Below are 57,671 nucleotides of genomic sequence, written 5' to 3' on the forward strand. Positions count from 1 at the left end.
AACGGCTTCATCCGCGCCAAATACGCCGACATCGACGTGACGATCGACGGACTGCCCGCCGATTCCGACACCGGCACCTACCTCGCCACGCCGATCGGGCAGGTCTTCACCGTCGGCGGCGCCCACACCGTGCAATCCTGGAACCTGACCCTGGGCGCCGACGTGGAGTTCGTGCTCGACTACGACAAGGTCCAGGCCGGGCAGCAACCGCTGAAGGGCTATCAGACGGCCAACCTGTTCGTGGAGCACCGGCTGCCGGAGCACGCCAACCTGGCGCTGCGCCTCGACGTCCGCAACCTTTTCGACGAGACCTACGCCGACCGCGCCACCTACGGGCAGGAGTTCGGCACCGTCACCCCGCTCTATCAGCCGGGCCGGGCCTTCCTGTTGAGCGCCTCGGCGCAGTTCTGATCCCGCGCCGCGGCTGCGGCAAGGTCATGGCCCACGCGTGCCATGACCGGCCCCCAGTCGCCGGGCGACTCCTGCCGGTAAAGGCGCATGGTCGGGTACCAGGGGCTGTCGTCGCGCCCGCGGAACCAGCGCCAGCAGGCGTCGGAGCGCGACAGCATCCACACCGGGCGCCCGATCGCCGCCGCAAGGTGGGCGACCGACGTGTCCACGGTGATGACGAGGTCGAGATGCGCCGCGATGGCCGCGGTGTCGGCGAAGTCGGTCACGCCCGCCATTGGGTCGGTCAGCAGCCCCGCCGCGACGACCGTCCGCGCCTGCTCCGCCGCGTCCCCGACCTGGAGGCTGACCGCGGTGATCCCGGGCACCGACAGCAGCGGTTCCATCAGCGCGAAGGGCACGCTGCGGCGGCGGTCCATCGCGTGGGAGGTGGGGTCGTGGCGCCGCGGGTTGCCCGACCAGACGAACCCCACGCGCAACGGGCGCTTTCCGGCGCATTCTCCGGTCCGGTTCCAGCCGAGCCGCTCCGCCCAGCCCGTCACCTGATCGGGGGGCGGCGTGATGTAGGGTTTGCCGGCGGGAATCCCGTCGATGCGCGTCGCGAAGGCGAAGGGCAGGCTCATCAGCGGGCAGCACAGGTCGAAATCCGGCAGTCCCGCCGCGTCGTCGTAGGTGGCCAAATGGTCGATGCCCCGCACCGAGGCCAGAAGGCGGCGCAACTCCGGCTGGACGATCAGCAGCACCCGCGCGCCGCGGTCGGCCAGCAGCGGCGCGTAGCGGACGAATTGCAGGGTGTCGCCCAGGCCCTGCTCGTAATAGAGGAGGATGATTTTGCCGGCGATGTCCTCGCCCCGCCACACCGGCTTGCCGGACACCGCCGCGGATTGGCCGGTGTAGTCCCAGCGCCGTTCGTAAAGCGCCAGCCCCCTTTCGAAATCGCCGAGCGCCAGCTTCAGCACCGCCAGCTCGCAGACCGGGTGCGGATGGTCCGGGCGCAGGGATTTGGCGGTTTCCAGCGCCGTTTCCGCCTCGTCGAACCGGCCCGCGTCGCGCAACGCGATGCCCAGGTTCAGGAGCGTCTCGAACTGCGCCGGGTCGAGGGCGGCGGCGCGCCCCAGCCAGGGCACGGCCGCGCCGATCCGGCCATCGGCGGCCAGGGCGGAGCCGAGATTGCCCGGAACGCCGCGCGCCGCCGGTTCCAGCGCCAGGGCGCGGGCGAAATGACGGATGGCCTCATCATACCGACCGGCGGCCTTCAACGCCGCGCCCAGATTCCCGAGGAAGTCGGTGTTCAGCCCGTCCCGTGCCACTGCGGCGCCGATCAGCGCGACGGCTTCGGCATGCCGGCCCCGCTGCCCGGCGACGATGCCCAGCAGGTGCGAGGCGTGGGCCTGCTCCGGATCGGCGTCCAGGATGCGCTGGTAGATGATCGTCGCCTCGTCCAGCCGCCCGGCCTGATGGTGGTCGATGGCGACCGCGTAGGCTTCCTCGATCGTCGCCATGCCCCCACACCCCGCGCCGAAATCATCAAACGGGAAATCGTCGAACGGACCCGTCTTGCAGTAAACCGGAACCGGCGCGGCGCGCAAGCGTCCGCCTGCGTCACGCGCCCTCCTTCTCCGGCGTGGCGGGAGGCAGGCGGATGACGAAGCGCGCCCCGTCCGCCCCCGCCTCTCCCTCCTCCAAGCTGATGGTGCCGCCGAGCTGGCTGACCGCGTTGTGGACGATGTGCAGGCCAAGCCCGGCGTGTCCACGGTCGCGGCGCGTGGTGAAGAAGGGGTCGAAGATCCGCGCCCGAAGCTCCACCGGGATGCCCCGCCCGTCGTCGGCGACGACCAGTTCCACGACATCCGCCGCAGCCTTGCAAGCACGGACCGTCACGGTGCCGCACCGCCCATTCCCATCCGCCGCCTCCCCGCCCGAGAAGCCGTGGTTGACCGCGTTCAGCAACAGGTGCGAGACGATTTGGGCGATTGCCTGCGGGTAGCCGTCCATCATCAGTCCCGGCGGGCAGTCCACGACGACCCGGTGTTCCGCCGGTTCCCAGAAGGCTCCCAGCGCCTCCACCGCCTGCATCAGGCAAAGGCGAAGGTCGAAGCGCCGGCGCTTCTCGTCCGCCGGGTCCACCGCCAGTTCCTTGAAGCGCTGCACCAGTTCCGCCGCGCGGACTGTGTTGTTGACCAGCAGCTCGGACACGTCGCCCATGTCGGTCAGAAAACGCTCCAGCTCGCGGCGGCGCAACTGGCCGGAATCGAGAAGGTGCTTCATCTTCGGCACCTTCTCGCGAATCAGCGTGGAGGTGGTGAGCGTGATGCCGAGCGGCGTGTTGATCTCGTGCGCCACGCCGGCCACCACCTGCCCCAGCGCGGCCAGCTTCTCCGCCTGCACCAGATGGGCCTGGGTCCGCCGCAACTCCGCCAGGGTGGAGTCCGCCTGCTCCTTGGCACGGCGCAACTCGTCCTCGCGGCGGTTGATCTCGGCGGCGAAGTGATGGACGGCGCGGGCCATGTCACCCAGCTCGTCCCTCCGCTCCAGGTCGGTCACCCGCCCGTCGCGCGGGTTGCGGGCCAGCCGCTGGGTGGCGCACTGAAGACGGCGCAGGGGCCGGGTGATCCCGCCGGCCACCAGGAGCGCCGCCCCGACGGCGAACAACAGGCCGACGGTCGCCCCGATGAGCAGGGTGGAGCGCAGCAGGTCGGCGCTGCGCACCGCGCTGTCCTGGAACAGGTCGTTCAGACGGCGGGCGGTGTTCATCACCGCGGCGGCATCCATGTCCATCGCGGCGATGGCGCCGTTCTGGCGGGCCAGCCCGTCGGTCGCCCGCTCCAGCCCGTCGCGCCAGGCGGTGATGGCGGCCAGCATCTCGTCCTGGATCAGCGGGGAGATGGGCAGCCCGGCTACCCGGTCGCGCAGCCGCCCGCTCTCGGCGGCAACATCGCGCAGGCCGCGCGTGTCGCGCCGCTCCAGCGCCCTCAGGGTCCGTCCGCTGAGCGTCAGGGCGGTCATGGCGAGCGTCTGGGTCTCCTGCTCCATGGCGTGGGCCGACACGGTGTGGCGCAGAAGCTCCGCCACCTCGGCCTGAGCGGCGCTGTATCCGGTGTCCGCGGCTTTCAGCACCCGCTCGACGAGCGCGTCATAGCGCGGCGCCAACTCCGAAAGCGTCCCCCGGTCCAGCCGTTCGGCCCGCAAACGCGTCAGCTCGGCCACCGCCGTCCCATCAGCGCCGGCGGCGGCGAGCGACGCGGCAAGGCTGTCGGCGGTTCGCTCCACCTGGTCCAGCCACCGGGCCAAGTCTCTGGACCCCGGCGGTGAATCGGCTGGCGAGTCGGACAATTCGGCGACGGCCGCCTCGTCCTTGGCGGCCAGACGGGTGTTCAGCATCGCTTCCCGCAACGCGTGCAGACCGTACACCAGGTCGCGGCTGTCGCGCATCTGCCGGTCGACCTCGGCCAGGGAGGCGACGAGTGTGGTGTTGGCGGCGTGCTGCCGCTGGCGTGCCTGTTCGGCCAGGGCGAGCAGTCGCGCCTCCTGCTCCGCCATGCCGCGGGCGCGGGCGTCGCTGAAGGCGATCGCATCGACCAGTTCCTCCAGCCGAGCGGCGTGACGGTCGGACGCGCGGCGGGCGGTCTCCACGGCGTCGGCCTGGATGCCCTGGTCCGCCAGCCCGCCCAGCGCGTCCAGCGCCGCCCGCGCGCCGTGGGTGGCGCGGCGGAAGGTGACTTCATGGGGAAGGCGGCCTTCGGGGGCGGAGTGGATGAAGTCGTTGCGGGCCGCGGTGGCGGCGATCATCTCGCGGTAGACGGTGCCGGCCAGGACCGCGGCCTCGCGCGACCGACCGGCGCGTTCGAGCAATATCCAGGCTGACACCGCGATCAGCGCCGCGATGACCACCGGGATTCCCCCCACCGTCGCTATGCGATACGAGATCCTCATCACGCTCCGCCGGCTGCCGTTCCTCCGGGGGGCTGCGGAACAGGCCGGCGGCGGAACATCGCAAAGCTAGCGATAGCACTCTGGAGTTGTCGAGTTCTTTCAATTTTGGCGAAAATTAAAACTAATTTGCGGTAGAACCGACAATCAGCGGGTGTGGCGGTCTCAGGTCATCAGCGCGCCGCCCCGCTGGGCGCGGGCCTGGTCGAGGTTGACGCCGCCGTGTCGAGCGTTGGCCCTGCGGCCGGGTCCGCCTCCACGCGGCGCTTCAGGATCATCAGGGCCAGCGTGGTGACGATGGTCCCGGCGACGATGGCCAGGATGTAGGGGACGAGCGGAGCCACCGCGTTGGGGATCGCCAACACGAAGACGCCGCCGTGCGGCGCCCGCAACCCGCAGCCGAACCACATCGACAGGGCGCCGGCCACCGCCGATCCGGCCATGGCCGCGGGGATGACGCGCAAGGGGTCCTTGGCGGCGAAGGGAATCGCCCCTTCGGTGATGAAGGCGAGGCCGAGCACGCCCGCGGCCTTGCCCGCCTCGCGCTCCTGCAGGGTGAAGCGGCTGGGCACGACCATGGTGGCGAGCGCCAGCCCAAGCGGCGGCGTCATGCCCGCCGCCATCACCGCGGCCATCGGCGTGTAGGTGCTGGAGGCCAGAAGCCCCACCGCGAATGTGTAGGACGCCTTGTTGACCGGCCCTCCCATGTCCAGCGCCATCATGGCGCCGAGCAGCGCGCCGAGCGCCACCGCGTTGGCGCCGGTCATGCCCTGGAGGAAGGCGGTCAGCCCGTTCATGATCGCGGCGACCGGTGTGCCGACGACGTAGATCATCAGCAAGCCGACCGCCAGCGTGCCCAGAAGCGGGATGATCAGCACCGGCTTCAGCCCCTCCAGAGTCTGAGGCAACCGGATGGTGTCGCGCAGCCAGCGGGCGATGTAGCCGGCCAGGAACCCCGCCACGATGCCGCCGAGGAAGCCGGCGCCGATCTTCGCGGCCAGCATTCCGCCGATGAAACCAGGGGCGAGGCCGGGCCGGTCGGCGATGGAGTAGGCGATGTAGCCCGCCAGCACCGGCACCATCAGCCCGAAGGCGGCCTCCCCGCCGATCTGCATCAGCGCCGCCGGCAGGGTTCCCGGCTCCTTGAAGGCCTCGATGCCGAAGACGAAGGACAAGGCGATGATCAGGCCGCCGGCCACCACGAGGGGCAGCATGAAGGACACGCCGGTCAGCAGATGCTTGTAGGGTCCGGACTGCGCCTCCTTCTGCCGCGCCTTGGCGCCCGACACCGCGTCGGCGTAGGCGGGAGCGGCGGCGTTCCCCGTGGTGGTCGGGACCGGTAGGGCGAGCGCCTCGTCGATCACGCGGGCGGGCTGTTTCAGCGCCTCCCCCACCGAGGTCTTCAGCAGGCGCTTGCCGGCGAAGCGGTCGGTGGCGACGTGGGTGTCGGCGCCGATGATCACGGCTTCGGCCTCGGCGATCTCCTCCTCCGTCAGCGCGTTCTTCGCACCGACCGAGCCCTGGGTCTCGACCTTGATGCGGTAGCCCTTGGCTTGGGCGGCCTGCTTCAACGCCTCCGCCGCCATGAAGGTGTGGGCGATCCCCGTCGGGCAGGCGGTGATGGCGACCAGAAGGCCGGGGCTGCGCACCACCGTAGGGGTCGGTTTGGGAGGAACCGGGATCGGAGCGGGCGATGTGTCGGGGACATGCCCCAGGGCGTTGCCGATCACCGATTTGGTGTCGCGGATGGCGGCGGCGGTGGAGGTGCGCAGGATCGGCTTGCCGGCGAAGCGGGAATCGTCCACCGCGATGTCGGTGGCCAGGATCACCGCGTCGGCCGCCGCGATATCGGCGGCGGACAGCGGCGTCTGCACGCCGTTCGACCCCTGGGTCTCCACCGCGATGCCATGCCCCATCAGCGCGGCGGTGCGGCGCAGCGCCTCGGCCGCCATGACGGTGTGGGCGATCCCCGTCGGGCAGGCGGTCACAGCCACGAGCTTTGCCATCGCGATCCCCTCCGGCGCTGAAACCCTTAGAGTTCTTCCACCCGAACGGCCCGCATCAGCTCGGCGAGCCGCTCCGGCGGCGGCAGTTCGGGGCCGAGGCGGGACAGCGTGCCGGCGGCGAAGGCGGTGCCGCGCCGCGCGCAGTCCTCCAACCCCATGCCCTCCAGCCGGGCGGCGACGACTCCGGCGACCATGGCGTCCCCGGCGCCGACCGTGCTGGCGACCTCCACGGGCGGCGGCACGGCGAGCAAGGCGCGGCCGCCTTCCACGAAGACCGCCCCTTCGGCGCCCAGCGACACGACGACGAGCGCAATGCCGGACTCCGCCAAGTCGCGCGCGGCGCGCACCACCTCGGCCCGACCGTTCAGGGGACGACCCAGCAGTTCCGCCAGCTCCGTCGCGTTCGGCTTCACCATGTCGGGACGGGCGGCCACGGCGCGGCGCAGCGGTGGGCCGCTGGCGTCCACCACCACGAAGGCGCCGCGAGCGTGCAGAGCGGTGACCATGTCGGCGTAGGCGGTGTCCGGCACGCCCATGGGGACGCTGCCCGACAGGACGAAGGTCCGGTTGGCGGCGGCGAGATCGTTCACCACGGTCAGCAGCCCCCGCCAGCTTTCCGCCGGAACATGCAGGCCCGGCAGATTGATGTCGGTGACGGAGCGCCCTTCCCGGTCCACCAGCTTGATGTTCACCCGGCTGCGGCCGGGCAGACGCAGGCAGCGGTCGCGGATGCCGCGGCGGCGGAACAGCGCGTCGAAGACCGCGGTGTTCTCCTCACCGAGGAAGCCGGTGGCGGTGACGGGAGTGTCACCGCCCGCCAGGAAGGCGGCCACGTTGATGCCCTTGCCGCCGGCGGTCCGCGTCTCGGCGACCGCCCGGTTGACCGCCCCGGCGGCAAAGCCCGGCACGTCCAGCGTCTGGTCGATGGCGGCGTTCAGCGTCACGGTGACGACGCCGGGGCGTGGGGTGGATGCTGCGGTCATGACACGCCTCCGGCGTCGGCGAAACGGTGACGGACCAGAGCCCTTACCTCCGCCGCGTCGGCGCAGTCCAGCGCGTCGCGGGCGGTGCGTTCGGCATCGGCCATGGCGATGGCGCGCAACCGCGCCTTGACCGAGGGAACGGCGGGAATGGCCACGCTCAGCTCCGTGACGCCCAGCCCGGACAGCAGCACCGCCCCCGCAGGGTCGCCGGCCACGCCACCACAGGCGCCGACCCAGATGCCGGCGCGGCGGGCGGCGTCCACCGTGCGCTCCACCATGCGCAGGACGGCGGGATGCAGCCCGTCCGCCTGCGGGGCCAGGACCGGGTGCAGACGGTCCATCGCCAGCACATACTGCGTCAGGTCGTTGGTGCCGATGGAGAAGAAGGACACCTCCCGCGCCAGCCGGTCGGCCATCATCACGGCGGACGGCACCTCGATCATGATGCCAAGTTCGACCGGCGGCACATTCAGCTCGCGCCGCACCGCCTCGGTGATCGCCTTGGCGCGCTCCAGCTCGGCGGGGGCGGCGATCATCGGGTACATGATGCGCACCGGCCCCACCACCGAGGCGCGCAGCATGGCGCGCAGCTGGGTGCGGAACAGGTCCTCCCGCTCGAAGCACAGGCGGATGCCGCGCACGCCCAGGAAGGGGTTGCCCTCCGCCGGCATGCGCAGATAGGGGACGTTCTTGTCGCCGCCGATGTCCAGCGTGCGCAGGATGATCGGCAGCCCGTTCATCGCCCGCACCATGGTCCGGTAGGCGGCGAACTGCTCCTCCTCGTCCGGCGGCAGATCGCGCTGAAGGAACAGGAACTCGGTGCGCATCAGCCCGACGCCCTCGCCGCCCGCCTCCACGGCCTGCACCGCCTCCGCCGGGTCGGAGATGTTGGCGGCGACCTCGACGCGCCGGCCGTCCGTGGTGATGGCCGGCTTGTAACGGTCGAGCCGCTCGGCCTCGCGCCGCTCGCCCACCTTGATGCGGGCCTCGGCGGCGCGGCCGCGGTCGCGCTCGCTGGGGTCGGCGACCAGAACGCCGCCGTCGCCGTCGAGGATCGCCGCCCGCCCGTTCTCCAGGTCGAGCACCGACGGCCCGGCGGCGACCACCGCGGGGATGTCCAGCGAACGCGCGATGATCGCCGTGTGGGAGGTGGCGCCGCCCCCCGCCGTGCACAGCCCCAACACCTTGGCCGGGTCGAGCTTCGCCGTGTCGGACGGCTCCAGATCCTCGGCCAGCAGGATGACGGGGTGATCCGGCAGGGCCGCCATGGTTTCCGTCACCGTGGCGAGCAGGCGCAGCACCCGGCGCCCGACGTCGCTGAGGTCGGCGGCCCGCCCGGCCAGCAGCGGGTCGGCGAGTTGGGCCAGCGTGCCGGCGCGCTCCTCGTAGACCGCGCGCCACGCCCAGCCGGCGCTCTTGCCCCGGTCGATCAGGGCGTGGGCCTCGACGACCATTTCCGGATCGTCGAGAAGCTCCTGATGCGCCTTGAAGATGGCGGCCTTGGCGGCGCCGGCCTTCTTCCAGAACGCCTCGTGCAGGTTGCGCAGGTCGGCGGCGGCGGCGGCGAGCGCCTGGTCCAGCCGTCGGTGCTGGGCCTCGGGATCGGGGGCGGTCTCGGCGACCGTCAGCTCCTCCCGCTGGAATTTCCAGACCGGGCCGGTGGAGACGCCGGGAGAGGCGGAGATTCCGGCGATCACCCGCCCGTCATAATCGAGCCCCTCATAGTCGAGATCGGCCGGCGCGGCCCGCGGGGCCGGCTCCTCAACGGGAGCCGCCGTCGGGGCAGGCTCGTCCAGTCCCGCGTCAAAGGCGGCGCGGATGGCCTGGAGCGCCGCCGCGGCGTCCTCGCCCGACGCGGTGACGGTCAGCGGCCGGCCGCCCGACGCGCCGAGCCGCAGCAGGGAAATCAGGCTCTTGGCGTTGGCCGTGGTGCCGTCGTGCCGGACGGCGATCTCCGCGTGGAAGCGCTTGGCGACCTCGACCAGCGCCGTCGCCGGACGGGCGTGCAGCCCGTGGGGCGACGGGGCGGTGACCGCTATGGAGTCCCCGTCGATGGGAACCGCGACGGGCTCCGTTGCGGGTGCTGGGGGCGCTTCGCCGTTGAGCACGGCCATGATGGCGCGCGGGTCACGGGTTGTGCCCAACCGCGCGGCCTCCGCGGGGTCGCCCAGCACGCCGGTCAGCCGTTGCAGCACGGCGATGTGTTCGTCCGACTTGGCGGCGATGCCGACGACCAGCCGCGCCGGCTCCCCACCGCCCCAATCGACGCCCTGGGGGAACTGGACGACCACCACGCCGGTCCGCCGCACCAGATCGCGCGCGTCGGGAAGCCCGTGGGGAATGGCGATGCCGCTGCCGAGATAGGTGCCGGACACCGCCTCGCGGCCCAGCATGCTGTCGATGTAGCCGGGGTCGATCAGGCCGCTGTCGACCATCGCCCGCCCGGCGATGCGGATGGCCTCCGTCTTGTCCGGCGCCGCAAACCCAAGGCGCACCTGCGATTCGGAGACCTGAAGCATCGCCCGTCCTCCCCCCGCGCGGAGTCCGTGCGCGGGGCCGGACTCCTCCTTAGAGGAGGATAACGCGTCACTCGCAGCGGCGTTCCGGGACGGAGTCGCGCATGGCGACGCCGCCACCCCGCGTGTGAGCCAGCATGCCGGTGACGCGGGCGACCAGCGCGGTCGTCTCGAAAGGCTTCTGAAGCACCTCGCAGCCCGGCTCCAGGATGCCGGTGCCGAGTGTGGCGTCGTAAGCGTAGCCGGTCATGAACAGCACCCCCAACTCGGGCCGCCGCTCATGCACCGCCTCGGCCAGCTGCCGCCCGTTCATGCCGGGAAGCCCGACGTCGGTGACCACCAGATCGGCGCGCAGGCCGCCGTCCAGCAGCTCCAGCGCCTCCGTCCCGTCCGACGCCTCGACGACGTCCAGCCCGGCGTCCTCCAGCGCCTGCACCGCGACCATGCGGACCAGCGCCTCGTCCTCCACGAGCAGCACGGTTCCGGCGGTGCCGTCCACCGCGCCGTCCACCGCGCTGTTGGTGGCGGGCGCCGCGGCGGCCCCCGGCAACAGGCCTGCGCCCTCCTCCCCGTCGCAACGCGGCAGGTAGAGGCGCACGGCGGTGCCCCGCCCGGCCTCGCTGTCGATGCGCACCAGCCCGTGGGACTGGCTGACGAAGCCATAGACCTGCGACAGCCCGAGCCCGGTCCCCTGCCCGATCGGCTTGGTGGTGAAGAAGGGGTCGAAGGCGCGCTTGATGATGTCGGGCGGCATGCCCATGCCGGTGTCGGCGACGGTCATGACCACATAATCGCCGGCAGCCGCGCCGGAGACGTCGCCCGCCACGTCGGCCTGTGTCAGATGGGCGTTGCCGGCGGTGATGGTGATGCGCCCGCCGTCCGGCATGGCGTCGCGGGCGTTCACCACCAGATTCAGCAGCGCGATCTCCAACTGGTTGGAATCGCACCAGGCCGCCCAGACGTCCGGCGGACAGTCGGTTGCGATGGACACCTGTTCGCCCACCGTGCGGCGCAGCAGGTCCTCCATGCCCTGGACCAGCACGCAGGGCTTCGTCGCATCGGGGCGCAGCGGCTGCCGCCGGGCGAAGGCGAGAAGACGCTGCGTCAGCCCGGCGGCGCGGGTCGCCCCGACCTTGGCGTGGGCGGCGTAGTCGCGCAGGTCCGCCCGCTCCGCCGTGTCCAGCCGGGACAGCAGCAGGTCCAGATTGCCGGAGATCGCCGTCAGCAAATTGTTGAAATCGTGGGCGATGCCGCCGGTGAGCTGGCCCAGCGCGTCCATCTTCTGGGAATGGCGCAGGGCCTCCTCCGCCCGCTCGCGCTCCGCCTCGGCGCGCAGGCGGGCGGAGACGTCGACCACGGCGGCCATGGTGCGCAGGAAGCCGCCCCGCCCGTCCCGCTCGATCCGGGCGGAGACCAGCACGTCGGCGACCTCCCCCGACCGCTTGACCAGCCGGTAGGGCATATCCTGGAACGCGCCGAGCCGCAGCAACTCCGGCCAGCGGTGCTCCCGGTGTTCCCGCGCGACGTCCGGCGGCATGAAATCGGCGATGTTGCGGCCGATGACCTGCCCCCGCCCCTCATAGCCCATGAACTCCAGCCAGCGGTCGCTGACGCTCAGCAGCCGCCCTTCGGCATCCAGGGAGTGCAGAGGCACCGGCGTCTTGGCGTAGAGCGCGCTGAGGTCGGCCTGGGCGCGCTGCCGCTCCGCCACCTCGCCCAGCAGCCGGCGGTTGGCGGCCACCAACTCCGCCGTGCGCTCCGCCACCTGGCGTTCCAGATCCTCGCGGGCGTCGGCCTGGGCCGCACGGGCCTTCACCGCGTCGTCGATGTCGGTGCAGGTGCCGAACCAGCGGGTGATCCGTCCGTCCCCGTCGCGCAGCGGCACCGCCCGCCCGAGGAACCAGCGGTATCGGCCCTCCGCACCGCGCAGCCGGTACTCGACCTCATAGGAGCCACCGGACCGCACCGCGCCCGTCCACAGGGCGGCGGTCCGCGCCCGGTCGTCCGGATGGACCACCTCCATCCAGGCCGTGCCGGTCATCGCCTCCGGCCGGGTGCCGGTGTAGGCGAACCAATGCAGGTTGTAATAGTCGGGGAGGCCGTCCGGCGGGGCCGACCAGACGAGCTGCGGCATGCTTTCCGCGATGGCGCGGAACTTGGCCTCGCTGTCGCGCAGCGCGATTTCCGAGGCGCGGCGGTCGGTGATGTCGCGCACCACCACCGAATAGGCGGCCGGCGCGCCCGTGGCGTCGCGCGCCACGGTCAGCACGGTGGAGCCGAAGAAGCGCCGCCCGTCCCGGGCCGCGTGGATCCATTCGACTTCGCAGCGCTCCTTCCCCGCCACCCCGGCCAGCAGGCCGCGGATGTTCTCCGCGCCGCGTTCCTCCGGCGCGAAGAGCAGGGAGAGCGGATGGCCCAGCGCCTCCTCCTCGGTGTACCCGAAAAGGCGGCGGCTGCCCTCGTTCCACGAGGTGATGCGACCGCCCAGGTCCAGCGTGACGATGGCGTAGTCGCGGATGTCGTCGATGGCCTGCCGCAGCCGGCGCAGATTCTCCTCGGCCTGCCGCCGCTCGGCCAGGGTGCGGGCCTCAAGGATCGCCCGCTCCACCGCGGCGGGCAGATGGGCCAGCCGCTGCTTCAGCACATAGTCGCGGGCACCCATCTTCAGCGCCGATACCGCCGTCTCCTCCCCCATGCGGCCGGACAGGAACAGGAAGGGGGTTTCCGGAGCGCGGGCCTTGGCGATGCCCAGCGCCTCCAGCCCGTCGAAATCGGGCAGGGAGAAGTCGGCCAGGATCAGGTCGAAGCGCCGCCCGTCCACCGCCGCCTTGACCAGCGCCGTCTCGAAGGCCGCGCGGGTGTCCACGCGGGTCACGTCGCAGGAAATCCCCGCCTTGCGCAGGCGCGCGCAGGCCAGCTCGCAATCCAGCGGGCTGTCTTCCAGATGCAGGATGGTCACGGCGGCTGGCATTCCGGCGGGCATTCCTTCAGGCGCCTTTTCCCGCGGGCGGGGTTCCCGCCGGACGACGGGCGCAGCCGACCGGGGGTTCGTTCAGGATCGCCCAGAAGGCGCCCAGATCGCGGATCGCCTGGAAGAAGGCCCTGAAGTCCACCGGCTTCACCACGAAGGCGTTCACCCCCAGCTTGTAGCTGCGCACGAGGTCGCTTTCCTCGCGCGACGCGGTGAGCATCACGATGGGAACGTGCCGGGTCTCCGGATCGCTCTTCACCCGCTCCAGCACCTCCAGCCCGTCGATCTTCGGCAGCTTGAGGTCGAGCAGGACGACGGCGGGAAGCTGGGTCGGCTGCCCCGTCTCCGGATCGCGGCGGGTCAGCATCCGCAGCGCCTCCTCACCGTCGCGGGCGACGATCACGTCGTTGGCAAGCTGGCATTTCTCCAGCGCCGCCAGGGTCAGCTCCAGGTCCCGCGGATTGTCTTCGACCAGCAGGATGGGTTTCAGGTCACTCATGTTTCAGGTCACTCATCGAGATCGCGCGGATCCGGTTTCGCCATCCCGGCTTTCGGCAGCGTGAAGTAGAAGATCGCTCCTTTGTCGAGCCGCCCGTCGGCCCAGGTCCGTCCGCCGTGGCGCTCCACGGCGCGGCGCACGTTGGCCAGGCCGATGCCGATGCCTTCGAATTCCTCGTTGCGGTGCAGCCGCTGGAAGACCCCGAACAGCTTCTTCTCGTAGGCTTGGTTGAAGCCGACCCCGTTGTCCCTGACGAAGAAGATGGTTTCGGTGGGCCGGTCTTCGCAACCCACGGCGATGCGCGCCGGTTCCCGGTCGCGGGAGTATTTGATGGCGTTCGACAAGAGATTTTGCAGAACCAGCCGCATCATCACGGGATCGCCGCGCACCGTGGGCAGCGGGGCGATGTTCCATTCGATGGCCCGCCCGGCGGTGTCGGGCGCCAGCGTCTCCCGCACCTCCGCCACCAGGACGCTCATGTCCACCGAGACGGGGGTCAGCTCGCTGCGTCCCATCTGGGAGAAGTGCAGCAGATTGTCCACCAGCGTGCCGGCGCTGTTGGCCGCGTCCACGATGACGTCCAGATAGCGCTTTCCGGTGGCGCTCAACTGGTCCGACTCCAGCTCCTGCAACAGCTCGGCGTAACCGACGATGTGGCGGAACGGCGCGCGCAGGTCGTGGGAAACGGAGTAGGAGAAGGACTCCAGCTCCTTGTTGGAGCGCGCCAGCTCCCGCGACAGGGCGGCCAGTTCCTCGGCCTTGCGCAGGACGATGCCGATGACGGCGTGGCGCAGCGCGGCGGCGGTGTCGCGCTCCGCCGCGGTCCAGGGCAGCGCGCGGTGGCGCACCGTCTCCTTCCACGTCTCGAAAGAGGCGCGAGGGGACAATCGCTGCCCGTCGCGGTCGAGCGGCTTGCGCGGGTCACCGCCCCAGCGGACGGTGCGCACCACCTCGGGCCGGAACCACAGCACGTAGCTGGCGTGCAGCTTCGACACGGCGATGGCCAGCAGCCCCGCAGCCTTGCCTTCGAAGTCCGCGGCGGCCCGGTAGAGGGCGGGCAGACTGTCGGTCTCGAATTGCTCCGGCTCGCCCTGGGTGGCCAACCAGTCCACGAGGTCGCGCACCTGCTCTTCCGTCGGGGTGTCGCCGACCAGCGTGCAGCGCCGTTCGAAGACGACGGCGGCTCCGCTGGCGTTGGCGAAGTGCAGCAGGTCGTCGGGATGCTCGGTCAGGCCGGCGATGAAGGGATCGGCCTGGGCCATGGCGGCCAGCAGCCGCGCCTGGATGGATTGCAGGGCGATGCGGTGCTCCGCGTCGCGCCGGTCCTCCACCGCGGCGATGCGCACCGACAGGATCTGGGCGATCAGGTCGCAGGCCGAGCGCACGGCGTAGGACACCGCCCTCGGCTCCCGGTGGTGGCAGGAGATCAGGCCCCACAAGGCCCCGTGCAGCAGGATCGACACCGACATGGAAGAGGCGGTTTCCATGTTCCGCATGTATTGCACATGCACCGGCGACACGCTGCGCAGGACGGAGAAGCTGAGATCCAGCGGCGCCGCCCCGGCGGGAACCGGCGGCAGCGCGACCAGCGGCACCGGGGCGTAGCCGGCATCGGGGATCAGCCGCTGGCGGTTCAGCCGGTACAGCTCGCGCGCCTGGGTGGGGATGTCGGAGGCGGGAAAGCGCAGATCCATGTAGGAGGGCAACCGCCCGTTCCCGTCTTCCGCCACCACCGTGCCGTGCCAATCGGCGTCGAAGCGGTAGATCAGCACGCGGTCAAAGCCGGTCAGCGCCCGCACCTCCTGCGCGGCGCAGTTCAGGAGGTCCGCCGGCGCGTTCAACGCATCCAGCCGCTCCAGCGCCTCGCGCATGCGCGGGTAGACGTGGTCGAGAAGGTCAGTCTCCTGCCCGTCCAGCCGTTCCAGCTCCAGGATCACCACACCGTTGCCCGCCGCGTCCGGAACGGCATGGGCGAGAAGCTGGTGACGGCCGGCACCGGGCAGTTCGGTCACGGTGACCGGCACCGGGCGGGACGGCACCGGACCGGCGGCAAGGAAGGAGCGGACTGCGGTGGCGATCTGCGGGTGGAGCGCCCGTTCCAACGGCTGACCCAACGCCTGCTCCAGCGGCAGGGCAAGCGCCGGCGCGGCGTTGGCGCTGGCCTGGATCAGAGTGGCGCCGGCGTCGTTTCCGGAAAAGGCCAACAGCATGCCGTGAGGCTGGATGCTGCCGGGGCGGTGGATCGGTTCGCGGCCGCAGGCGTCGAGATCCAAATCACCGACGGTCATGGCGCCGGTCCTTGCGGCAGCGTTCACTCCGAAAACAAAGAAAATCCAATAGGTCGCTCCTTAATGCCCTGCTCGCCGTACGGTCTATTCGATGATTTCAGATAATGTCGAATGTTTGACGTCGTGGGCATCTCTTTGGTTATCAACGGAGACTGACTGAGACAATACCACTTCAGAACAAGATCATAAGCTATTAGTCATATAGATTGCCTTTCGTTGGGCGCAACGTGGGTAAGGGGGGAGAACAGGATACGGGATATCGCCCGGGACGGATCCACGCGGTTGGAACTTTTCGACCGGACCGCGTAAAATTCGCTCCGGAGCTTCGGGCGGAACGGGGCCAGCGGACGGAAGGCGGGCAGGGGTGCATCGGAACGGAATCGACGCCGCGCGGCTGGGTACCGCGCGCTGCAGCAGCTGCGCCATACGGGACCTCGTCCTGTTCGGCGACCTGCGCGACCAGGATTTCGACCTGATCCACATTCCCATCGACGAGCTGCGCTTCCAGCCCGGCGCCACGCTCTACAGCGCGGGGGACGAGGGCGGCTCCCTCTACACGATCCGCAGCGGGCTGGTGAAGCTGGTCCAGTTCCTCCCCGACGGCACGCAGCGCATCGTCCGGCTGCTCCGCCGGGGCGCCGTGGCCGGGCTGGAAGTGCTGGTCGGCAAACCCTACGAGCACACCGCCGTCGTGCTTCAGGAGGCCGAGACCTGCCGCCTGCCGCGGGCCGTGGTCGAGCGGCTGAGCAAGGAGACGCCGCGCCTGCACGCCCGCCTGATGGAGCGCTGGTACCAATCCCTGCACCAGGCCGACGAGTGGCTGACCGAGCTGTCCACCGGCAGCGCCCGGCGGCGGCTGGCCCGACTGTTCCTGAAGCTCGCCGCCGATGGTCCGAACGAACCGGTCCTGCTGTCGGGCCGCGAGGATCTGGGCGCCATGCTCGGCGTCGGCATGGAGACGGCCAGCCGCACCATCGCCGAGTTCAAGCGCGCCGGTTTGGTGGCCGAGCGGGCGCCGAACGTCTTCGTCTGCGACCTGTCCGCGCTGGAGGCGGTGGCGCTGGACGGGTAGAGGAGCTTGCCCCCACCCCAACGCCCCTCCGACAAAAATCGCCCCCCACCCCCGTCCGTTTGCGGATTCGCAAAGGCGGCGCCGCGCCGTCTCCCTAGCCTGCGGGGACGGCCCGCCCCCTGCCCCGCCCTTGCCCCGACCTTGCCCCATGTGTCCGCGGGCCGAACCACGGACGACCATGATGAGCGTTTCCACCACCGAACCGTCTACCGCCCCCCACCCCACGGAACCTGCGCGCAAAAGCGGCCTCTACGCCAAATACAGCAAGATTTACCCGAAGTCGGTCGGCGGCACCTTCCGCCGGCTGAAATGGCTGACGCTGATCCTTCTGCTCGGCCTCTACTACGTCACCCCCTGGATTCGCTGGGACCGCGGCCCCAACGCGCCGGATCAGGCGGTGCTGGTGGATATGCCGGGCCGCCGCCTGTATTTCTTCTTCATCGAGCTGTGGCCGCAGCAGGTCTATTACCTGACCGGCGCGCTGATCCTGGGGGCAATCGGCCTGTTCCTGGCGACCGCGCTCGCCGGCCGCGTCTGGTGCGGCTACGCCTGCCCGCAGACGGTGTGGAGCGACCTGTTCCTGTGGGTGGAGCGCCGGATCGAGGGCGACCGCGGCGACCGCATCCGCCTGGATCACGCCCCCTGGTCGCCGGCCAAGCTGGGCAAGAAGGCGGCCAAGCACGCCGCGTGGCTGCTGATCGCTTTGCTGACCGGCGGGGCCTGGGTCTTCTACTTCAACGATGCCCCGACGCTGGCGCTGGAGATGCTGCGGTTCGAGGCGACCTCGAACGTCCTGCTGTTCATCGGGCTGTTCACCGCGACGACTTATCTGCTGGCCGGCCACGCGCGCGAGCAGGTGTGCATCTACATGTGCCCCTGGCCGCGCTTCCAGGCGGCGATGCAGGACGAGGAGAGCCTGACCGTCACCTATGAGGACTGGCGCGGCGAGGGCCGCGGCCACCTGAAGCGCTCGCAAAGCTGGGAGGAGCGCAAGGCGAAGGGGCTGGGCGACTGCATCGATTGCGGGGCCTGCGTCCATGTCTGCCCGACCGGGGTGGACATCCGCAACGGCCCGCAGCTCGCCTGCATCGGTTGCGGCCTGTGCGTGGACGCCTGCAACGACGTGATGGCGAAGATCGGGCGGCCCGGCGATCTGGTCCGCTTCGATTCCCTGAACGCCCAGATCGCGCGGGCCAACGGAGCCAAGCCGGCGTTCAAGCCGGTACGCCCACGGACGATCATCTACACGCTGCTGCTGACCGTCGTCGGTGGGATGATGGCCGCCGGTCTGGTGCTGAAGCCGAAGGTCGACGTGAACATCCTGCGCGACCGCGCGCCGCTGTTCGTCACCCTGTCCAACGGCGACATCCAAAACGCCTACACGGTCAAGGTCCTGAACATGACGCGGGCGGCCCAGAGCTATCGCCTGTCCGTCACCGGCCTTCCCGGCGCCGTCCTGTCGGTGGCCGGCGGCGAGGGCGAGGCGGCGGAAGGCTCCGTCCTGGTCGAGGCCGATCCCGACAGCGTGGCGACCCACCGCGTGCTGGTCCGCGTGCCGAAGGAGGCGCTGCGCCAGCCCTCGACCCCCACGGCCTTCGTCGTCACCCGCCAGCCGGACGGGCTGACCGTCCAGCACGAGACCGTCTTCCTCGCCCCCTGATCCTGTCCTGTCTCTTCAACCGATGGAGGTTGCGCCATGAACTTCGACACCACCACCTACATCGCCCTGGCCGGCGCCGTCAGCGTGTTCGTCGTGACCATCGGCGTCTTCGCCTTCCTGCTGACCCGCAAGGGCAAGTGAAGGCTTCCCGTCGGGGGGGGTGAGGTTGCTTGCCCCGCCGGACCTGTTGCATAACGGCGTTCGGCGGGAGATCCCCCAAGAACGGCGTCGTGAAGGGTCCATCGATGGAAGTGCTAAAGTTCTCGCCGGAGGATTTCTCCCATGAACTTCTGGCGCTCGAGATCGCCAAGCTCATCAAGGACGAGACGCCCCCGGCCGAACCGCTCACCTTCCACGCCTATTGGGACGGCCCGCTGAACGAGAAGCACCTCATTTCAGTGAAAAGCTGCCATCTGTTCAACGTCCGTGGCCGCGCGAACAAAATCATCCTCTGGACGCAGAACGGCGTCGAGAACGGATATCTGAGCGAAATCAGCGAATACGCCGAGATCCGCGCCTTTTCCGAGCGCGACGAATGCCGTGGCACCTTTCTCGAGGGAAACGACTTGGGGCGGTCGATCGACGCGTCCTTCTACTCCGACATCGTCCGGTACATCCTGCTCTACAAATACGGCGGCGTGTGGTTCGACCTCGACTGCCTGTTCCTGAGGAGCGTCACGCCGCTCCTGAACCAGTTTCCCGGCAAGATCCTGGCCTACCGGTGGGAGCGGCAGAACTATCCCAACGGCGCGCTCTACATCTCCCCGACGCCGCGGTCGGAGGCGATGAAGGGCAATATCGAGTTCATCCGGAACCGCGGCCGCGGCTGGGGCTTCCAGCAAGCCGGCCTGGTCTACGACACGCCGATGGACATCCTCGTGCTGCCGTGCCCCTGGTTCGACGCCGGATGGATCGACAACCCGGTGCTGCACTTCAATGAATTCATGAAGGCGTCGCCGGTCGCCTTCGACCTCGACAGCTTCTTCCCCGGCGCCTTCTGCTTCCATTGGCACAACAAATGGCGCGACATCATCGAGCCGACGAGCCCGATGGATCGGCTCGCCCGCGACATCGACCGCCGGCTGTCCGCCGGGCGGTGAGCGCCGCCGCGATCATCGCCGCCCGCCCTTGTTGAAGCCCCGACGCCGCACAGAATGCAACGGAGCGGGGACCCCACCATGACCACGACGCTGACGGGAAGCGCCAACCGGCTGGAGGCCGGCGGCTGGGCGGCCAGCAGCAACGTCTGGAATCCGGGCGGCTACCGCAACGGCAAGGACTTCACCCAGTCCATCGTCCTCAACGAGGCGACCTTTCCAAACGGGACGGTGATCAGCTGGAACTGGCCCTACGACAGCCGGCGCGCCCTGACCTACGAGAATTACCCGGTGCGGGCCTACCCGGAGCTGACCCACGGCGTCAATCCGTGGAACGGCGCGCCGTCCACCAGCGCGGTCCTGCCGGCGCGGATCGCCGACCTGCCGAATTTCGACGTGACCTACAAGGTCGGCCTGATCGGAGCGACCAATCTCTACAACGTCGCCGTCAGCCTGTGGATCGGCGACGACCCGAAAAAGGGGATCGAGGGCGTGACCGACGAGGTGATGGTGTGGCTGCACAGCGGCTACTTCACCCCCGCCGGGGAGCCGGTCGCCACGCTGACCGACGCGCAGGGGGATGCCACGCTGTGGAACAAGCCGGTGTTCAGCGGCGGGGTGGACGGCAACCCGATCGACTGGGAATACACGGTTCTGCAATACGGCGACGACCGGCTGGCCGGGACGCTGGACCTGGATGGGCTGCTGGATGAGCTTCAGACCCGCGGGATCGTCAGCGAGACAGACTGGATTCTCGGCTTCCAGTTCGGCGCCGAGGTGGCGGCGGGAGTCGGATCGATGACGGTCGAGCAACTGGCCGTGGATTTCACGGCGCCCCCGGCGCCGGTCCTGGCTCCAACCCCGGCCCCGGCGGCAATCACGACGCCGCCGGAGCCGGTGATCGGGGTGGTGCCGTCGGTGTAGGGGCGAGCGGCCATGTCGGCCCCCCACCCCCACATCCCGACCGATCAGCCGGCCAGCGACTTGCCGGAAGCGCCCAGATCGGCGAAGGCCTCGTCGAGACGACGGACCATGCCCTGCTCGCCCAGGCGCAGCCACTTGCGCGGGTCGTACAGCTTCTTCAGCGGCTTGCCCGACTGCGGGTCGATCTGATGGCGGAAAGCCGCCTCGTTCTCCAGCACGAAGCCGCCGATGGACTCGGCGAAGGCGAACTGGGTGTCGGTGTCGATGTTCATCTTGAACACGCCGAAGCCGACCGCCTGGGCGATCTTCTCCTTCTCCGACCCCGAACCGCCGTGGAACACCAGCGCCAGCGGCTTGGCGCCGCCGCCGTGACGCTCCGCCACCAGGGCCTGCGAGGCGCCGAGGATTTCCGGACGCAGCTTGACGTTGCCCGGGGCATAGACGCCGTGCACGTTGCCGAAGGAGGCCGCGACCGAGAAATGGCCGATGGGCGACAGCTCCTCATAGGCGCGCAGCACGTCTTCCGGCTGGGTGTAGAGGTGGGCGTTGTTGGCGGCGTCCAGGTCCTCCGACCCGATGCCGTCCTCCTCGCCGCCGGTCACGCCCAGCTCGATCTCCAGGCTCATGCCCAGCGGGGCGAGGCGCTTGAGGACACGGGCGCATTCCGACAGGTTGAAGTCCAGCGACTCCTCCGACAGGTCGAGCATGTGCGAGCTGAACAGCGGACGGCCGGTGCGGCGGAAATGCTCCTCGCCATGGCCGATCATGCCCTCGACCCAGGGGATCAGGCCCTTGTTCGCGTGGTCGGTGTGCAGGACGACGCAGACGCCGTACTGCTCGGCCAGCAGATGGACGTGCTGGGCGGCCGAGACCGCGCCCAGGATGCGCGCCTGGAGCGCGTCCTTCATGCCCTCGCCGGCGTAGAAGCGGGCGCCGCCGTTCGACAGCTGCACGATCACGTCGGAGCGGTTCTTCGCCGCCGCCTCGAGGACGGCGTTGATGCCGTTGGTGCCGACCACGTTGACCGCCGGCAGAGCGTAACCACCGTCCTGGCAGGCGGCGATCAGCGCGCGGTAGTCCTCTCCGGTCACGACGCCGGGCTTCAGTCGGGTCGGGGCAGACATGGGTGAATTCCTCCCTCGGAAAAATACTGCCTTGAAACTTTGGTTCGAACGTTGGTTCAAACGTCGGTTCGATCGTTCGGCCAAGCCCCATATGGGCATGGGACCGGCGAACGCCACGCGCTCTTTTTGCCACTTCCCGCGCCGGAACGCTGCAAAAGACTTGCCGCGAAAGCCACCCTGGACCTGTGACGAAAAGACCCGCGGCATCGCGCGGAGCAGTCAGAGAAGGAGACCGTGACCATGGACGCTCACTGTGTCTGGGAGGCCGGCGCGCAGCTCGGCGAAGGGCCGGTCTGGTCGCCGTCGCGCAACGCCCTGTTCGCCGTGGACATCCGCGGGTCGCGCCTGCTGCGCTACACCCCCGCCGACGGCCGGGGCCGTGACTGGCCGCTGGAGGAAGCCGCCTGCTGGCTGGTCGAGCGGGCGGACGGCGCCGGCTTCGTCGCCGGGCTGCGCTCCCGCCGGCTGGTCGGCCTGACGCTCGACGGCGACCGGCTCTCGATGGGACCCGAGATGCTGCGGCTGGAGGAGGACACACCCGGCAACCGGCTGAACGACGCCATGGCCGACGCTGCCGGCCGGCTGTGGGTGGGCAGCATGGATGACGCGGAACAGGACGCCTCCGGCGCGCTGTACCGCATCGGGCCCGACGGTTCCGTGGAGCGGGCGGACAAGGGCTACACGGTCAGCAACGGCCCCGCCCTGTCACCGGACGGGCGGACGCTCTACCACACCGACAGCCCGTCCCGAACCGTCTTCGCCTTCACCCTGGCCGCGGACGGCACCCTGTCCGGCAAGCGCGTCCACCTCCGTTTCGGTGAGGAGGACGGCTATCCCGACGGCATGACCTGCGACGCCGAGGGGCACCTCTGGGTCGCCCACTGGAGCGGCGGGCGGGTCAGCCGCTTCCGGCCGGACGGGACGCTGGACCGGGTGGTGCGGCTGCCGGTGTCCAACGTCACCTCCTGCGCCTTCGGCGGGCCGGGGCTGGACCGGCTGTTCATCACCACCGCCGCCCAGGACGCGCCGGCTGGGGAACCGCTCGCCGGTGGGCTGTTCGCCTGCACCCCCGGCGTCGTCGGGCTGCCGGCGGGACGGTTCGGCGCGCCCTGAACACGCCGCGGGTCCCAGCCTCGAGCCTTGCCAGCGGATTTGATATACTAGTATAAATGCGACGCTGAACAGCAGCCGTCTCCGCATGGCGGAAGGATCGCGCGCCGCCGTGGCGGGCCCTTCGGCCAAGTGATAGATCTGTGCGGACACCGCAGCGCAACCGGCGCCACCGGGGCGGCGGCGTCCGCAACCGTGCCGAAGCCGTTCTCCCACAAGGGAAAAAGGGCTTTAGCGGGTGCAGCAAACTGCTTTACAGTTGCACGCCGATCCTTTCGACGGTTCCACCTTCGCACAGCCGGAGCGACCCACGATGACCACCGACGCCGCCCTCCATTCCACCGCTCCGGTCAGCGACACCGAAACCGGCACCGACACTGGCACCGACGACAAGGATTTCCCGCTGCGGGAGGATATCCGCCTGCTCGGCCGCCTGCTCGGCGACACGGTGCGCGAACAGGAGGGCGACGGCGTCTACGGCGTCATCGAAAGCGTGCGCCAGGCGTCGGTGCGCTTCAACCGCGACGACGACGACTCCGCCCGCCGCGAGATGGCCGAGATCCTGAACGGCCTGCCGCGCGACACGATGATGTCGGTGGTGCGCGCCTTCTCCTACTTCCTGCACCTCGCCAACATCGCCGAGGACCAGCACCACATCCGCCGCACCCGCGACCACGCCATCGCCGGCTCGCCGGCGCGCGAGGGCACCCTGCCCTACGCGCTGGAGCGGCTGGAGGCCGCCGGCGTCGCGCCGGACCGGCTGGCCGGGGTGCTGGACATCGCGCAGGTCAGCCCGGTGCTGACCGCCCACCCGACCGAGGTCCAGCGCAAGAGCATCCTGGCGCTGGAGCACAAGGTGGCCTCCCTGCTGGACACCCGCGACCGTTCCCGCCTGACGCCGGAGGAGGCGGAGGCCAACATGGACGCGCTTCAGGAGGCCATCCTGACCCTGTGGCGCACCCGCATGCTGCGCCCGCAGCGCCTCGCCGTGATCGACGAGGTGAAGAACGGCATCTCCTACTACACCGACACCTTCTTCTCCGAGCTGCCCAAGCTGTTCTGCCGCTTCGAGGACCTGCTGGCCAAGCGCTTCCCCGACCGGGAGTGGTCGCTGCCGCCCTATTTCCGCATCGGCTCCTGGATCGGCGGCGACCGCGACGGCAACCCCTTCGTCACCGCGCCGATCCTGCGCGAGGCGATGCGCCTGCAATCGACCGCCGCGCTCGACCACTATCTGACCGAAATCCACGAGCTGGGCGGCGAGCTGCCGCTGTCCGAGCTTCTGCTCGGCACCTCGCCGGAGCTGGAGGCGCTGGCCAAGCGCTCCCCCGACCATTCGCCGCACCGCGCCGACGAGCCGTTCCGCCGCGCCCTGACCGGCATCTACGCCCGTCTGGCGGCGACCTCGCGGACGCTCGACCAGCATGAGGCGCTGCGCAACGCGGTCGGCAAGGGCGATCCCTACGCCACCAGCGCCGAGCTGCTGGCCGATCTGGAGGTGCTGGCCGCCTCGCTGAAGGCCCACGGGGCGGGCCGTCTGGCCGCCGGGCGGCTGCGCCGCCTGATCATCGCGGTGAAGACCTTCGGCTTCCATCTGGCCCCGATCGACCTGCGCCAGAACTCCGACGTGCACCAGCGCACGGTGGCGGAGCTGCTGGCCGTCGCCGGCCGCTGCGCCGACTACGCCGCCCTGTCGGAGGACGAGCGCATCGCCCTGCTGGCCGAGGAAATCCAAAGCCCGCGCCCGCTCCACTCGCCCTACCACGCCTATTCGGAGGAGACGGCGGGCGAGCTGGCGATCTTCTTCGCCGCCCGCCAGCTGCGCGAGACCTACGGACCCGCCGCCCTGCCGAACAGCATCATCTCCAAGACAGACGGCGCGTCCGACCTGCTGGAGGTGGCGCTGCTGCTCAAGGAATCCGGCCTGCTGCGCCCGGAGACGGGGGGCGCCCCGGCGCTCGGCCTCAACATCGTCCCGCTGTTCGAGACCATCGAGGATCTCCGGCAGGCCCCGGCGACGATGGAGCGGCTGTTCACCCTGCCCGCCTACCGCGCCCTGGTCACCTCGCGCGGGGACGAGCAGGAGGTGATGCTCGGTTATTCCGACAGCAACAAGGACGGCGGTTTCCTGACCTCCGGCTGGGAGCTGTACAAGGCGGAGATCGAGCTGGCGAAGCTGTTCGACCGGCACGGCGTGCGCATGCGGCTGTTCCATGGCCGCGGCGGCTCGGTCGGCCGCGGCGGCGGCCCCAGCTATCAGGCCATCCTGGCCCAGCCGACCGGCGCGGTGTCCGGCCAGATCCGCATCACCGAGCAGGGCGAGGTCATCGCCTCGAAGTATGGGCGCCCCGAGGTCGGGCAGCGCAACCTGGAGGTCCTGACCGCGGCGACGCTGGAGGCCACCCTGCTCGACCTGGAGAACCGCGTCGAGCCGGCGGAATCCTTCTACGCGGCGATGGAGCGGCTGTCGGAGCTGGCCTTCGGCGCCTACCGCGGGCTGGTCTACGAGACGCCGGGCTTCACCCAGTATTTCCGCACGGCCACGCCGATCTCGGAAATCGCCACGCTGAACATCGGCAGCCGTCCAGCCTCGCGCACCAAGTCGGACCGCATCGAGGATCTGCGCGCCATTCCCTGGGTCTTCTCCTGGGCGCAGTGCCGCCTGATGCTGCCGGGCTGGTACGGCTTCGGCAGCGCCGTGGAGGCGTGGCTGGAGGAGGAGCCGGACGGGCTCGCCCTGCTCCAGCGCATGAATCGCGCCTGGCCCTTCTTCAAGTCGCTGCTGTCCAACATGGACATGGTGCTGGCCAAGAGCGACCTCGCCATCGCCTCGCGCTACGCGGAGCTGGTGGAGGACGTCGAGCTGCGCGAGCGCATCTTCGGCCGCATCCGCGAGGAGTGGCAGCGCACCCGGCGCCATCTGCTGGCCATCGCCGGCCACGACGAGCTGCTGGGCGAGAACCCGCTGCTGGCGCGGTCGATCCGCAACCGCTTCCCCTACATGGACCCGCTGAACCACGTCCAGGTCGAGCTTCTGCGGCGCCACCGCGCCGGCAGCAGCGACGAGCGGGTGCGGCGCGGCATCCTGATGTCGATCAACGGCGTCGCCGCCGGCCTGCGCAACAGCGGCTGACCCTGCGGGCGCCGCTTCCCTCCCCTCGCTCCGGCGGGACGGAAGCGGGAGCGGCGAAACCGTGGGCCGGCATCGAAAATGGATTGCCACCCTCGATTCTCTGCTTGCTTTCATATTAATATATTAGTATGCTTCCTCTTGTGTTCAAGCGTTGTGGGCCGCCATTGCGGCGGCCGGTGCGACGTCCTGGACGTTTCCTCCCTAGACTCGAAGGCCATCGGGGACCACCCCGGTGGCCTTTTTTCTGCGCACGCTTTGACTGCGGAGTCTGTTGTCCAGGGTGGAACACCCCGCGATGAACGGGGGGCTGGCGGGGCCGGTGGCACATTCCCGACGCGCACATTGACAATCCATACAATGCCGGGCCTAATGTCTGGAAGGGAGCGCCCCGCCTCCCTGCAAGGATCACCATGCCGCAGCTTCCCGCCCCTCAAAACGCTTCCCACCCCATCGACTGGGCGCCCTCGCTGGAGGACCGCAGCCGGCCCGTCTACATCGCCATCGCGGACGCCATCGCGGCGGACATCGGGGCGGGGCGGCTGAGGCCCGGCGACCGGCTGCCGCCGCAGCGGATTCTGGCCGACCGGCTGGGCATCGACTTCACCACCGTCAGCCGCGCCTATGGGGAGGCGCGCCACCGCGGGCTGGTCGACGCGCGGGTCGGGCAGGGAACCTTCGTGCGCAAGACGGGCCATGTTCCCCCGCCCTTCGCCGCGGAGCCGCACACCACCGTTGGCACGGTGCCGCTGGCCGTCAGCATGGCGATGAACCAGCCGCCGCAGCCGGAGGACTCCGCCGCCCTCACCGCCCGCATGACCCGCGGCGTCGCCGCGGCCACCGCGGCTCTGGGGCTGCCGGACCTGCTGCGCTACCCGGACGGGGCCGACAGCCCGGAGGACCGCGAGGCGGCGGTCCATTGGCTGCGCCATCGCCTGCCCGGCCTGACGGCGGAGCGGGTGTTGGTGGCGCCCGGCACGCAGGCCGCCCTGCTCGCCCTGCTCTCCGCCCTGGCCCGCCCCGGCGACACGGTCTGCGCGGAAGCTCTGACCTACCCCGGCTTCCGCGCCGCGGCGGCCCAGTTCGGGCTGCGGGTGGTCGGCGTTCCGATGGACGCCGACGGCATCGACCCCGACGCGCTGCGCGCCGCGCTCGCCGAGCACCGGCCCAAGGCACTCTACTGCATCCCGACCTTCCACAACCCGACCACCGCGACCATGCCGGAGGAGCGGCGGCGGGCGGTCGCCGCGGCGGTGCGCGACCACAACGTTCCGATCATCGAGGACGACATCTACGGCCCGCTGCCGGAAACGGCGCCGCCGCCGCTGGCCGCCTTCGCGCCGGAGCTGACCTACCACGTCGCCGGACTTGCCAAATGCGTGTCCCCGGCGCTGCGCATCGCCTATGTGGCGGCACCCGACGCCCGGCAGGCCCGCCGGGTGGCGGTGGCGCAGCGGGCGACCACGCTGATCGCCGCCCCGCTGTCCGCCACCATCGCGCGGCTGTGGATTGCCGACGGCACCGCCGAGGCCGTGCGCGACGCCATCCGGGCGGAGGCCATGGTCCGCCGGGCGCTCGCCGAATCGCTCCTGCCGGCGGAGCGGATCGTCACCAAGCGGGAGGCCTTCCATCTCTGGCTCACCCTGCCGGACGGCTGGACCGGCGGGGAGTTCACCGCCCACCTGCGCAGCCGGGGCATCTCGGCGGTGGCCGCGGAGGCCTTCGCCACCACGCCGGACGTGCCCGCGGCCCTGCGCTTCTGCCTGGGCGCTCCACTGGACCGCGACGAGACCCGCCGCGCGCTGGAAATCCTGGCCGATGCCCTGGTCCTGCCCCCCGCCACCGCGGGCGTCATCATCTGAATCCGATCATCAGCCTGCTTCAGAGTGTCGCATTGCTGGGATCGCCTCCCGAAAAATCAGGATTTTCCATACACGTCCTCCATTGAATGCATTCAATCGCGCTTGCGGATGTGGCGATTGAAGGCATACAGTCGGCGCCATGCCGCAGGCCACCGCTCGGGTGGTGCGGATGTTTGCGCAGAGGCACGCCATGCAGAATCTCGCCCGCTCGTCCAGCCTTCCCCCGCCGCCCTCCGCTCCGGCCCCTTCCACCCCGGCTTCCTCGACCCCGGCTCCGTTCTACGCACCGCACCAGAAGATCTACCCGAAGGCGGCGCGCGGCCGGTTCCGCCGCATCAAGTCGGCGCTGATGGTGGGCCTGCTGGCGCTGTTCATGCTGCTGCCCTGGCTGCGCTGGGACCGCGGCGCCGGCCTGCCGAACCAGGCGATCCTGTTCGATCTGGACAGCCAGCGCTTCTACCTGTTCGCCCTCGAACTCTGGCCGCAGCACATCTACTACCTGACGGGCGCGATGATCCTGGCGGCGGTCGGGCTGTTCCTGGCGACGGCGCTCGCCGGCCGCGTCTGGTGCGGCTACACCTGCCCGCAGACGGTGTGGACTGACCTCTACGTGAAGGTGGAGGAATGGATCGAAGGCGACCGCGGCGCCCGCATCCGGCTGGACAAGGGCCCGCGCAACGCCGGCTGGCTGGCCAAGAAGACGGCCAAGCACGCGGTCTGGCTGCTGATCGCCCTGGCGACCGGGGCCTCGGCCCTCTTCTACTTCGTGGACGCGCCGGGCTACGTCGCGGACCTGCTGCGCTTCCAGCCGGGGCCGGTGGCGACCGGCTGGATCCTGTTCATGACCGCCTGCACCTACGCCATGGCCGGCTTCATGCGGGAGCAGATGTGCGTCTATGTCTGCCCCTGGCCGCGCATCCAGGCCGCCCTGCTGGACGATGAAAGCCTCACCGTCACCTATCAGGACTGGCGCGGCGACGGCCGCGCGCCGCTGCGCAAGGAGCAGAGCTGGGCGGAGCGCTCCGCCGAGGGGCTGGGCGACTGCATTGACTGCAAGGCCTGCGTCCAGGTCTGCCCGACCGGCATCGACATCCGCGACGGCCTGCAGATGGACTGCATCAGTTGCGGCCTGTGCATCGACGCCTGCGACGACGTGATGGCCCGCATCGGGCGCCCCGGCGGGCTGATCCGCTACGACACCCAGTCCGCCCAGGAGGCCAAGGCGGTGGCCCGCAAGCCGGAGCCCTACCGGCTGGTTCGCCCGCGCACCATCATCTATTCGCTGGTGATGCTGGTGGTCGGCGGGATGATGACGCTGGGCGTGCTGCTGGAGCCGACGGTGGACGTTTCCGTCCTGCGCGACCGGGCGCCGCTCTACGTCACCCTGTCCGACGGCGCGATCCAGAACAGCTACACGGTCAAGATCTCCAACATGACCCGCGCCCCGCAGGGCTACCGCCTGACGGTCTCCGGCCCCCGCGGCGCCACGGTGACGGCGGCCGGCGGCGGGAGTGCCGATGGCGCGGCGCCGGTGCTGGGCGCCGAACCCGACACGGTGCAGACCCACCGCATCCATGTCCGCGCCCCGGCGGGCGCCGCGGTGGCCGGCTCCACGCCGCTGACCCTCACCCTGACCCGTCTGTCGGACGGGGTGGCTCATCAGGCCGAGACGGTGTTCCTCGCTCCCTGACCCGCCTTACAATGGACCGTCGCGGTCGCGGCGGTCCCGCGGGGCGGCGTGGCCGATGATGGCGCTGAAGCCGAACAGCAGGAGCAGGACGCCCATCACGATCTCGACCCCGCAGATCAGCCGCACCGCCCCCGTCACCGGGTGGATGTCGCCGTAGCCGACCGTGGCGAAGGTGACCAGCGAGAAGTACAGCCCCTCCGGAAAGGTCAGGTCGCGGCGCACGCCGTCGATGATGAAGTTCGGCTCCACCATGAAGCGGTCGAGGATGGTGTAGAAGGCGCCGAACATGATGATGCACAGCGAATAGAAGGTCAGAAAGGCAAAGGCCGGCAGCACCAGCCGGGCCGCCTGCTGGAAGAAGCCCTCGAACAGCAGCCCGGCGTCGAGCAGGAAGACGGCGATGTCGCGGGCGACGAGGGCGACGACGACTCCGATCGCCGACATCGACAGCAGGAAGATCGCCGTCAGCATCTCCGGCGACACCTCCCGCCCCGGCAGCAGGAAGGTCAGCGCGCCGATGCCCCAGACCGGGGCCATCCACAGGAAGATGCGGTCGAAATGCCCGCCGTCGCGCAACCGCCGCGACATCACGATGCTGCGGATCGTGTTGGCCCGCCACCACGCACCCCCAAGGAAGGCGATCAGCGGGATCGCGAAGGCGGCGGCCTGGATGTGCGACGGGATGCTGTGAAAGTTGCTTTCCAGGAAGAAGACGAAGACGCAGGCGTAGACGCCGATGAAGTTCGCCAGGGCCAGGCTGAAGAACTGGCTTCCCGGAAACAGATAGTGGAAGGCGCCGACGACGAGGCCGACCGACCCCAGCAGGGCGATGGCCAGATCGCCCGACACCGAGCGGATGGACAGGGCGATCATTCCCTGCATCAGCGCGGTCAGCACCGCGCCGGTCAGCCAGGACCGGCGTGCGCGCGGCCGGGACGTATGGGCGGGGCCGGCGGCCTTGCTGGGGCGGCGGTCGGGGAGGATCTGGTCCATGCGCGAACCGGTTGTCGGAGGTGCCCACCTTATAGCGCCACCGCCGGTCCCGATGGCAGGACTTTCAGCCGCCCTCCCCTAACGGGATTACCAGCCGCCCGTGCTCAGCCAGCGCTCCACCATGTCCAGCCGGTCCCAGCCCCAGAAGGGTTCGTCGTCGACGATGACGAAGGGGGAGCCGAAGACTCCGCGGTCCACCGCCGCGTCGTTCTCGGCGCGCAGGCGGTCCTTGACGGTCTGGTCCTGGAGGGCTGCGGCCACCGCCGCCCGGTCGTGGCCGAGCCTGCCGGCGATCTCCACCACCGCTTCGGCGGGGCCGATGTCGCGCCCCTCCCCCCAATGGGCGTGGTAGAGGGTGCGGGCCAGCAGCTTCGCCTGCTCGGGATGCTCGTCAGTCAGCCAGTAGAAGGCGCGCGACGCGGCGACGCTGTTGGCGGGGGCCGAATCGGGGTAGGTGAAGGGCGCGTTGGTCAGCCGGGCGATCCGGCCCACGTCATGGACCAGATACTCGCCGCGCAACGGCTGCTGAAGGTTCGGCTTCATCCCCGTCACCTTGAAGATGGCGCCGAGCAGGATCGGGCGCCAGGTGACGGTGCGGCCATGCGCCGCAGCCAGCTCCTCGATGCGGCGGCTGGCGAAATAGCCGTAGGGCGAGGCGAAGTCGAAGTAGAAATCGATGGGGTCGGCCATCCGCGGTTCCTCCCGGTTCTGCTTTTCCGGAAAGGCTAGCGCGCGCCGAAGGTTCCGTCCAGCCGCCGACGGCTGGACGGGACTCATACGGCCGGCGCATGAACAGTCCCATGATCGGCCGGCCGTATGACCCTTTCGCACATGGCTGCGCCATGTGCTGTCGGGTTTGAACCGAAAGCGTTTGATGAAAGCCATCAAACGCCTTCGGTATCAGACCGTCTTCACCTTGGCGTCGAAGACATAGCCGGCGCCGCGCTCGGTCTTGATGATGCGCGGCTCCTTCGGATTCGCCTCGATCTTGCGGCGCAGGCGCAGGATCAGCACGTCGATGGAACGGTCGAACACCTCCGCACCGTCGGCGCGGGTCAGGTCCAGCAGCTGGTCGCGGGTCAGCACCCGCTGCGGGCGCTTCACGAAGGCGGCGAGCAGGCCGAACTCCGCCTTGGTCAACTCGACCTCGCGCCCATCCTGGCTGCGCAGGCGCTGGGCGGTCAGGTCCAGCTCCCAATTGGCGAACTGCACAACGGCGCGCAGGTCGTCAGGGCTGCGCGGCGGGCGTCCCTCGCCGGAGACGCGGCGCAGCACGGCCTTGATGCGAGCCAATAATTCGCGCGGGTTGAACGGCTTGGTCAGATAGTCGTCGGCGCCAAGCTCCAGACCGACGATGCGGTCCACATCCTGGTCCTTCGACGACAGAATGATGACGGGGATGTGCGATTCGGTGCGGATCTGACGGACCAGCCCCAGCCCGTCGCCGTCCGGAAGCCGCAGGTCGCAGACCACCAGATCGACGGAGTCGCTCTCCAACGCCTTCTTCGCCGCGGCCGTGTCCGGTGCGGTGGTCACGCGATAGCCTTCCGAAGCCAGATAGGACTCCAGAAGTTCGCGCACCGGCTCGTCATCATCGACCGCGAGAATGTGCATGGCCGTTACCTCCCGTCCTCTTCATAGCTCACCGCCATGGGTGCACGCAATCGGTTACAAGCCCGTAACAGGCACTCGCCGCACGACCGCTGGGTGAATCGGCTGAAACATCCCACCGTGCGAACGAAACGAAAAAGCCGGTTTCCTGAAATCACGCGGTCATCACAGGTTGGTTTATTCCTCTCAGCCGCGAGGCGAAAGGCAAAAGCCCGCACCGAAGGGGAATGACGATGCTCGTGCTCGACCAGTGCCTGGAACGGATGGCCCATCTCGACCGCGCCGACCGCCTGCTGAACGAGGTGCGCGTCTACAACAGCCGCCTGCCGATCCGCGAAGCGCTGGCCCAGCACCGCGCGCTGCTGAGCGAGGCCCGCCGCCACATCGAATCGGCGCGCACGCTGGTCGGCGAGCCCTGAGCCGGAGATGCGAAACGCTCAACAGCGCGCGGTGACCTCGATCTCGATCCTCATGCGCGGGTCGGCCAGCGGGCAGACCATGGTCGTGCCGATGGGCGGGCGGTCGCGGAACTCCTCCGCCAGGATCGGCTGAACCCGAGGAAAGTCCGCGGCGTCCGCCAGATAGACCCGCATCCGCACCACATCCGACAAGTCCGCTTCCGACCGCCGCAGCGTCCGGCGGATGTTGCGCAGGGTCTGGCGTGCCTGCTCCTCCACGTCGCCGGCCATCGTCCGACGCTCCGCATCGAAGCCGGAGGTGCCGGACACGAACACCCACCGCCGGTCCGGAGCACCCGCGGCCCCGGCCACACTGCCGGCCACGACGGCCCGAACGCCGTCCCCCCGCCAGCCGCCGGCCACCCCTTCAGCTCCGCTCTCGCCAGGATTCATGGCTCTCCCCTCCCTTTATTGTTCGTGTTCTTTATAGTCAGCAAAACCGACTTGGCACCTTTATGTCACAGAGGGCCGAATCCGCACAAACCCTGACCAGCGGCGGTTCCGCGGCATGTCGGCGCGGTTCGGTCCTTTCCGCCTGCCCAAATCTTTCCCAAATCAAAGCGTAAGCCGGGCCAATCAGTCGGGCTCAGTCAGCCGGGTCCAATCAGCCGGGCCAAGAACGCCCAATCGTCCATAACGGGAGAAACCCGCATGTCCGGGATCACGAAAGCCGCCCTCTTCACCCTCGCCGTGCCGCTGCTGGCCGCGCCCGCCCTGGCGGCGGACCAGCCGCCGGGAGCGCTGTCGCTGAAGCGGGTGCTGCTGTCCACCGGCGGCGTCGGCTATTTCGAGCATGAGGCGCGCGTGTCCGGCGACGCGGCGCTGACCCTGGAGGTGCGCCGCGATCAGGTGGACGACGTGCTGAAGAGCATCGTGGTCTACGACGACCACGGCGGCATCGGCACGGTGGACCTGCCGGGGCAGGAGCCGCTGGAGACCGCCTTCCGCGAGCTGCCCTTCACGCCGGAGGATCTCGCCTCCCCCACCGCCCTGTTGAACGCGATGAAGGGGGCGGAGGTGCAGACCAGCGGCTCCCGCGCGGTGTCGGGCCGGCTGCTCTCGGTGACCGAGGAATACACCCAGCTTCCCAACGGCGGCGGCACCGTCACCCGCAACCGGGTCAGCCTGATGACCGCGGAGGGGCTGCGCCAGCTCGTCCTGGAGGAGACCGATTCCCTGCGCTTCGCCGACCCGCGGGTGCAGGAGCAGCTCGACACCGCGCTGGCCGCGGTCGCTGGAGCGGCGGGCAAGGAGCGGCGGCGCCTGACCATCCGCACCACCGCCCCGCAGACGGACGCGGACGCGGACGCCGAGCGCACCGTGCGCGTCGCCTATGTGGTGGCCGCCCCGCTGTGGAAGGCGACCTACCGCCTGACCCTGCCCGAATCGGCGCCCGGATCGGCGAAGGGGAGCGAGGGCGGCACCGGCGACCTGCAGGGCTGGGCCGTGCTGGAAAATCTCAGCGGCGACGATTGGAAGGGGGTGGAGCTGTCGGTGGCCTCGGGCAATCCGGTCACCTTCCGGCAGGCGCTCTACTCCGCCTATTTCGTGAATCGGCCGGAGGTGCCGGTGGAGGTGCTCGGCCGCGTCCTGCCTCCCCCCGACGAGGGGGCCGTGGCCGCCGACGCGATGGCGAAGGCCATGGAACCGGCCGTCCGCTCGCGCGCCGCCACCGAGTCCGGCGCCCCCACCGCCATGGCCGCCCCGCCCGCCCCGGCGCCGGCCATGAGTGCGCCCTTCGCCGGGGCGATGCCGCAGCGCGCGGCGGAGACCACCCCCGCCGAAAGCACGGAGGCGACGGCACAGGTGCTGTTCCGCTACCCGCAGCCGGTGACCCTGGCCAACGGCGGCACGATGATGATGCCGATCACCGCCCGCGCCATCCCGGCGGAGCGGCTGTCGCTCTACCAGCCCAACACCCAGCCGCGCCACCCGCTGGCCGCGCTGCGCCTCAGCAACGGCGACTCGGGCGAGACCGGCCTGCCGCCGGGCGTGCTGACGCTCTATGAGCGGCTGGGCGGGGCCGCCGCCTATGTGGGCGACGCGCGGCTGGCCACGCTTCCGGCGGGCGAGAGCCGAATCCTCAGCTTCGCGGTGGATCAGGCGGTGACGGTGGACCGCTCCGAGCAGCCGAGCCGCACCCTGTCCCGCGCCACCCTGGCCGATGGGGTGCTGCAGCTGACCGTGACCGACCGCCAGACCACCACCTACCGGATCGCCGGCGCGGCGGGCGAGGACCGCACCGTCATCGTCGAGCACCCGCGGCGTTCCGGTTGGGAACTGGTGCAGCCCACGGGCGGGGCGACGGGCGGAGCCGCCCCGGACCTGACCGCCGACGCCTACCGCCTGCCGGTGGCGGTGCCCGCCGGCCAGACGGTGACCTTGGCCGTCGCTCTGGAGCGCCCGCGGATCGAACGGTTCGGCATTTCGGAGATGTCGCCGGAGCAGGTGCGGGCCTACGCTTCCTCCACGGAACTGCCGCCCGCGGCGCGCGAGGCCCTGGCGAAGGTTGCGACCCTGCGCGGCGCCGTCGCCGACAAGGAGCGCCGCGTCGCCGACCTGGAGCGCGAACAGGCGGAGATCAGCAAGGAGCAGGAGCGGCTGCGCCAGAACCTCGCCACGCTGCCGCGCGACAGCGACCTGTTCAAGCGGACCATCGCCAAGATGGGCGAGCAGGAAACCCGCCTGGACGGTCTGTCCCGCGAGCTGACCACCGCCCGCAAGGAGGCCGACACCGCCCGCAACACGCTGCGCGATCAGGTGCGCGGCATGACGTTCTGAGAGCGGCGGGCTAAGGGTGAAGGCGGACCGTCACCAGGGCAGCGGCGACACGCCGAACAGCATCCGGTGCAGATGCAGCAGCCCGCCATAGGCCAGCAGAGCCACCGCCGGGCGCCACCAGCCGATCTCTCGCCAGACGAGGCTTTGGCGCCCGGCCAGGATCGCCGCGAAGGGCAGGTTGGACGTGCGTGCGGCGTAGCGGTCCCACGCCGCCCCCAGCCGCCGCGCCAGCTTCGCGTCGATCAGGACGCTGCCGCCCAGCGCCAGCAGGGCGAGCGTGCCGAACAGGATCAGCGAGGCGAGATCGCCGTTCGGCACCATATGGGCGACCGCCCACAACCCGACGCCCCACAGGAACGGGTTGCGCGTCACCCGCAGAATGCCGCGGACCGGCTCCCGGTCGCCGGTCAGCAGCGTCTCCTGCCCGACCGAGGTCGGATTGGGGGTGGAAAGGCCGGCGACGAGCAGGAACAGCGCGGCCGGCACCAGAAGGACCGGCACCCAGGCCAGCCCGCCGGCGGGCGGCCACAACGGCACGGAGGGCGCCGCGTTGTAGGCCGCCGCCAGCCACCAGAAGGCCAGCGCTGAGATCAGCGAATAGAGGCCGAGATAGGGCTTCTCGCCCAGCCGTCCGACCAGCGCCGCGCGCAGCGGCGTGCTGGAAATGCCGAAATGCGTCAGCAGCAGGAACAATCCCGCGGCGAATAGATGGGCGATGGTGCCGGTCATGCGCGGTCTCCCGGTCGCGAAGCCTCTCGTCAGGCGCCCTTTTCCAGCGTCGTGCCGCTGCAATAGGCCCAATCGTCGCCGTGCAGGCCGAAGAACAGGGCCACCGGCTGCTTGCCGGAGCGGTCGATCACCACGCGGAAGCGGTTGCCGGTGCAGGCGCCGGCCGCCTGCTTCTGGTAGGGCAGCTTGACGCTCTTCGACGTCAGGCAGGAATCCGCGGCCTTGGGCGGGTTGGCCGACGCGTCGATGCGCTTGCCGTTCAGCACCATGTAGTAGTTGGTGGCCTGCCCGCCCTTCACCTCGGCCTTCACCTCGATCTTGCCGAATCGGGACTTGTAGAGGCCGGCGTCGGTTTCGCCATCCGGCGCGCCGGGAGCGATGGCGCGGAAGGACACGGCGCCGCAGGCCGGCGGCTCCTTCTTCTGGGCGAAGGCCGGCTGGGCCAGGATGAGGGTGGCGGCGCCCGCGACCAATGCGGCACCGAGAAGACGCGACAGCGGCATGCGAACCTCCTGGATCGGATGGAAGGGGTTGGGACGGGTCAGGCGGGGGCCTGGCAGAACAGGGTCTGCTGCATGATGGCGCAGTCCTTCTCCATGCCACCGTCGAGCATGGAAATCTCGACGCTGGTGACGGTCAGGGTGCGGCCCGGCTTCAGCACGCGGGCGCGGGCGATCATCACCTCGCCCTTGGCCGGCGACATCAGGTTGACCTTGAACTCCACCGCCAGGACCTCGCTGCCCGCCGGCATCAGCGTGTAGCCGGCGTAGCCCCCGGCGTTGTCGGCCAGCGTGCTGACCATGCCCGCGTGGAAGAAGCCGTGCTGCTGCGTCAGGTCGGCGCGGAACGGCAGGCGCATCTCGCAGAAGCCGGGCTCCAGCCACGTCAGTTCGATCCCCAGTGTCTTGCAGATCGGTTGGATTTCGAAGCTGGCGCGGCAGCGCGCCTCCCAGTCCGGGTCGCGCGGTTCGAAGATCTTGGGCACGTCTCGGGTCTCTCTGATCGTTTTCGGGGGTTCAAATCGGACGGCCCCTACCCTGCGCCAGCCTTACGTTCCGATCAAGCCGAGCTGCGGGCTCGACGCCTCGGCGAAGGCGCGTTTCGGCATGCGCCCGGCCAGACGGGCCGTCCGCCCCGCCGCCACCGCGTCGCGCATCGCCGCCGCCATGCGCACCGGATCGCGCGCCTTCGACACCGCGGTGTTCAGCAGGACGGCGGCGCAGCCCAGCTCCATCGCCAGGGCGGCGTCCGACGCCGTGCCGATCCCGGCGTCCAGAACCACCGGCACCGGGCTGCGCGCGCAGATCGTCTCGATGGCGTGCGGGTTGCGGATGCCCAGCCCCGAGCCGATGAAGGCGCCCAACGGCATCACCGCCGCCGCCCCCAGGTCGGCGAGCTTGCGGCAGGTCACCGGATCGTCGTTGCAGTAGGGCAGAACGGTGAAGCCATCGGCCACCAGCTCCTCGGTCGCGCGCAGCAGTTCCTCGACGTCGGGATAGAGCAGTTCGCGGTCGCCGATGACCTCCAGCTTGATCCAGTCCACGCCCAGCGCCTCGCGGGCGAGCTGCGCGGTCAGCACCGCCTCCTTGGCGGTCAGGCAGCCGGCGGTGTTGGGCAGCAGCCCGGCGCGGTCGCCGATGACGTCGACGAGGCTTTCCGAATAGCCGTCCAGGCTGATGCGGCGGATGGCCAGCGTGACCAGTTCGCTGCCGCTGGCCTCCAGCGCGTCGAGCATGACCTGCTGGTTCGGATAGCCGGCGGTGCCGAGAAACAGGCGCGAGCGGAACTCACGGCCCGCTATGGTGAGCGTGTCGTTCATGGGTGTGTCCTCGACGATTGATATGCCCTCTCCCGCCTCGGGAGAGGGAAGGGGCCCGCGCGAAGCGTGGGAAGGGTGAGAGTGCCGCCAAGAATCAGCGCATTGATCCTCGCATGACCCTCACCCGGCCCTTCGGGCCACCCTCTCCCGGGGCCGGAGAGGGAAAATGCCTTTGATTGGGAATGCCCTGCGCTCAGCCGCCCTGCACGGGGCGGATGATCTCCAGGGCGTCCCCCGCGGACAGCGGCGTCTCTTCCCAGCGGCGGGACGGCAGGACGGCGCCGTTGAGGGCGACGGCGACCCCGCGCGTGCCCGCGGCGATTCCCCGCCCGGCCAGCAGGGCGGCTACGGTGGGGACGGCAAGGTCCTCCTCCCGCCCGTTGACGCGGATGCGGGCGCTCATGCCGCGGCTCCCTTGGGCTGGGCGAAGCGGTCGAGCGCGAAGGGGCGGATCACCGAATCCGTCTCCCCGGTCAGGATCAGCCGCGCGATCGACTCCGCGGTGACCGGGGTCAGCAGGATGCCGTTGCGGTGGTGCCCGGTGGCATAGACCAGCCCCTCTACCTCCGAGAGGCCGAGGATCGGGGCGTCGTCGCGGGTGCCGGGGCGGAAGCCGGCCCACGCTTCCTCGATGGGCAGTTCGGCGATGCCCGGCAGGGCACGCCACGCCCCCTCCAGCAGGGCGAACTGGCCCCCGGCGGTCAGCCGATCGTCGAATCCGCGCTCCTCCGTCGTGGCGCCGACCAGCAGCCGCCCGTCCAGCCGCGGGATCAGGTAGGTGCCGGGGGTCCACACCACATGGCGCAGCAGCGGCAGCCGGGAGTCCATGCGCAGGCAGAGCATCTGGCCCTTCACCGGGCGCACGGGCGGACGCACCGCCGGGGACAGCCCGTCGATCCAGCCCGACCACGCCCCGGCGGCCAGAATCACCCGGTCGGCCTCGAACAGCCGGTCGCCGACCTGGACGCCGACAGCCCGGCCGCCGCGGATCTCGATGCGGGACACCTCGGCATACTCGTGCACCACGGCGCCGGCCCGCAGGGCGGCGGCATGCAGGGCGGCGGCGACCTTGCGGTTGTCGACCTGATGGTCGCCGGCGCAGAACAGCGCGCCGGCCACGCCGGGCTGGAGATAGGGCTCGCGCCGCCGCACCTCCGCCCCGCTCAGCCATTCCACCGGCAGGCCGAGCTTGGTCTGGAAGTCGTGCAGGAAGCGCACCTTGGCCGCGTCGTCGGCGTTCAGCGCGATGACCATCGTGCCTTCGTCGCGCAGGTCAACCGCCATGCCGGACGCGGCCTCCAGCTCCGCCGCGAAGGCGGGCCACAGGTCCTGCGAGGCGCGGGTCAGCGGCAGAAGGCTCTCTTCGCCGGGTTCGGTCTCCACGCAGGCGGCGAGCATGCCGCCCGCGGCGTGGCTGGCGCCCCGGCCGGCGGCGCCACGGTCGAAGACCTCGACCCGGCAGCCGGCGGCGGCCAGCCTCCAGGCGATGGAGAGGCCGACCACCCCGGCGCCGATCACGGCGACGGTGGGTTTCGCGGAATCAGAATGAAATAAGGGCGCGGATACCATGCGGCGGCTCCCTTCGCTGGCATTATCCAGACAGGTTCGATGGGTGTGATCTCAGCCGCACGAGCGCATCCCGCACGGCACCCCAGCCAATGCCCGGATCATCCGGAAGAGGACCGCCTTTGGCAAGCCCCTTTTCGTTGGTCACAACAACAAAAGCGACGCCAGCCCCAAGAAGGACAGGAACCCGATGACGTCGGTCATGGTGGTCAGGAAGACCGAACTCGCCACCGCCGGATCGACGCCCAGCCGGTCCAGTCCGATGGGAATCAGCACCCCGCACAGGCCGGCGACGAACAGGTTGATGACCATGGCACAGCCGATGACCAAGCCGATCATCGGCTCGAACCACGTCGCGGCAATGGCCCCGACCAGCGTGGCGAAGACGGCGCCGTTGAGCAGCCCAACGAGCACCTCCTTACCCACCACGCGGGGGGCGTTGGAGGACGACAGCTCGCGTGTCGCCAGGGCGCGCACCGCCACGGTCAGCGTCTGGGTCCCGGCGTTGCCGCCCATCGAGGCGGTGATCGGCATCAGCACGGCCAGCGCCACGATCTGCTCGATGGTCGCCTCGAACAGCGAGATGACGCCCGCCGCCGCGAAGGCGGTGAACAGGTTCAGCCCCAGCCAGGAAATGCGCGAGCGCGAGGTTTCCAGAACCGAGCGGTAGATCGAGGTGTCGCCGACGCCGCCCAGCTTGCCGATGTCGTCCTCGGCCTCCTCGTCGATGATGTGGACCACGTCGTCGACGGTGATGACGCCGATCAGCCGCCCACCGGCGTCCACCACGGGGGCGGAGACCAGGGCGTATTGGCGGAACAGGTTCGCCACCTCCTCCTGGTCCATAGTGGCGGGGATGGTGTCCACCTCCTCCGTCACCAGATCGGCGATGCGGACCGACCGCTTCTGGCGCAGCAGGCGCGACAGCGGCACCGCACCGACCACCCGGTGCATCGGATCGACGACGAAGATGTCGTAGAAGTCCTCCGGCAGTTCGTCGGTGGCGGCGCGCACATAGTCGATGGTCTTGCCCACCGTCCAGAACTGCGGCACCGCCACCAGATCACGCTGCATCAGGCGGCCGGCGGTGTACTCGTCGTAGGTCAGGTTCTCCTGGACCAGCGCGCGGTCGGCGGCCGGCAGATTCTCCAGCACCTCGCGCCGGGTGTCCTCGTCCAGGTCCTCAATGACGTCGACGGCGTCGTCGGTGTCCAGCTCCGCGACGGCGGCGGCCAGCTCCTTCGGCTCGAACAGCTCGACGATCTCCTCGCGGAGATCGGGGTTGAGGTAGCTCAGCACCTCGCCGTCGAAGTCCGGGCGCAGGACGCCGACCAGCGCCTCCCGGTCGTCGTGGCCGAGCTGCTCGATCAGATCCGCGATGTCGGCGGGATGCAGCGTGTCCAGCTCGGCGCGCAGATCGTCGCGCCGTCCGGCGTGCAGCCGTTCGACGACCTCCTCGACGAACTCCGGCTCCACACCATAGGCGCGCTCCTCCTCGCCGTCCTCGCGGGGCGGATCGGGGCGTTCGGCCGGGTGCGGCACATCGTCCTGGATACGATCCGGTTCCTGGCGGTCGGTGTGCATGGCGGCACCCTCCCTGTACGATGGCAATGCGGCGTGACGGCATGGTCCTGCGATCGGCCGACCATGGCGCACCGGCGTTTGCGGGTTGGTGGGGAGCCCTTGCGGGTTCCCGCCGGGGCGCCCACCGAATATAGGTGTGCCGCCGTTTTGTCCAGCGCGGCGGGCCGCTCCGGCTTCTCCAGACCCTCGCGCAATGCTTGCGTGGGCTGCGCAATTCGTGCACCCATAATGCGCGCGTGGCTTTTCTCCCCGCGCAGGCAGCGAAAAACAGACACCACCGGCCAACGGATGTGACGATGGAGTACGCCTACACCGACATCGACGGTCAGGAAGGGATCATGCTGTCGGGGCGTTTCACCTACGACGACAGCCGCAAGTTTCATGATTTGCTGGCGGACTGGGACATCGGCGCGCGGCCCGAGGTGCGGCTGGACCTGCGTTACATGACCTTCCTGGACTCCGCGGCGATCGGCATGCTGTTCGTCCTCGCCAACCGCTGCCGCGACGCGAAGGGACTGGTGACCGTGCACAATGCGCAACCCTACATTGTGCAGACCATGCGCCGCGTGGCGCTCGACCAGTATGTGGAGTTCCGCTGAGGAGGCGGCCCGGCGTTACAGGAAGCCCTCCCTCTTCAGAACCGCAGCCAACCGGTCGACCGGAAGGCGCCACGCCTTGTTGTGAGGCCGCAACGGCTCCCAGGGGCCGTCGTTCTCACCGACCACACATCCGTAGCGGATGCCCTTGAGATTGCCCAACCGCCGGAACAGCCAGTTCACGTTCAGATCCATCTGCAGTTCGCACAGCGCCGCGCGGCTGTCGCAATAAACCACATTGGTCAGGCCCGCACCGTGCGGAGCCACGATGTGCGACGCCTCGGCAAATCGCTGCGCCTGTTCGGCGAGCGGAAGCGTCTCGCATTCGAGAATCTCGTAACCGGCCGCTTCCAGGAGGGTGATGACCTCCTGTTCGTTCAGCAATCGGCGATGCTCCGCGTTCCGGCGCGCGATGTACAACCGGCGGCCAGTCGCCGTCGACGGCGCACCCAAGCCGGAAGAGGCGAAGACGCGCAACTGCTCCGGGCGCGGGAAATGACCGAAATCGCCAATGTTGGGTATGAGAATCAACTCGTCCACTTCGACGGTTTCCGGCGCATGGACTGCCTGAAGCCGCACCGCCCGGCGGCTCGCGACGCCGTTCAGAAAATCCCACTGGAATTGACACCGCAAGGGCGGAACAAGAAGGACATCATCAAGGTACTTTTCCGGCAGGACGGAAAAACGGGACATCACATCGATGTTCCAATGGTAATAATTATAAGCTCCACCCGGTGCGAGAAGGTGAACGGCGCGATTCTGCAACCGGCTGAACTTTTCGCTCGACACTGAAATCGAGCCGACATCACGGTCGAGATGGATGCCATGCTCCGCCAGTTCGATGTATTGGATGGTTTCATCAAGCAGGCAAAGCCCGGTCTGTCCGGTGGTCTGGTCCACCGGCCTGAGCATGACGATGCCGGACGACGAATGGACCAGGGCGCCGCGGAGCCGGTAGAGCCGCACCGGCGCCGAGCGGTAGACCGACTCGCACCATGCCCCCTCGTAGGGACGCTCGAAAACCCGGCGATGCGAGAAATCCGTGTCGCCGAAAGCCAGCGGCGCGACCTCGATCTCCCGCGCCGGCAACAACTCGCGCGACTCCACGATGGGATGCCCATCGCCGTCGACCAAGTGCCGCGCCTCCGCCTCGGCGAGCGACAAATGGAGAGGAAGGTTCATGTCACGGGCATCCGGGCTGGTCCTGGCTGACGGAACCGCTTCCCCCGCCTTGGGCTGTTTGTCGGCCCCTGCTTCGCGCGAAAAAACAAAAGGACGCCGTATGACGGGCGCCCTTTCAACATCTCGTTCCTCCCGGAGGGAGGATGGTGCGGTCGAGAAGACTCGAACTTCCACGGCATTTCTGCCACAGCGACCTCAACGCTGCGCGTCTACCAATTCCGCCACGACCGCACAAGGCTGGTAGAACCGAGGAGGGAACTGCTCCCCTCATCGGGTGGAGCGGGGGAATAGCAGATCCCCAACGCCCGATCAAGCGGCGTCTCGCGTTTTTGCCAAAGAAAGTTCATAACGTCGGCATGACCGACCTCACCGCCCCCGTTCCGCCCTCCGCCGCCCCCGGTCCCGACGCCGATACCGCCATCGCTTCCGGGCGGGCGGTGGAGTGGCGCATCAGCGACACGCCCGTCCCCTACCCCGACGCGCTGGCCGAGATGGAAGCGCGCGTCGAGGCCATCCGTGCCGGCACCGCGCCGGAGCTGGTCTGGCTGCTGGAGCATCCGCCTCTCTACACCGCCGGCACCAGCGCGCGGGAGGAGGACCTGCTGGAGCCTGGCCGCTTCCCCGTCTATCAGGCCGGGCGCGGCGGGCAATTCACCTATCACGGGCCGGGGCAGCGCGTGGCCTACGTGATGCTCGACCTCAAGACGCGCGGCGCCGACATCCGCGCCTTCGTCCAGGATCTGGAGGACTGGCTGATCCGCACGCTGGCCGCCTTCAACATCCGCGGCGAACGGCGGGAGGGCCGGGTCGGCATCTGGGTGGACAAGCAACCCTACGGCGGCGCGCCCGGCCAGGAGGACAAGATCGCCGCGATCGGCGTGCGGGTGCGCCGCTGGGTCAGCTTCCACGGCGTCGCCCTGAACGTGGAGCCGGATCTGTCCCACTTCGCCGGCATCGTCCCCTGTGGCATCAGCGAGCATGGGGTGACCTCCATCGTGGCGCTCGGCCATCTTGTCGCCATGGGGGACGTGGACGCCGCCCTGATCGCCAGCTTCGCGCAGGTGTTCGGCGGCGGGCAGGAAGGGAAATGACCTTTACCGCTTCGGCGTCCCGGTGGGCGCCCCGGCAGACTGGGCGTCGTTCAGGACGCGCAAATCCTCGTTGGTGATTGACACGATGGTGCAGCCGGTGCTGTCGCCGTTGCGGAACAGGTAGATCAGCTTTCGGTTCGCCTGCTTCTTCGGATCGTGCAGGTTCAGGCCATGGCCGAAGGCGACGCCCAGAACCTCGCCCTTGAAGATGGCGCGGTAGCGCATGGGCATCTGTTCCCGGAATTGGCGGGAGGCGCAGGCCTTGCTCAGCTCCTTCTCGAAGGTTCCGGCGTGCCGCCAGTCCTGGGTGGAGCGGATCGTCACCCATTGCGGCGGCAAGGGGTACCGAACCACCGGTGGCGACAGCGGCAGGTCGTAGCCGCCGGGCGGCACCGGCGGCATGTGCCCCGGCTCGGTCCGGTCGAGCGGCCCCTTGGCCCAGGCGGCTCCGGTCGTCAGCATGCCGAGCGACAGAAGCGTGCCGCGCAGGAGCCGGAGCGCTGATTCTGGCCTTTTGCCGCTCATCCCTGTCCGCTTGCCCCCCCATCCGCACCCGACAGCCTAGCCGCGTATGGCTAACAGAAGGCTAACCATCCCGCCCCGCCGTCACTGCGTCGGGCGCTGCTCGAACACTCCCGGGCCGGGATCGCGGGCCGGCTCCACGGCGATGTCGCCGACCATGGCGGCGGAGGGGCCGCGGCGGCAGGCCTCCAGCATCCGGTCGACGACGTCCGCCGGACCGGCGAACAGCGCCTCCACCGTGCCGTCGCCACGGTTTCGCACCCAGCCGGCCAGCCCCAGCCGGTTCGCCGTATCCACCGTCCAGCCACGGTACCACACGCCCTGCACCTTGCCATGAATGCGGGCCAGCACGGCCTTGCGGTTGTTCTCTTCCGCCATTCCCATCCCCGGTGTCTTCTCCGTACGGTCAGGACAATAGGACAAACGCCGGTTCCGGAAAACCCGGCGCCCCCCGGCGCCCTCCCCTCCCCCAATGAACAGTCCCACCAACCATTCGTCGGCGTATCATCCGTGCATGGCGGGGCGCGGGACCTCCTGTGACCGCCGGGCCGCGACAGCGAAGGCCGCGACCGGGCACGGGCGGGCTCGCGCTCCCTGAACGAACGGTTCGGGAGGAACGGACATGACCATCCGAAACCCTGCGGAATGGGGAGCGGCCCATTTCAAATCCTGGTCCCACGGCTTGGCCGAAGCGGGCCACGCCATCGCCCCGCCGGCGCGGGAACGGGCGGCGCTGGAGCCCACGGTACGGCGCATCCGCAGCGACGACCTGCGCGACGCGCTGCGGAAGGGGCTTCATGATTTCATGGCCTGCCGGACCGACGTCCTCTTCATCGCCCTGATCTACCCGCTGGTCGGACTGCTGCTGGCGGAGGTGGTGTTCAACGAGAACGCGCTGCACCTGCTGTTCCCGCTGGCCTCCGGCTTCGTGCTGATCGGCCCCTTCGCCGCGGTCGGCCTGTACGAGATGAGCCGCCGGCGCGAGCGGGGTGACCGCGTGTCCTGGGTGGACGCCTTCGCGGTGGCGCGCTCCCCGGCCTTCGGGGCGATCCTGGCGATGGGGGCGATCCTGACGGCGGTGTTCCTGCTGTGGCTGGTGGCGGCGCAGCTCATCTACATGGCCACCCTCGCCCCGCTGGCGCCGGAGGGCTGGAGCGCCTTCACCCAGGCGCTGTTCACCACCCGCGCCGGCTGGGCGATGATCGTGCTGGGGATCGGGGTCGGTTTCCTGTTCGCCGTTCTGGCGCTGGCGATCAGCGTCGTCAGCTTCCCGCTTCTCATGGACCGCCGGGTCGGCGTGGCGACGGCCATCCGCACCTCCGTCCGCGCGACGCTGAGGAATCCCGAGCCCATGGCACTCTGGGGCCTGATTGTGGCGGGCGGGCTGCTGCTCGGCTCGCTGCCCGCCTTCGTCGGGCTGGTGATCGTCATGCCGGTGCTCGGCCACGCCACATGGCACCTCTACCGGCGCCTGATTCCCGAGGGCTGATCCCGGAGTGAGACAACCGGGTCAGCCGCAGGCCGGCACCTGCAGGGCGGGAAGCCCGTTCCACAGGATGGCGACCAGCGATCCCGCAGCGGCGAGCGCGGTGAACAGGCGGATGAAGCGGCGTGGGTCCTCGCTGGCCCGCCGGCCCGGCGCGGCGCCCCACAGCGCCGCCGCCAGCACGCCGGCGGCCAGCAGCAGGGCGACCGCCGTGGCGCCGAGGATCAGAACCACCGCGACGGGGTGGCCGTACAATTCCACCCCGTCCCATTCGCGGGCGCAGATCAGCCCGTTGATGCCGTAGACCGCCGCGAAATGGGCCGCCCAGATCAGGAAGGCCGACATCATCCCGGTGAAGGTCGCGGTGAACGCCGTCTTCTCCATGCCCCACCTCACACGGCCAGCCGCGGGAACAGATGCACCAGCAGGAGCGACACCACGCCCTGCCCGCAGGTGTAGAGCCACACCAGCATCACGTTGTCGAAGGTGACCCGGCGCTGCGCGTGCAGCAATCCGGCGAAGGAGCGCGCCAGCGTGAAGCCGGTCATCAGGACCAGGATCACGACGTGAAAGACCTGCCAGGAGGCCAGCATGTAGACGATCGCGCCGTAGGCGCTCTCCGACGCCACGAGGCCGCTGCCGATGTGGTTGTAGGGCTCGGCCACCGCGGCGGCCAGCATCAGCAGGAGACCGGCGAGCAGGAGGCCCCGCATCGCCCAGGAGCGGTTGCCGGCCACGGCGCGGCTCGCCAGCAGCATCGCCCCCGCCGCCACGACCCAGAGCGCCGCCTCGCCGAACAGCCACCCCAGCCCCGGCAGGGCGTCGGTGCCCACCGGCCAGACGTCCGGGCTGACCGTCCACAGGAAGACGTAGGTGAAGCACAGGCAGGCGAAGGCCGTCCCGTCCACCAGCAGCAGGACCGCCGTCCCCCACCAGGAATGGTTCTCCGATCCCTGGAGATAGACCGGCACGCGCCAGCCGCCGCCGACGTCCTGCGGCGGGTGGTCGGCGCCCTTGTCCAGGCTCCACACCCACCAGAAGACCGAGGCGATGGCCAACACCCCCGGCACCAGCGACACCCAGTAGAGCTGCACCGCCAGACAGATGAAGTGGGCGGCGGTGAACAGCCCGGCCAGGAAATGGCTCCAATGCGGGCCGGGCATCGGCATCAGATACTGGGGCCGGGCCTCGATCGGGCTGGTCACGATGGTCTCGCGCCGGCGGGTCGGGGCGCCGGGCAGATAATGGGCACCCTCCTGCACCTCGCGCGACAGGGTCGGGTTGTCCCACAGCGGGTAGAGGGAGCGGACGTGCGGGATGCTGCGCGTTGCGTAGTCGTCGTTCGGAATCCACTCCAGTGTCCCCGCCTTCCACGGATTCTCCGGCGCCGGGCGCCCCCGGCCGAAGGCGTCGCGCGCCATGTCGATCAGCACCAGCAGGACGCCGAAGGCCATCACGAAGGCCCCGACGGTCGAGACCATGTTCAGGACGTTCCAGCCGAGATCCCCCGGGTAGGTGTAGACGCGCCGCGGCATGCCCATCAGGCCGCTGACATGCATGGGGAAGAAGGCGACGTTGAAGCCGATGAACATCATCCAGAAGGCCCAGCGCCCCAGCCGCTCCGACAGCATGGTGCCCTTCAGCGTCGGCCACCAGTGGTACAGCCCGGCGAAGACCGGGAAGACCATGCCGCCGATCAGCACGTAATGCAGGTGCGCCACCACGAAGTAGCTGTCATGGGCCTGCCAGTCGAAGGGGATGACCGCCACCATCACGCCGGTCAGGCCGCCGGCCACGAAGATGAACAGGAAGCCCAGCAGGAACCACGTCGCCACCGTCCATTGCAGCCGCCCCTTGCCCAGCGTGGCGATCCAGGCGAAGACCTGGATTCCGGCGGGCACCGACACGGCCATGCTGGCGGCTGAGAAGAAGCTCAGGCTCAGCGGCGGGATACCGGTGGCGAACATGTGGTGCACCCACAGGCCGAAGCTGAAGAAGCCGGTGCCGACCAGCGCCACCACCACCCAGTCGTGGCCGACCAGCGGCCGCTGCGCCAGCGTCGGCACCATCATCGACACCAGCCCCGCCGCCGGCAGGAAGATGATGTAGACCTCCGGATGGCCGAAGAACCAGAACAGGTGCTGCCAGAGCAGCGGGTCGCCGCCCCGCTCCGCGATGAAGAAGGGCCAGTCGAAGGCGCGCTCGATCTCCAGCAGCGCGGTCGCGACGATCACCGCCGGGAAGGCGAAGACGATCATCCCCGCCATGACCAGCATCGACCAGCAATAGACCGGGATCTTGTCCAGCGTCATGCCGGGCGGGCGGGTGCGCAGGATGCCGACGATGATCTCGATGGCCCCGGCGATGGCCGAAATCTCGATGAAGCCGATCCCGAGCAGCCAGAAATCGGCGTTGATGCCCGGCGAGAACTTCATGCTGGTCAGCGGCGGGTACATGAACCAGCCGCCGTCCGGCGCCACCTCGAAGATCAGCGAGCAGAAGAAGGCCAGCCCGCCGAACAGGTAGGCCCAGAAGGCGAAGGCCGACAGCCGCGGAAAGGGCAGGTCGCGCGCCGCCAGCATGGAGGGCAGCAGGAAGACGCCGATGGCCTCGACGATGGGCACGGCGAACAGGAACATCATGCCCGTGCCGTGCACGGTGAAGAACTGGTTGTAGAGGCTGTGCCCCAGCACGTCGTTTTCCGGCACGGCGAGCTGCGTCCGCATGACCAGCGCCAGCGTGCCCGAGATGACGAAGAACAGCAGCGCCGTGCCGATGTACATCACCCCGATGATGTTGTTGTTCACCTCCTTCAGCAGGCCGAGGCCGGAGGTCGGCTTCCAGGCGCGCTTCAGCGCCTCCAACTCCTCCGGCGGGCGCGGCAGGCGGTTGGGCAGGGCGGCATCGTCGAGCGGCGGGGTCATTTCAGGCTCTCCAGCCAGACGGCGATGGCGTGCAGATCGTCGCCGCCCAGGATCGGAAAGGACGGCATGCGGTTCTCCGGCTTGATGTGCTGCGCCCCGGCGATCCAGCCGGCCAGGGCTTCCGGCGTGTTGGGCAGCGTCCCGGCGGCCAGCGCGCCGCGCCCGCCGACATGGGTCAGGTCCGGCCCGGCCGCCCCGTTGGCCGGCGTCCCGCGCACCGTGTGGCAGGCCCCGCAGCCGGCACGCAGAAAGGCGTCGCGCCCGGCGGCCTGCTGCGGCCCGTCGGGTTCAGCGGCGGGGCGGCGCTCGGCGGCCAGCCAGTCCTCGAAACGCTCGGGCGGCTCCACCACCACGTCGAAGGCCATCAGCGCGTGCTGGGCGCCGCAGTACTCGGCGCACTGGCCGCGGTAGGTGCCGGGCCGCTCCCCGACCAGGATCAGCCGGTTCTCGTGGCCGGGGATCATGTCCATCTTGCCGCCCAGGCTGGGCACCCAGAAGCTGTGGATGACGTCCGCCGCGGTCACCACCACCTCCACCGGCCGCCCGGCCGGGATGACGAGGCGGTTGGCGGTGCGCAACACCTCATCCCCCTCCCCCACACCAGGGTAGCGGACCTCCCACCACCACATGTGGCCGGTGACCTCGATGCGCAGCGGCTCCACCCCGCCGGTGTCCGACAATTGCCGGGCCACCGCGAACTCGTAGACCTGAAGCGCGGTCAGCGTGACGATGGGAAAGACGATGCCGCCGCCGATGATCCAAGCGCGGCTTCCGGGGAAGCGTTCCGGCCGGGCGATGACGGCGTACCCCGCCAGCGCCATGACGAAAAGGAAGATGACCCCGCCCCCGGCGACGAGAAGCAATGTCAGGTCGAGGATCGCCTCGGCGTTGCTTCCGGCGGGGTGGAGCGCGGATTGCGGACCCTGTTCGCAGGCCGCCAGGAGGCCCATTCCGCCGGCCAGGGCCGCCCCCCGCCAATTCCGTCTGCATCCTTCGCTGCGGCCAGACCTGCGGTCCATGCACCCCCCTCGCGGCGTTGGCCCGCGGCGGCGGGCATCGTCGTTGCACGGCTAAACTCACGGCAAGGCCGCAGGTTCCGCCGGAACTTCGGTCATCGGGGGAGCATTCATTCGGAGACGAACACTCTCAACCGCCGGAGCGTCCCATCCATGCGCAGAGTTCTGACGATCATCGGGCTGGTTCTGGGCGCCCAAGCGGTGGGGGGCTTCCTGTTCGCCTGGTCGGGGCTCTACAGCATCGCCGCGAGCAAGGAGCACTGGCCGCCGGTCACTTGGTTCTTCGGCATGGCGATGCGCAGTTCCATCGAGACGCACGCCGCCTTCGTGAGCGATCCGCCCGACCTCGACGACCCGGCGCTGATCCGGCGCGGCGCCGGCCACTACGAGGACGGCTGCGCTCCCTGCCACGGCGCGCCGGATGTCGGGCGCAACCCGATCTCGCGCCACATGCTGCCCACCCCGCCCTTCCTGCCGGGCCATGCCGGGGACTGGACGGACAAGCAGCTCTATTGGATCACCTACAACGGCATCAAATACGCCGGCATGCCCGCCTGGCCGGCGCAGGCGCGCGACGACGAGCCGTGGGCGGTTGCCGCCTTCCTGCGCCGGCTCGACGGCATGAGCGCCGAGGAATACCGCCGCCTCGCCTTCGGGGAAACGCCGCCCGACGGCGACCGCTCGGCCCTGGCCGATCTGCAAATGCTGGACGGCTCCGTTCGCGAGGTTCTGGACAATTGCGCCCGCTGCCACGGCTATGATGGCGCCGGGGGCGGCCCCGGGGACAGCACTGCCGCCTTCCCCCGCCTGTCCGGCCAGAACGCCGACTATCTCTTCCACGCGCTGAAGGCCTACGCCGAGGGGGGCCGGCACAGCGGCATCATGCAGCCGGTGGCCGCCGGGCTGGACGATTCGATCCTGCGTGCTCTCGCCGACCACTATGCGGGGCAAACGGCGGCGCCCTACCCGCCCCCGCCCGCCGACGCCGATCCGGCCCTGCTGGAGCTGGGCGCCCGGCTCGCCGATTCCGGCGACCGCGACACCGGCGTGCCGGCCTGCTCCGGCTGCCATGGCGAGGACCGCGACCCGCGCTATCCCCGCCTCGACGGCCAGCACGCGAGCTACATCGCCGACCAGCTCCGCCTCTGGCAGAGGGACGCGCACGGCGACACGCCGCTGTCCAGGATCATGGGCGCCGCTGTGCGCAACCTGACGGAGGAGCAGATCCACGCCCTGTCCCTGCACTACGCGCTGAGCCGCCCACGGGAGACGGCGGAGACGGAGTGAGCCGGTCCCGTTTTCCCGACATTTGGATAAGCTTGGTTCGCCCAGGATGAAGGACGGACCCGATGACGGGAAAACCGAGGCGGCATTCGGCGGAGCACAAGGCGAAGGTGGCGTTGGAGGCGATCAACCGTCTCATCGGCACGATCCTCCCGGCGCAAAATGACGATTCGGCCGTCCAGCGGGTACGCCGCAGGATGCTTCCACGCTTCACCCAAAGCCGGTGCACAGCGTAGGGCTATCCCCCTTCCATCCGAGGGACGAACTCGGGTTGTAAACACCGATGCGGAATGCGGCGCAGCCCAGATCGATTCCTATGATCACGCCGGCCCGTTCAATTATTCATACACTAAACATCATCAATCACGCAGAACTTGCGTTCTTAATAAAGTCATTTTCGTCGAAACGGCTGCCGTAAATTGGGTGTGATGCCATAACTCATAATGAATGACCTGATTAGTCAATATGGAAGCCTTTCATCAAAAATGCCCTTTGCATAACATGAGCATGCCCGATCGCGTTGCGGCATGATCATTGCGTTAGCATTCCTATAGATTTTCGGTGGCCAAGCGAACCCTGCCAAACTCGAAAGTCATATCTTCATGAAACTGTGGGCACAAAAATTTTTAAGGAGAATAATCACGCTGCTCGCCGTGAGTGTCGCCGTCCTTCTTCTTGTGCGCGCCTATGACTCGCAACGTGGCCTGCCACTCGAGATTTGGCATACCTTCGTACCGCAGGAACTGCACAGGAAGGATCTGGAGAGCAGCGGCTGGACCGAATACATGAAGACAGAGGCTGCCATCTTCGACAGTGTGCGGGCGGAAGTCAGCCAGAAACTGCCCCCAGGGGAGCGCATACCAGTCAACCGTTATTTCGATGGAAGCCCGATCTACCCTGGGAAGTTCTCGCGGGACTGGAACCGTTCCTATGTGCTCGAGCCCGACGGTCCGGTCAAAGGAGCGGTGCTGTTCCTTCACGGTTTGACCGACTCCCCTTACAGCCTTCGTCACATCGCCCGCCTTTATCAGGCGTACGGATTCGTCGCCATCGCCATCCGGTTGCCCGGCCACGGCACGGTTCCCGCAGGCCTGACGGACATCGATTGGGAGGATTGGTTGGCAGCCACCCGATTGGCGGCACGGGAAGCGCAGCGGCGAATCGCCCCGGACCAACCGTTTCACGTCGTCGGGTTTTCGAACGGCGGCGCGCTTGCGATGATGTACGCCCTCGACGCCCTCGACGACGCCCGGCTGAAACGCCCGGACCGCATCGTTCTGATCTCGCCGATGATCGGGATCACCGCATTCGCGCGCTTCGCCGGGCTGGCCGGTTTGCCCGCGATCTTCCCCCCATTCGCTAAGGCCGCCTGGCTCGGCGTGGTGCCGGAATTCAACCCCTTCAAGTACAACTCGTTTCCGGTCAACGGCGCACGGCAGTCGCATCTGCTGACATCGGCTCTTCAGAGCCGAATCGCGAACCTTGCGGGCCATGGCCGATTGGACGGCCTTCCGCCGATCCTCACCTTCCAGTCCGTGATGGATTTCACCGTCAGCACGCGTGCGATCCTGTCCGGCTTGTACGCCCACCTGCCCGCCAACGGCAGCGAACTCGTGCTGTTCGACGTGAACCGCAACACCAAGTTCGGCCCGCTCCTGAGTTCGGCGTCCGACACCATGCTGGCGCGCATCCTGCCCGATCCGCCCCGCCGGTTCAGAACCACGATCATCACCAACGCCGATGCGGAGCGCCCCGACGTGGTCGCGCGCACGATGGAGGCCGGCACGGCGACGGAACAGGTGCATGAACTGGGGCTGATCTATCCCGCCGACGTCTATTCGCTTTCGCACGTCGCCCTTCCGTTTCCGACGAGCGACTCCCTTTACGGCCTGCACCCCGATCCCAACGAAGATTTCGGCATCCATCTGGGCGCGGTCGCCGCCCGTGGAGAGCGCGGAGCCTTGATCGTCAGCATGGACGCCCTGCTCCGCATGTCGTCCAACCCCTTCTTCCCCTACCTGCTGGGGCGGATCGAGGAAACCCTGGCACCGGAAACGTCCGGGGACGCCTCAAGCCACCTGCTGCCCAACGACCGGTCCCCCTAGACACCCTGGAAGGCGGTGAAGACATGGCCACCAAGAAGGTCGCGATCGCCTGCCAGGGTGGAGGAACGCACGCCGCGTTCACCTGGGGCGTCCTGAAAACCATCCTGACGACGAAGCAGGGCTGGGACGAGACCCCGCGGGACGGCGACACCTTCGACATCGTCGCGATCAGCGGCACGTCGGCGGGCGCGCTGTGCGCGCTGGCGGTTTGGTACGGCCTCGCCCCGAACACCGCCGACACGGCGTGCGGCACCATCGGCAAGGCCATCGAGCGCCTGGACTTCCTGTGGACGACCTTCGCCGCGATCACCCCGGCCGAAGCCGCCCACAACCATCTGGTCGCCACCCTACTGGGGTGGAAATCACAGGGACTGCCGCTGCCGGTGTCCAACCCCTACTCCCCCGTCGGTCAACTTGGACTGGCCGGCCTCAACATGATGGGAGCCCGTTGGCAATATCTTGGATTTCCGGAGTTGCTGAAGGACCTGTGCCCGCATTTCGACACGATCGATTGGCCGCGGGTGGCCGAAGCCGACATCCGGATTCTCGCCGGCGCCATCGAGGTGCTCAGCGGCAATTTCGAGGTGTTCGATTCCAACAAGACCCTCGAACAGAAGGGTCTGCGGCCGGACGGCCGGGAGATCAACCAGTACGACATCACCCGCTGGCGCATGCGCCGGGCGATCTCGCTGGCGGGCGTGGCGGCGTCGGGGACGCTTCCGGAGGTCCTGCCCGCCCAGGTCATCCCCGACATGGTGTTTCCGACCTGCGTGCCCGGACGGACCGTCACCCGCAACGGGTATTACTGGGATGGCCTGTATTCGCGCAACCCGCCGGTGCGCGACCTTCTCGACGCGAAGGTGAAGGACGAAAAGCCGGACGAGATCTGGATCGTGCGCATCAATCCCCAGGAATTCCACCCCGCCTCCCCGAACATCGGTCTCGAGGACATCCGGGACCGGGAGAACGATCTGGCCGGCAACCTGTCGCTCAACCAGGAACTGGACGCCATCATGACGATCAACCAATGGATCGAGCGGTACGGGAACGGGCGTCCACCGTTGGACAATCATAAGATCGTCGCAGTCCGGACCATCAAGATGACCCGCGACACCGCCTGGGGCCTCAAGCACACCTCGAAATTCAACCGCTGCCCGGACTACTTCGCGACGCTTCGCGAGGAAGGGCGAACCGTCACAGAAGGGTGGCTGGCGGACTGGCGGAGGCTCGGCAAGGACTTTCCCCGCTATCCCTACGACGCGCGCTACCCCGAGCCGCCGCAACCGCCTTCGCACGGAGCCCCCTGAGCAGGCCCCCACGGAGCCACCGCCATGATCGATCTCGCCTTCGTCCTCGTCGCGCTCGCGCTGCTCATCGTTCTGGCCTATCGCGGCGTGACCCTGCTGATCGCCGCACCGGCGGCCGCGCTGCTCGCCGCCCTGCTGACCGGCGGCCTGCCGATCCTCGGCGCCTACACCCAGATCTTCATGACCAACGCCGGCTCCTTCATCATCGCCTTCTTTCCCCTGTTCATGCTTGGGGCGATCTTCGGCAAGCTGATGGACGACACCGGGTCGGCGCGATCCCTCGCCCGGCTGGTCAGCGCCCGGCTGGGACCGGACCGTGCGGTCGTGTCGGTGGTGCTGTGCTGCGCCGTCCTGACCTACGGCGGCGTGTCGGCCTTCGTCGTCGCCTTCGCGATCTACCCCGTGGCCGCCGCCCTGTTCCGCGACGCCGACATCCCGAAGCGGCTGATACCGGGCGCCCTGGCGCTGGGCGCCTTCACCTTCACCATGTCGGCCCTGCCGGGAACGCCGGCGATCCAGAATGCGATCCCCATGCCCTTCCTGGGCACCACGGCCTTTGCCGCGCCGGGCCTCGGAATCGTCAGTGGGCTCGTGATGTTCGCGCTGGGCGTGTTGTGGCTGGACCGGCGCGCCGCCACCGCGAAGGCCTCCGGCGAGGGGTACGGCGACCATGTCGACGGTCCCCCGGAGCTGGATCGCGTGGTGCGCGAACGCGCGCAATGCGAGGGATTCGACATCGCCGAACTCTCCGCCGAACCCGCCCCGCAGGGACGCGCCGACACGGAGGCCCTGCCCCCCGCCGCGCTGGCCGTGTTGCCGATCGTCGTGGTCATTGCCAGCAACTTCCTGTTCGTCCAGGTCGTCGCTCCCCGGATGGACACCGCCTTCCTCGCCGAGCCGCGGTTCGGGGCCACGACCATCGAGGCCGTGCGCGGCGTATGGGCGGTCATCGTGGCGCTGTTCCTCGCCATCCTTCTTCTGATCGCCGGCAACTGGAACCGTCTGGGCGATCTGCGCACGAGCCTGGACCGGGGCGCCGACGCTTCGGTCCTGCCGATCTTCAGCACGGCGAGCCTCGTCGGCTTCGGCGCGGTGATCGCCGCCCTTCCGATCTTCGGGACGATCAGCCACGCCGTTCTTGCCATCGGCGGCGGCAACCCCCTGGTGTCGGTCGCGGCGTCCGTGGCGGTTCTGTCCGCGATGACCGGCTCGGCGTCCGGCGGCATGAGCATCGCGCTCGACGCGCTCGGCCCCGCCTTCGTGGACATGGCGCACACGTCCGGCTTTTCGCTCGACGTGATGCACCGGGTGACGGCGGTCGCCTCGGGTGCGCTCGACGCGCTGCCGCACAACGGCGCCGTCATCACGCTGCTCACCGTCTGCCGGCTCAACCATCGCGACTCCTATGGCGACGTCTTCGTCGTCGCCGCCGCCATACCGATGCTCGCCCTGGTCGTCCTGATCGTTCTGGCCAGCCTGCTCAAGCGCCTCGGAATCTAGGGCGAACGTCACATCGGGATCGCCGGACGCCGAAAAAATGGGGGAATCCGTGAACCACAAACGAGCCGAACGCGCACGCCGCCGATGGGCTCTGTTCGCCGTCGCGCCGTCGATCCTGCTCGCGGCATGCGGTTCCGGCGAGGAACCCGCCGCGGACCCGGTCCGCCCCGTGCGGGTGGTGACGGTCATCAAGCACGAGGGTGGCGAGACCCTGTCGTTGTCCGGCCAGATCCAGGCGCAGGACGAGGTCAACCTCGCGTTCCGCATCGACGGGCGGATGATCGAGCGCCTGGTGAATGTCGGCGATCAGGTCGAAGCGGGGCAAGCCATCGCGCGCCTGGACCCCGAACCGGCACGCAACGCCCTGAGAACGGCGCAGGCGAACCTGAGCGCCGCCATGGGACAGCAGACGCTGGCACGCAACGACTACGAGCGGCAGGCAACCCTCCTGGGCCAGGGCTGGACGACCCGCGCCCGCTACGACACAGCGGCGCAGGCGCTGAAGGCGGCGGTGGCGCAGGTCGATGCGGCGCAGGCGCAGTTCGACACCGCGAAGGATCATCTGGGCTACACGGAGCTGGTGGCCGACGGTCCCGGCACGGTCACCGCCCGCGGCGCCGAACCCGGCGAGGTGGTGGCGGCCGGCCGCATGATCGTGCATCTGGCCCGCCGGGACGGGCGGGACGCCGTTTTCGACGTTCCGGCACCGGTGTTCCGGATCGCCCCGGCCAACCCGGTCGTCACGGTGGCCCTGACCTCCGACCCCGCGGTGCAGACCATGGGGCGCGTGCGCGAAGTGGCACCGCAGGCCGACCCGGTGACCCGCACCTTCACGGTCCGGGTCGGCCTTCAGGACCCGCCCGACGCGATGCGCCTCGGCTCGACGGTCACCGGGTCGATCCGGACCGGCGGCGTGGGCGGCTTCGAGATTCCCGCAACGGCGCTGACGCAGGCGAACCGGCAGCCGGCGGTCTGGATCGTCGATCAGGCGACGAGCACCGTCGCGTTGCGCAACATCGACCTCGAACGCTACGACCTCGCCCGGGTCATCGTCGCGCGCGGCCTCGAAGCCGACGAGGTCGTGGTCACCGCGGGCGTGCAGGCGTTGCGGCCGGGGCAGAAGGTCCGCATGCTCGGGGCCGGGCCATGAGCGGCTTCAATCTTTCCGCGTGGGCGATCCGGAACCGCTCCCTGGTCCTCTTCCTGATGATCGGAGTCGTCCTGGCTGGAACCCTCGCGTTCCTGAAGCTCGGCCGGGCGGAGGACCCGGCCTTCACCATCCGCACCATGGTGGTGCAGGCGCAGTGGCCGGGCGCCACCCTGGACGAAACGCTCCAGCAGGTGACCGAGCGGATCGAACGGACGCTGCAGGAGGTGCCGAACCTCGACACGCTGCGCAGCTACACGGTTCCCGGAACGGCCGTGATCTTCGTCGATCTGGTCGGCAGCACCCAGGGCCGCGCGGTGAGCGACACTTGGTACGAGGTGCGCAAGAGGGTCGGTGACATGCGCCACACCCTTCCGCAGGGCGTCCTCGGTCCCGGCTTCAATGATGACTTCGGCGACACCTTCGGCATCATCTACGGCTTCACCGCCGACGGGTTCACGCACCGTGAACTGCGCGACGCCGTCGAAGACGTCCGTTCGCGCCTGCTGCTCATCCCGGACGTCTCGAAGATCGAGCTTCTGGGCGAGCAGGACGAGCGCGTCTACGTGGACTTCTCGCTGGAGACGCTGGCGGGGCTGGGGGTCGAGCCCGGCGCCCTGATCGCCGCCTTGCAGGCGCAGAATGCGGTGCGCCCGGCCGGCGTGCTGCGCACCGGCAAGGAGGCGCTGTCCCTGCAGGT

General features: G+C 69.4%; 46 protein-coding genes, 1 tRNA gene and 1 riboswitch (2 of these 48 cut by a window edge). Of the genes, 20 read left to right on the forward strand and 27 right to left on the reverse strand.

Annotation, left to right across the window (positions count from 1 at the left end):
- Positions 1–411 carry the final stretch of a TonB-dependent receptor gene (locus DS837_RS19605; protein WP_149166301.1) on the forward strand. The gene continues 1,890 nt to the left of window position 1, outside the view, so only the last 411 of its 2,301 coding nucleotides appear in the window; the start codon falls outside the window, past its left edge; it ends in the stop codon at positions 409–411.
- Here DS837_RS19605 and DS837_RS19610 read toward each other — a convergent pair.
- From DS837_RS19610 to DS837_RS19645, 8 genes are all read right to left on the reverse strand, one after another.
- The gene (locus tag DS837_RS19610) at positions 366–1,910 is read right to left on the reverse strand and encodes a tetratricopeptide repeat protein (RefSeq protein WP_149166302.1); all 1,545 of its coding nucleotides are present in this window, start codon (positions 1,908–1,910) and stop codon (positions 366–368) included. The two genes, DS837_RS19605 and DS837_RS19610, sit on opposite strands and share 46 nt — an antisense overlap.
- Before the next feature lie 100 nt (positions 1,911–2,010).
- Entirely contained in the window at positions 2,011–4,341 is a 2,331-nt protein-coding gene (locus DS837_RS19615) for a sensor histidine kinase (protein ID WP_247890035.1), read from the reverse strand.
- A gap of 170 nt (positions 4,342–4,511) precedes the next feature.
- Positions 4,512–6,344 (reverse strand): PTS fructose-like transporter subunit IIB, encoded by a 1,833-nt coding sequence (locus tag DS837_RS19620; RefSeq protein ID WP_149166303.1) that lies wholly within the window; start codon positions 6,342–6,344, stop codon positions 4,512–4,514.
- Between the two features lie 26 nt (positions 6,345–6,370).
- The gene (gene pfkB / locus DS837_RS19625) at positions 6,371–7,327 is read right to left on the reverse strand and encodes a 1-phosphofructokinase (protein ID WP_149166304.1); all 957 of its coding nucleotides are present in this window, start codon (positions 7,325–7,327) and stop codon (positions 6,371–6,373) included.
- The gene (ptsP, locus tag DS837_RS19630) at positions 7,324–9,846 is read right to left on the reverse strand and encodes a phosphoenolpyruvate--protein phosphotransferase (protein ID WP_149166305.1); all 2,523 of its coding nucleotides are present in this window, start codon (positions 9,844–9,846) and stop codon (positions 7,324–7,326) included. The genes pfkB and ptsP overlap by 4 nt, the downstream gene beginning before the upstream one ends.
- A 67-nt stretch (positions 9,847–9,913) precedes the next feature.
- Entirely contained in the window at positions 9,914–12,814 is a 2,901-nt protein-coding gene (locus DS837_RS19635; protein ID WP_170295912.1) for a PAS domain S-box protein, read from the reverse strand.
- 16 nt (positions 12,815–12,830) lie between these two features.
- Positions 12,831–13,313, reverse strand: coding sequence for a response regulator (locus DS837_RS19640; protein ID WP_149166307.1), 483 nt, complete (start codon positions 13,311–13,313; stop codon positions 12,831–12,833).
- A gap of 8 nt (positions 13,314–13,321) precedes the next feature.
- Positions 13,322–15,601, reverse strand: coding sequence for an ATP-binding protein (locus tag DS837_RS19645; RefSeq protein WP_149166308.1), 2,280 nt, complete (start codon positions 15,599–15,601; stop codon positions 13,322–13,324).
- Positions 15,602–15,965: 364 nt separating this feature from the next.
- On the opposite strand from DS837_RS19645, the gene DS837_RS19650 reads away from it, so the two are divergent.
- The 4 genes from DS837_RS19650 to DS837_RS19665 all read left to right on the forward strand — a co-directional run bounded on the left by DS837_RS19650 (position 15,966) and on the right by DS837_RS19665 (position 20,354).
- Positions 15,966–16,673: a Crp/Fnr family transcriptional regulator gene (locus DS837_RS19650; protein WP_149166309.1), complete on the forward strand. Its 708-nt coding sequence runs from the start codon at positions 15,966–15,968 to the stop codon at positions 16,671–16,673.
- Between the two features lie 181 nt (positions 16,674–16,854).
- Complete coding sequence (ccoG, locus tag DS837_RS19655; protein WP_149166364.1) at positions 16,855–18,333, forward strand: cytochrome c oxidase accessory protein CcoG; 1,479 nt, start codon at positions 16,855–16,857, stop codon at positions 18,331–18,333.
- Positions 18,334–18,578: 245 nt separating this feature from the next.
- Positions 18,579–19,433, forward strand: a complete 855-nt coding sequence (locus DS837_RS19660) for a glycosyltransferase (RefSeq protein ID WP_149166310.1) — start codon at positions 18,579–18,581, stop codon at positions 19,431–19,433.
- A gap of 78 nt (positions 19,434–19,511) precedes the next feature.
- On the forward strand, positions 19,512–20,354 hold the full coding sequence (locus DS837_RS19665) for a GH12 family glycosyl hydrolase domain-containing protein (protein ID WP_149166311.1): 843 nt from the start codon (positions 19,512–19,514) through the stop codon (positions 20,352–20,354).
- Between the two features lie 44 nt (positions 20,355–20,398).
- Here DS837_RS19665 and fbaA read toward each other — a convergent pair whose 3' ends face one another.
- On the reverse strand, positions 20,399–21,478 hold the full coding sequence (fbaA, locus tag DS837_RS19670; protein WP_137117940.1) for a class II fructose-bisphosphate aldolase: 1,080 nt from the start codon (positions 21,476–21,478) through the stop codon (positions 20,399–20,401).
- 240 nt (positions 21,479–21,718) lie between these two features.
- On the opposite strand from fbaA, the gene DS837_RS19675 reads away from it, so the two are divergent.
- The 4 genes from DS837_RS19675 (at position 21,719) to ccoG (DS837_RS19690) (ending at position 29,270) form a co-directional block, all read left to right on the forward strand.
- Positions 21,719–22,591: an SMP-30/gluconolactonase/LRE family protein gene (locus tag DS837_RS19675; protein WP_149166312.1), complete on the forward strand. Its 873-nt coding sequence runs from the start codon at positions 21,719–21,721 to the stop codon at positions 22,589–22,591.
- Positions 22,592–22,901: 310 nt separating this feature from the next.
- Positions 22,902–25,721, forward strand: a complete 2,820-nt coding sequence (ppc, locus tag DS837_RS19680) for a phosphoenolpyruvate carboxylase (RefSeq protein WP_149166313.1) — start codon at positions 22,902–22,904, stop codon at positions 25,719–25,721.
- A 410-nt stretch (positions 25,722–26,131) separates the two neighbouring features.
- Positions 26,132–27,580 (forward strand): aminotransferase-like domain-containing protein, encoded by a 1,449-nt coding sequence (locus DS837_RS19685; protein WP_149166314.1) that lies wholly within the window; start codon positions 26,132–26,134, stop codon positions 27,578–27,580.
- A 190-nt stretch (positions 27,581–27,770) separates the two neighbouring features.
- A complete protein-coding gene (gene ccoG / locus DS837_RS19690; RefSeq protein ID WP_149166315.1) occupies positions 27,771–29,270 on the forward strand; it encodes a cytochrome c oxidase accessory protein CcoG in 1,500 nt (499 codons plus the stop codon).
- A gap of 6 nt (positions 29,271–29,276) precedes the next feature.
- Here ccoG (DS837_RS19690) and DS837_RS19695 read toward each other — a convergent pair whose 3' ends face one another.
- The 3 genes from DS837_RS19695 to DS837_RS19705 form a co-directional block, all read right to left on the reverse strand.
- Positions 29,277–30,263, reverse strand: coding sequence for a potassium channel family protein (locus DS837_RS19695; RefSeq protein WP_149166316.1), 987 nt, complete (start codon positions 30,261–30,263; stop codon positions 29,277–29,279).
- An 87-nt stretch (positions 30,264–30,350) separates the two neighbouring features.
- Positions 30,351–30,953 carry a 2-hydroxychromene-2-carboxylate isomerase gene (locus tag DS837_RS19700; RefSeq protein ID WP_149166317.1) on the reverse strand — a complete coding sequence of 201 codons (603 nt, stop codon included), beginning with the start codon at positions 30,951–30,953 and terminating at the stop codon, positions 30,351–30,353.
- 210 nt (positions 30,954–31,163) lie between these two features.
- Complete coding sequence (locus DS837_RS19705; protein ID WP_109072303.1) at positions 31,164–31,877, reverse strand: response regulator; 714 nt, start codon at positions 31,875–31,877, stop codon at positions 31,164–31,166.
- 224 nt (positions 31,878–32,101) lie between these two features.
- Between DS837_RS19705 and DS837_RS19710 the strand changes: the two genes are divergently transcribed.
- Positions 32,102–32,293 (forward strand): hypothetical protein, encoded by a 192-nt coding sequence (locus DS837_RS19710; protein ID WP_247890036.1) that lies wholly within the window; start codon positions 32,102–32,104, stop codon positions 32,291–32,293.
- Positions 32,294–32,311: 18 nt separating this feature from the next.
- On the opposite strand, the gene DS837_RS19715 is transcribed toward DS837_RS19710, so the two are convergent.
- Positions 32,312–32,725 carry a Rid family hydrolase gene (locus DS837_RS19715; RefSeq protein ID WP_149166318.1) on the reverse strand — a complete coding sequence of 138 codons (414 nt, stop codon included), beginning with the start codon at positions 32,723–32,725 and terminating at the stop codon, positions 32,312–32,314.
- 258 nt (positions 32,726–32,983) lie between these two features.
- On the opposite strand from DS837_RS19715, the gene DS837_RS19720 reads away from it, so the two are divergent.
- Entirely contained in the window at positions 32,984–35,113 is a 2,130-nt protein-coding gene (locus tag DS837_RS19720) for a hypothetical protein (RefSeq protein ID WP_149166319.1), read from the forward strand.
- A gap of 30 nt (positions 35,114–35,143) precedes the next feature.
- On the opposite strand, the gene DS837_RS19725 is transcribed toward DS837_RS19720, so the two are convergent.
- The 7 genes from DS837_RS19725 to mgtE all read right to left on the reverse strand — a co-directional run bounded on the left by DS837_RS19725 (position 35,144) and on the right by mgtE (position 40,811).
- The gene (locus DS837_RS19725) at positions 35,144–35,842 is read right to left on the reverse strand and encodes an NnrU family protein (protein WP_149166320.1); all 699 of its coding nucleotides are present in this window, start codon (positions 35,840–35,842) and stop codon (positions 35,144–35,146) included.
- Positions 35,843–35,871: 29 nt separating this feature from the next.
- The gene (locus DS837_RS19730; protein WP_149166321.1) at positions 35,872–36,345 is read right to left on the reverse strand and encodes a hypothetical protein; all 474 of its coding nucleotides are present in this window, start codon (positions 36,343–36,345) and stop codon (positions 35,872–35,874) included.
- A 38-nt stretch (positions 36,346–36,383) separates the two neighbouring features.
- A complete protein-coding gene (locus DS837_RS19735) occupies positions 36,384–36,827 on the reverse strand; it encodes a PaaI family thioesterase (protein WP_149166322.1) in 444 nt (147 codons plus the stop codon).
- 63 nt (positions 36,828–36,890) lie between these two features.
- Positions 36,891–37,661 (reverse strand): thiazole synthase, encoded by a 771-nt coding sequence (gene thiG, locus DS837_RS19740; protein ID WP_149166323.1) that lies wholly within the window; start codon positions 37,659–37,661, stop codon positions 36,891–36,893.
- A 193-nt stretch (positions 37,662–37,854) separates the two neighbouring features.
- Entirely contained in the window at positions 37,855–38,064 is a 210-nt protein-coding gene (gene thiS / locus DS837_RS19745) for a sulfur carrier protein ThiS (RefSeq protein WP_149166324.1), read from the reverse strand.
- Positions 38,061–39,230, reverse strand: a complete 1,170-nt coding sequence (thiO, locus tag DS837_RS19750; protein ID WP_149166325.1) for a glycine oxidase ThiO — start codon at positions 39,228–39,230, stop codon at positions 38,061–38,063. The genes thiS and thiO overlap by 4 nt, the downstream gene beginning before the upstream one ends.
- Positions 39,222–39,325, reverse strand: a riboswitch (TPP riboswitch). (Overlaps the previous gene by 9 nt.)
- Before the next feature lie 46 nt (positions 39,326–39,371).
- Positions 39,372–40,811 carry a magnesium transporter gene (mgtE, locus tag DS837_RS19755; protein ID WP_149166326.1) on the reverse strand — a complete coding sequence of 480 codons (1,440 nt, stop codon included), beginning with the start codon at positions 40,809–40,811 and terminating at the stop codon, positions 39,372–39,374.
- Between the two features lie 296 nt (positions 40,812–41,107).
- Here mgtE and DS837_RS19760 point away from each other — a divergent pair, with 296 nt between their 5' ends.
- Positions 41,108–41,410, forward strand: coding sequence for an STAS domain-containing protein (locus tag DS837_RS19760; RefSeq protein WP_014199893.1), 303 nt, complete (start codon positions 41,108–41,110; stop codon positions 41,408–41,410).
- A 15-nt stretch (positions 41,411–41,425) separates the two neighbouring features.
- Here DS837_RS19760 and DS837_RS19765 read toward each other — a convergent pair whose 3' ends face one another.
- Together DS837_RS19765 and DS837_RS19770 are read right to left on the reverse strand one after the other, a co-directional pair.
- On the reverse strand, positions 41,426–42,589 hold the full coding sequence (locus tag DS837_RS19765; RefSeq protein WP_149166327.1) for a glycosyltransferase family 61 protein: 1,164 nt from the start codon (positions 42,587–42,589) through the stop codon (positions 41,426–41,428).
- Positions 42,590–42,733: 144 nt separating this feature from the next.
- A tRNA-Leu gene (locus tag DS837_RS19770) sits at positions 42,734–42,820 on the reverse strand.
- Between the two features lie 125 nt (positions 42,821–42,945).
- Here DS837_RS19770 and lipB point away from each other — a divergent pair.
- Entirely contained in the window at positions 42,946–43,680 is a 735-nt protein-coding gene (gene lipB, locus DS837_RS19775) for a lipoyl(octanoyl) transferase LipB (RefSeq protein WP_149166328.1), read from the forward strand.
- A 3-nt stretch (positions 43,681–43,683) separates the two neighbouring features.
- Here lipB and DS837_RS19780 read toward each other — a convergent pair whose 3' ends face one another.
- Together DS837_RS19780 and DS837_RS19785 are read right to left on the reverse strand one after the other, a co-directional pair.
- Entirely contained in the window at positions 43,684–44,205 is a 522-nt protein-coding gene (locus DS837_RS19780) for a hypothetical protein (RefSeq protein ID WP_247890037.1), read from the reverse strand.
- Positions 44,206–44,286: 81 nt separating this feature from the next.
- Positions 44,287–44,580: an acylphosphatase gene (locus DS837_RS19785; RefSeq protein WP_149166329.1), complete on the reverse strand. Its 294-nt coding sequence runs from the start codon at positions 44,578–44,580 to the stop codon at positions 44,287–44,289.
- A 244-nt stretch (positions 44,581–44,824) separates the two neighbouring features.
- On the opposite strand from DS837_RS19785, the gene DS837_RS19790 reads away from it, so the two are divergent.
- The gene (locus tag DS837_RS19790) at positions 44,825–45,691 is read left to right on the forward strand and encodes a DUF2189 domain-containing protein (RefSeq protein ID WP_149166330.1); all 867 of its coding nucleotides are present in this window, start codon (positions 44,825–44,827) and stop codon (positions 45,689–45,691) included.
- A 21-nt stretch (positions 45,692–45,712) separates the two neighbouring features.
- Here DS837_RS19790 and DS837_RS19795 read toward each other — a convergent pair whose 3' ends face one another.
- The 3 genes from DS837_RS19795 to coxB are packed head-to-tail and all read right to left on the reverse strand — an operon-like array spanning position 45,713 to position 49,562.
- The gene (locus DS837_RS19795) at positions 45,713–46,072 is read right to left on the reverse strand and encodes a hypothetical protein (protein WP_149166331.1); all 360 of its coding nucleotides are present in this window, start codon (positions 46,070–46,072) and stop codon (positions 45,713–45,715) included.
- 8 nt (positions 46,073–46,080) lie between these two features.
- On the reverse strand, positions 46,081–48,612 hold the full coding sequence (ctaD, locus tag DS837_RS19800) for a cytochrome c oxidase subunit I (RefSeq protein WP_149166332.1): 2,532 nt from the start codon (positions 48,610–48,612) through the stop codon (positions 46,081–46,083).
- Positions 48,609–49,562: a cytochrome c oxidase subunit II gene (gene coxB / locus DS837_RS19805; protein ID WP_247890038.1), complete on the reverse strand. Its 954-nt coding sequence runs from the start codon at positions 49,560–49,562 to the stop codon at positions 48,609–48,611. The genes ctaD and coxB overlap by 4 nt, the downstream gene beginning before the upstream one ends.
- A 219-nt stretch (positions 49,563–49,781) precedes the next feature.
- Here coxB and DS837_RS19810 point away from each other — a divergent pair, with 219 nt between their 5' ends.
- From DS837_RS19810 to DS837_RS19835, 6 genes are all read left to right on the forward strand, one after another.
- Complete coding sequence (locus DS837_RS19810) at positions 49,782–50,915, forward strand: c-type cytochrome (protein ID WP_149166334.1); 1,134 nt, start codon at positions 49,782–49,784, stop codon at positions 50,913–50,915.
- Between the two features lie 599 nt (positions 50,916–51,514).
- Complete coding sequence (locus tag DS837_RS19815; RefSeq protein WP_149166335.1) at positions 51,515–53,017, forward strand: alpha/beta hydrolase; 1,503 nt, start codon at positions 51,515–51,517, stop codon at positions 53,015–53,017.
- 23 nt (positions 53,018–53,040) lie between these two features.
- The gene (locus tag DS837_RS19820; RefSeq protein WP_149166336.1) at positions 53,041–54,324 is read left to right on the forward strand and encodes a patatin-like phospholipase family protein; all 1,284 of its coding nucleotides are present in this window, start codon (positions 53,041–53,043) and stop codon (positions 54,322–54,324) included.
- Between the two features lie 24 nt (positions 54,325–54,348).
- On the forward strand, positions 54,349–55,824 hold the full coding sequence (locus tag DS837_RS19825) for a GntP family permease (RefSeq protein WP_149166337.1): 1,476 nt from the start codon (positions 54,349–54,351) through the stop codon (positions 55,822–55,824).
- Positions 55,825–55,873: 49 nt separating this feature from the next.
- Positions 55,874–56,974, forward strand: coding sequence for an efflux RND transporter periplasmic adaptor subunit (locus DS837_RS19830; RefSeq protein WP_211102339.1), 1,101 nt, complete (start codon positions 55,874–55,876; stop codon positions 56,972–56,974).
- On the forward strand, positions 56,971–57,671 hold the 5' end (the start) of the coding sequence (locus DS837_RS19835; RefSeq protein ID WP_149166339.1) for an efflux RND transporter permease subunit. The gene runs 2,371 nt beyond the window's last position; the window shows 701 of its 3,072 coding nt (coding positions 1–701); it begins with the start codon at positions 56,971–56,973; its stop codon lies off the right edge, out of view. Before DS837_RS19830 ends, DS837_RS19835 begins: the two co-directional genes overlap by 4 nt.

Source organism: Azospirillum brasilense (assembly GCF_008365405.1).
Lineage (GTDB): Bacteria > Pseudomonadota > Alphaproteobacteria > Azospirillales > Azospirillaceae > Azospirillum > Azospirillum brasilense_D.

What these genes read in the sequence shown, in the direction of transcription:
- DS837_RS19610 (WP_149166302.1), bottom strand. Translation starts at nt 1,910, where the DNA reads ATGGCGACGATCGAGGAAGCCTACGCGGTCGCCATCGACCACCATCAG.
- DS837_RS19615 (WP_247890035.1), bottom strand. Translation starts at nt 4,341, where the DNA reads ATGAGGATCTCGTATCGCATAGCGACGGTGGGGGGAATCCCGGTGGTC.
- DS837_RS19620 (WP_149166303.1), bottom strand. Translation starts at nt 6,344, where the DNA reads ATGGCAAAGCTCGTGGCTGTGACCGCCTGCCCGACGGGGATCGCCCAC.
- pfkB (WP_149166304.1), bottom strand. Translation starts at nt 7,327, where the DNA reads ATGACCGCAGCATCCACCCCACGCCCCGGCGTCGTCACCGTGACGCTG.
- ptsP (WP_149166305.1), bottom strand. Translation starts at nt 9,846, where the DNA reads ATGCTTCAGGTCTCCGAATCGCAGGTGCGCCTTGGGTTTGCGGCGCCG.
- DS837_RS19635 (WP_170295912.1), bottom strand. Translation starts at nt 12,814, where the DNA reads ATGCCAGCCGCCGTGACCATCCTGCATCTGGAAGACAGCCCGCTGGAT.
- DS837_RS19640 (WP_149166307.1), bottom strand. Translation starts at nt 13,313, where the DNA reads ATGAGTGACCTGAAACCCATCCTGCTGGTCGAAGACAATCCGCGGGAC.
- DS837_RS19645 (WP_149166308.1), bottom strand. Translation starts at nt 15,601, where the DNA reads ATGACCGTCGGTGATTTGGATCTCGACGCCTGCGGCCGCGAACCGATC.
- ccoG (WP_149166364.1), top strand. Translation starts at nt 16,855, where the DNA reads ATGAGCGTTTCCACCACCGAACCGTCTACCGCCCCCCACCCCACGGAA.
- DS837_RS19660 (WP_149166310.1), top strand. Translation starts at nt 18,579, where the DNA reads ATGGAAGTGCTAAAGTTCTCGCCGGAGGATTTCTCCCATGAACTTCTG.
- DS837_RS19665 (WP_149166311.1), top strand. Translation starts at nt 19,512, where the DNA reads ATGACCACGACGCTGACGGGAAGCGCCAACCGGCTGGAGGCCGGCGGC.
- fbaA (WP_137117940.1), bottom strand. Translation starts at nt 21,478, where the DNA reads ATGTCTGCCCCGACCCGACTGAAGCCCGGCGTCGTGACCGGAGAGGAC.
- DS837_RS19675 (WP_149166312.1), top strand. Translation starts at nt 21,719, where the DNA reads ATGGACGCTCACTGTGTCTGGGAGGCCGGCGCGCAGCTCGGCGAAGGG.
- ppc (WP_149166313.1), top strand. Translation starts at nt 22,902, where the DNA reads ATGACCACCGACGCCGCCCTCCATTCCACCGCTCCGGTCAGCGACACC.
- DS837_RS19685 (WP_149166314.1), top strand. Translation starts at nt 26,132, where the DNA reads ATGCCGCAGCTTCCCGCCCCTCAAAACGCTTCCCACCCCATCGACTGG.
- ccoG (WP_149166315.1), top strand. Translation starts at nt 27,771, where the DNA reads ATGCAGAATCTCGCCCGCTCGTCCAGCCTTCCCCCGCCGCCCTCCGCT.
- DS837_RS19695 (WP_149166316.1), bottom strand. Translation starts at nt 30,263, where the DNA reads ATGGACCAGATCCTCCCCGACCGCCGCCCCAGCAAGGCCGCCGGCCCC.
- DS837_RS19700 (WP_149166317.1), bottom strand. Translation starts at nt 30,953, where the DNA reads ATGGCCGACCCCATCGATTTCTACTTCGACTTCGCCTCGCCCTACGGC.
- DS837_RS19705 (WP_109072303.1), bottom strand. Translation starts at nt 31,877, where the DNA reads ATGCACATTCTCGCGGTCGATGATGACGAGCCGGTGCGCGAACTTCTG.
- DS837_RS19710 (WP_247890036.1), top strand. Translation starts at nt 32,102, where the DNA reads ATGACGATGCTCGTGCTCGACCAGTGCCTGGAACGGATGGCCCATCTC.
- DS837_RS19715 (WP_149166318.1), bottom strand. Translation starts at nt 32,725, where the DNA reads ATGAATCCTGGCGAGAGCGGAGCTGAAGGGGTGGCCGGCGGCTGGCGG.
- DS837_RS19720 (WP_149166319.1), top strand. Translation starts at nt 32,984, where the DNA reads ATGTCCGGGATCACGAAAGCCGCCCTCTTCACCCTCGCCGTGCCGCTG.
- DS837_RS19725 (WP_149166320.1), bottom strand. Translation starts at nt 35,842, where the DNA reads ATGACCGGCACCATCGCCCATCTATTCGCCGCGGGATTGTTCCTGCTG.
- DS837_RS19730 (WP_149166321.1), bottom strand. Translation starts at nt 36,345, where the DNA reads ATGCCGCTGTCGCGTCTTCTCGGTGCCGCATTGGTCGCGGGCGCCGCC.
- thiG (WP_149166323.1), bottom strand. Translation starts at nt 37,661, where the DNA reads ATGAACGACACGCTCACCATAGCGGGCCGTGAGTTCCGCTCGCGCCTG.
- thiS (WP_149166324.1), bottom strand. Translation starts at nt 38,064, where the DNA reads ATGAGCGCCCGCATCCGCGTCAACGGGCGGGAGGAGGACCTTGCCGTC.
- thiO (WP_149166325.1), bottom strand. Translation starts at nt 39,230, where the DNA reads ATGGTATCCGCGCCCTTATTTCATTCTGATTCCGCGAAACCCACCGTC.
- mgtE (WP_149166326.1), bottom strand. Translation starts at nt 40,811, where the DNA reads ATGCACACCGACCGCCAGGAACCGGATCGTATCCAGGACGATGTGCCG.
- DS837_RS19760 (WP_014199893.1), top strand. Translation starts at nt 41,108, where the DNA reads ATGGAGTACGCCTACACCGACATCGACGGTCAGGAAGGGATCATGCTG.
- DS837_RS19765 (WP_149166327.1), bottom strand. Translation starts at nt 42,589, where the DNA reads ATGAACCTTCCTCTCCATTTGTCGCTCGCCGAGGCGGAGGCGCGGCAC.
- lipB (WP_149166328.1), top strand. Translation starts at nt 42,946, where the DNA reads ATGACCGACCTCACCGCCCCCGTTCCGCCCTCCGCCGCCCCCGGTCCC.
- DS837_RS19780 (WP_247890037.1), bottom strand. Translation starts at nt 44,205, where the DNA reads ATGAGCGGCAAAAGGCCAGAATCAGCGCTCCGGCTCCTGCGCGGCACG.
- DS837_RS19785 (WP_149166329.1), bottom strand. Translation starts at nt 44,580, where the DNA reads ATGGCGGAAGAGAACAACCGCAAGGCCGTGCTGGCCCGCATTCATGGC.
- DS837_RS19790 (WP_149166330.1), top strand. Translation starts at nt 44,825, where the DNA reads ATGACCATCCGAAACCCTGCGGAATGGGGAGCGGCCCATTTCAAATCC.
- DS837_RS19795 (WP_149166331.1), bottom strand. Translation starts at nt 46,072, where the DNA reads ATGGAGAAGACGGCGTTCACCGCGACCTTCACCGGGATGATGTCGGCC.
- ctaD (WP_149166332.1), bottom strand. Translation starts at nt 48,612, where the DNA reads ATGACCCCGCCGCTCGACGATGCCGCCCTGCCCAACCGCCTGCCGCGC.
- coxB (WP_247890038.1), bottom strand. Translation starts at nt 49,562, where the DNA reads ATGGGCCTCCTGGCGGCCTGCGAACAGGGTCCGCAATCCGCGCTCCAC.
- DS837_RS19810 (WP_149166334.1), top strand. Translation starts at nt 49,782, where the DNA reads ATGCGCAGAGTTCTGACGATCATCGGGCTGGTTCTGGGCGCCCAAGCG.
- DS837_RS19815 (WP_149166335.1), top strand. Translation starts at nt 51,515, where the DNA reads ATGAAACTGTGGGCACAAAAATTTTTAAGGAGAATAATCACGCTGCTC.
- DS837_RS19820 (WP_149166336.1), top strand. Translation starts at nt 53,041, where the DNA reads ATGGCCACCAAGAAGGTCGCGATCGCCTGCCAGGGTGGAGGAACGCAC.
- DS837_RS19825 (WP_149166337.1), top strand. Translation starts at nt 54,349, where the DNA reads ATGATCGATCTCGCCTTCGTCCTCGTCGCGCTCGCGCTGCTCATCGTT.